This window comes from Cryobacterium sp. TMS1-13-1 (genome assembly GCF_004403125.1).
GTDB classification, from domain to species: domain Bacteria; phylum Actinomycetota; class Actinomycetes; order Actinomycetales; family Microbacteriaceae; genus Cryobacterium; species Cryobacterium levicorallinum.
Genome location: NZ_SOGX01000009.1, coordinates 171,180 through 226,364, shown reverse-complemented (window position 1 = coordinate 226,364; position 55,185 = coordinate 171,180). Strand labels below are relative to the sequence as shown.

Genomic DNA, 55,185 nt, shown 5'->3' with positions numbered 1-55,185 from the left:
CGCGCCTCGACCGGCGGGGGATTGAGGGGTCTTGATCGCTCGTTCCTCGCGCCTCGACCGGCGGGAGGGGGGGGGGAGGGAGTTAGAAGGCGCCTTCTCGGGCTAGGACGGCTTTGGCGGTGCGCCAGAGGATGACGAGGTCGCCGACGAGGGACCAGTTCTCGACGTAGTAGAGGTCGAGGCGCACGGTTTGGTCCCAGGTGAGGTTGGAGCGGCCGCTGACCTGCCAGAGTCCGGTGATGCCGGGCTTGACCAAAAAGCGGCGGTGCACGTGCAGCTCGTACTCGCTGACTTCGCTTTCGAGCGGCGGGCGGGGGCCCACGAGCGACATCGATCCGCGCAGCACGTTGAACAGCTGCGGCAGTTCGTCGAGGCTGTAGCGGCGCAGAAAGCGACCGGCGCGAGTGACGCGGGGGTCGTGCTTCATCTTGAACATGACCGAGTTGCCGGCGACGCGGGGAGTGTCCTGCAGCGCGGCCAGGCGAGTTTCGGCATCCGCTACCATCGAGCGAAATTTGAGCATTTGAAAATGGTGGCCGTTGTGGCCGACGCGTTGCTGGCGAAAGAGCACCGGGCCGGGGCCGCTGAGCAGCACCACCAGGGCGATAGCAGCGAGGGCGGGGGAGAGGGCCACGATGAGCAGGGTCGATGACACGATGTCGAAGGCACGCTTGGTGAACAGGGTGCGGCCTTCGTAGCGGGGTGTTTCGACGTGGATGAGCGGCAGCCCGGCGACCGGCCGGGTGTGAATGCGCGGTCCGCCCACGTCGATGAGGCGAGGCACCATGATGAGGTGGTGGCGGCCGGGTTCGAGGCTCCAGCTGAGCTCGCGCATGCGGGTGGGGGTGATGTCGTCGCTGCTGGTGATGATGACCGTGTCGGCGCTTTGAGCATCGAGGGCTGCGTGCAGGTCGTCTATGTCGCCGAGCACGGGCACGGTGCTGCCGGGCAGGTGGGAGTCGACCGGGCCGGCGGTGACGCAGGCGCCGACCACGAGGTAGCCGGCGCCGAGGCGGGTCTGCAGCTCGCTGGCGATGCGGGCCGAGGACTCCTGGGTGCCGATCAGAATCACCCGGGAGGTGTACCGGCCTTGTGCGCGCTGGGCGACCAGCCACTGGCGCCACATCCACCGGGAGAACACAAGCACGACGATGCCGAGGGGAAACGCGAGCAAAATGTAGCCGCGCGCGACGTCGATTTTCAGCAGATAGGCCACGATGGCCAGCAGACCGAATAGCCGAACGGATGCCCCCACGATCAGCTTGTACTCGTCGAATCCGGTACCGAGCACCCGGTCGGTGCGCGTGCCATAGATGCTGAGCACGGCCATCCAACTGACGATGAGCATGACCGAGACCGAGGTATACGAGACGGCGAGGTCGGTGGAACGCACGGCCAGGTTGGCGCTATCGAAGCCGAACCAGGCGATCTGCACGCCGAAGACCACCCAGACGAGCACGAGCAGGTCGGTGACGGTGAGGCGAGCCGAATAGACAGCGTGCCAGTCGTGGGTTGATTTGGTGGGCTTTCGCGTATGCGTCATGTTCGACAAAATGCGGTCACCTCCCCCGAGTGCGCGAGCGTGCTGTGGCAAGTAGCCAGTGTGCCTAATCCTACGCGAGTGGGTTTTCCCCATTGAGGGGGTATTCGACGGCGGGATGAATGCGGCTTCGCTACCTTGAACGGTCGAATGGGTGAGTTGGGCGATCGCGACGGTGTCTGCGGAACTCGGCCATTCCGCATCCGCTCAAAGAATCGGCGTGTATTTCGACGATGCCACCGGGGCGACGATGAATACTTTCTTCGATACGCGCATTGACTCGTGCACACACCGGTGCTTCACCTTTTCGAGTCGAGCCGGGTTGAAGTAGGGTACGGAGAGGTGTCGTGGTGGGGGCGTGGGGACCTGCCCAGAGCAACGCTCGGCCTCTTCGGCGTTGCCGCCCCATCATTCGCGTACCGGTGACGCGAACCCCTCTATGAGTCAGGAATAACATGAGCGCAGTTGCCTTTATCGGTTTAGGCACCATGGGGCAAGGCATGGCCGCCAACCTCGTTGCCGGCGGGCACGACGTTACGGTCTGGAACCGCAGCGCTGTCGCGGCCGAGGCGTTGCCGTCGGAGCGTGTTGTAGTTGCCGCCAGCATTGCTGAAGCCGTCGCCGGTGCCGAGTTCGTGATGTACGCCCTGGCCGACGACGCCGCGGTGAATGATGTGGTTCTGGGCGCGCAGGGAATTGCGGCGAGCGTGGACGTCACGTCGATCGTCATCGACCTATCGACCATCTCCCCGGCCGCCAGTGCGGCTGAAGCCGCGGCTTTTTCTGCGCGCGGCGTGCGTTTTCTCGACGCGCCCGTTTTCGGTTCCAAGGGAGAGGCGGCCAATGGCGGCCTGTGGATCGTCGTCGGCGGAGATGAAGCGACCTTCGAAAGTTCCAAAGTCGTGCTGGAGCCGATCAGCGCCACGCTGCACTACATGGGGCCGTCGGGGAATGGCGCGAAGATGAAGCTCGTGGGAAATCTCGTTGTTGCTGCCCAGCTGGAAGCGCTGGGGGAGTCGCTGTCACTCGCGAAAAAGGCTGGCTTGAATCTTCACGACGTTCTCGGAGTATTTGCCGTCACTGACTTTCGCTCGCCCATCTTCGACGGTGTCGGAGCTGCGGTTGCCGCAAATGACTACTCGCCGAGCTTTGCGCTCAAGCTCATGCTTAAAGACGGCAACCTCGTGAAGGACTTCGCCGAAAGCCTTGGAGTGGCGGTGCCGGGCACGATCGCTACCGTTGGCACCATCGAGCGAGCCGTTGACGCCGGCTATGGCGAAGAGAACGCATCCGCTCTCATCAAGGTTCTCGCCTCTGACGCCGGAGTGGACCTGGCCGAGTAGCGGGGCGAGGCCGGGGTGCTCGCACGCCTTGGTCGATCGGTCGTACCTCGAGCCTTGACCGGCGGGGTGGGACCACCGTCGGCTGGCGCGAGCCGCCTTAGGAAGTCAGTCATCTCGCATCCGCTGGCAATCTATGGACAACTCAGCTGGCAGAGACCGCATCGCGCAGTTGCGTCTTGACCGAGGCTTTGTACCTAGACTTACGACGTACACCCCGGAACCGTCCCTGTAGTCCTCTTGGGAGGGCCGATCAAACGGCCGGGGTTTTGCTTTTCCTCATACTGCCAGACAGGCCCCTGCTCGGGTCTATGTGGCTGCACACCGCAGGTTTATTGGCTCCGCTGTATGGCGGCACCTGATGGAGCACTACGACCGTCCCGAGTAGGCGAACGTGGGCTCCGGGCGGAATGTCACCATCGCCGAGGTCGCGTCGGTCGCGCGGGTGGTCGGCTTCACCTGGACGACGCTGTGCCAATTATTGGCGTTGAAGGTGCTTGGTCATGTATTCGTCGAGGGCGACCCGCACGAGTTCCGAGTCGGTTTTCACGTGCATCCGATGCTTGAGAGTAGTGATGTCTTCTCTCTGACTCGCGGTGACACGAACGCGGATCGTGGGCGATGAGCCGTGGCCGGCGGTGTTATGCCCGAGGCTCGGCCGACCGCCAATGGCTTTGGCGACTGCTGCCTCGCTCCCGAGCGCCTCGAGCAACAGATGACGGCCGATTGCAGCAGCCTCGTCGCCGTGGTGGCTCTCGCCGGTGGTGCTAGTGCCGTTGGGGTGTTCCTCGAGTTCGGCGAGGCGACGATACCGTTCCTGGTCTTTCTTCGTGAGTGTCACTGGTCTTCCTCCATTTGATGCCGGTAATACGAGCCGAGCGGCATGACGTGATAAATCACGATGGTGCCTGGCGCGATAATTTCGATGAGCACCTCGATAAGACGATCGGTCTGGTCGTGCTGAGGGCCAATGAAGACCCTCCTCGGCGCGCTGGGGCTCCCGCTGTTCACTTTTACTTTGGTGCTTGTGTAGACCGGTTTGCTCATGGCGTGCAACGCATCGTTGTGGGGGATGTCCCATTTGTCCGAGCTCTCGGTCCACTCGATTCCCATAATTCAATTGTGCCACTAAACCCAGTAGTGTGCCACTAAACCCAGATGTTGTTTTCGAGCGCCAGTCGACGGGTGGGAGAACGCGGTGACCTGAGCGAAGGCGCGCAGTTGAACAAACGCTCCGAATACGACTTCGCCTCGCCTGCGAGTTCTGCAATCTGTGGCAGGCCAGCACCGACCATGGTGACGGGCAGTGAACGTTGCACTGCCTTATGCACGGACATGACCACTGCCTCGAGCTCTCCAGCGGGTCCATGACAAAAGTATTGGCATCTTATAGAAAATTAAAAAGAAGCTAATAGTCTTGAAATTAAGCCGTTTGCGGGGCGCCGCCATCCAGTATCCGCTCGTGTCGTCCGCTCTATCAGTGCCAACTATCGGCGTTGAAGGTGCTTGGACGTGCGTGTCCGCGGTGCTGTCGCCCACGTGAGTGTTGCGCGGCACCGGCCTAAGACCCCGCGGCCGCCAGACGATAACCGACGCCGCGCACGGTTTCGATGCGCTCGGCCCCGGAGCTCGTGCGCCCGATCTTTCTGCGCACATTGGCCACGTGTACCTCGAGCGAGCGCCGGTCGGAATCCGTCACGAGACCGCTCGTGGCGTAGCTCTCCCCGCGCAACTCCGGATGCGACTCGGGTCGACTTCGGCCCAGGCCGGGACGGCCGCGATGATGTCAATGGTGACCTGCCGCGCATCGGCGGCGGCACGGCTCGCCGCCCGGGAATGGTCGATCAGCACCCGAATGTCGGTGGCCGCCCGGTGCAGCTCCAACTGCGAGGTGCCGGTGCTGCGCGCCAGCAGCAGATCGGCGAGGATCGTCTCCATCTGCTCGACGCCCCGCACAATCGCCCCGGCCCGCCGCTCCACCGTCTGTGCCTGCTCGCTCGAGCGCTGTCAACGCCCGGTCGCACCTCCCGCTCCGACACGCTGGGCAGCACGATCGATCGACATCCCCGCACACCCAAGATCAATGAACTCAGGAGGAGTATTCGGCGGAAACAACTTGCTCCATTCATCAGAGCGTTGCTACGACCATATGACTTTGCCGCTCAAATCGGCCCGAAACTCACGGGTCGACGCCTGAAACTCATAGTTCGGCGGGAGGACGCCGCAGCCGGTGCGTGAGCCGCCCGCATCCGCTCGCCAGGGCCGCCATCGACCAACGCGAGCTGCCTGTGCAGCATCGTTCAACCGGGTTACGCTGTGGCGCGCTGTCGCCTGCTCGTGGTCACCAATGCGAGGCCGAGGAGGAGAGCGGCGCCACCACCCGCGAGCAGCAACACGGGAGCGTCGTAACCGGTGGAGGCGAGCCCGCTGTAGCCGACATACACCTCATCCGGCGGGACCAGGGTGCCGGTCACGGCCAAGGGCGACCTGCCCTCGGGAACGTAGGTGACAGCGGATGCTGCGGCCGGCACGGTGAAGATGGCGAGCGCGGTTAGCGCGGTGATGGCGAAGAGCTTCTTGAGCATGAGAAATTTCCTTTCAGATCGGTCGTTTTGGCACAAATCGAGACGTCGGGTGGGACTCGAAGGCCTCACCGTACCGACCTTCACCGTAGATATCTACGGGTAAATGATGATTTATCATTTATTCCTGCTAGCTGTTATGCTCTCCTGCCGCGTTGCGCGACGTGGAACAATTGCGTATGCCCAACGAGACTTCGCCCCTGCCGCTCTTCCTCGTGCTGAATGGCCCGAATCTCAATCTTCTCGGCACTCGCGAGCCCGCGCGGTACGGATCCGAAACCCTGCTCGACCTCGAGGCGCGCGTTACCGCCGCGGCCGCCCGGCTGAACGCGCGGGTCGAGTTTTTTCAGAGCAATCACGAGGGCGCGCTCATTGACGCCATCCACGGTGCCCGCGGTGTGGCCACCGGAATCGTCCTGAACGCGGGTGCCTACACCCACACCTCGATCGCCATTCGCGATGCGATCGTCGGCGTCGCCATCCCCACCGTCGAGGTGCACGTCACCAACGTGCATGCGCGCGAGGAGTTTCGTCACACCTCTTATATCGCCGAGAAAGCGGATGCCGTCATCGCCGGCGCCGGCCTGCTCGGCTACGTCTTCGCACTGGAGCTCCTGGTCGCCAAGTACGCCTGATTCGGGCGTTGACCCGCTGCGTCAGACCGAACCGATGCCCGATCGCACTGACCCGCGGTGCTGGTTGCTACATTCTTGCTGACAAAGCGGTTCCGAACTTTGCAGCGCCCGCCTTGCTTCGCAGCTCAAGAAGTTCGTCGACCGTCATGGCGAAGCGATACCAGCCGCGCACCCGGCTGTAGGGTGGCTGTTGCGGCGCCAGCCCTCGACCGAACGGACGAACCATGCCCGATCTCGTTTTGTGCTCCGTCAGGCAACCTGGCGACACCTCAATCTCGGATGTGCACATAACCGGCGGCATCATCACGCAGATCGTGCCCGCCGGCACAGGCTCAACCCGCCCGCACCCAACCCGCCCGGCCCCCGCCGTTGCAGGCCCGACCGGCACTCCCGCCGCCGTGGATCTCGACGGCCGCACCGTCATCCCCGGCCTCTGGGACGAACACGTGCACCTCACCCAGTGGGCGCTCACCGGCGCCCGATTCGACCTCTCGGCGGCAGCATCCGCTCGCGATGCCCTCGAGCTCGTGCGCGCGCAGGCCATTGCTGCGGCGCGGTCGACCCCGCTGATCGGCGTCAGATTTCGCGATGCGATCTGGGCCGACGCACCCACGCTACGCGGTCTCGATGAGGTGACGCGGGGGCATCCGACCGCTTTGATCAGCCACGATCTGCACTGTGTCTGGCTCAACAGCGCGGCCGCCGAGCGTTTCGGCGTGCCGGTCGACGAATCCGGACTGCTGCGCGAGCAGGCCGCGTTCGCCCTCACTATTGCGCTCGGCCAGCTGCCCGATGCCGAGGTCGATGCCCTGGCTGCTCAGGCCGGAAGCCGGGCCGCAGCCCGCGGCGTTGTCGGCATCGTCGACTTCGAAATGACCTGGAACCCGGGCGTCTGGCAGCGCCGCATCGCCAACGGATTCGACTCCCTGCGCATCGAAGCCGGCGTCTACCTGGCCGACCTCGACCGCGCCATTGCCGAACGGATGCACACCGGCGACCGCATCGCAGACACCCGCGGCCTGCTCAGCGTGGGACCGCTCAAGATGCTCATCGACGGTTCGCTGGGAACCCGCACGGCGTTCTGCGTCGACGAGTATCCGGTCGGCGGGCACGGCGTGCTGACCGTGAGTGAAGACGACCTGGTCGAGATTCTCGTGAACGCCAACGCGGCCGGGCTACTGCCCGCGGTGCACGCGATCGGCGATGCCGCGAACACGATCGCGCTCAACGCCTTCGAACGTGCCGCGCTGGCTGGCCCTACCGCCGGCAGCGATCATGCCGACCGTGCTGGCCGCAACAGCGCGACCGCCCTCGCCGACCGGGCCTCCGTCGTCGGACGCATCGAGCACGCTCAGTTTCTGCAGGCCGATGACTTCGCGCGCTTCGCCCGCCTCGGCGTCATCGCGAGTGTGCAGCCGGAACATGCGCTCGACGACCGCGACACGGTGGAACTGAACTGGGCCGCCGGAGCCAACCGCGTCTTCGCCCTGCGCTCCCTGCTCGACGCCGGCGCGACACTCGCATTCGGATCCGACGCCCCCGTCGCACCCCTCGACCCGTTCACCGCCATGAGCGCCGCGTCGTCCAGGGCCCGCAGCGACGGCCGCAAACCCTGGCGACCCGACCAAGTCGTGACCCGCAGCCAGGCACTCGCTGCCTCAGCCCGTGGACGCACCCGCCTGCGCGTCGGCGACGTCGCCGACATCGCCATCCTCGACGGCGACCCGCTGACCGTCTCCGACGCAGTCTTCGAACGGATGCCCGTCGCCGCGACGCTCCTGGCCGGTCGCGTCACCCACGGCGGAGCCCTCTTCGCGGGCTAGTTGTCCACGGACGGGTCTCAGTGGACAACTTCGGTGGGTTAAGGTGGGTCGTCACCCACCAAAGTTGTCTACTGAGTCGATGCCCTGAAACTCACGGCTCGGGATGCCGACCTACCCGAACCGACCTACCCGAACCGACCTACCCGAACCGACCTACCCGAACCGACTTACCCGGAGCGACCTACCCGAACCGACCTGACACGTAGTCCTCGGTCGCCTGCACGCTGGGGTTAGAGAACATCGTGGTCGTGTCGTCGTACTCGATCAGCTTGCCGGGCTTGCCGGTGCCTGCAATGTTGAAGAACGCGGTGCGGTCAGACACCCGCGAGGCCTGCTGCATATTGTGCGTCACGATCACGATCGTGTACTCGCTCTTCATCTCCTCGATGAGGTCTTCAATGGCGAGCGTCGAGATCGGGTCGAGCGCGGAGCACGGCTCGTCCATCAGAATCACATCGGGCTCGACCGCAATGGCGCGCGCGATGCAGAGGCGCTGCTGCTGCCCGCCGGAGAGACCCGATCCGGGACGCGCGAGGCGGTCCTTGACCTCGTTCCACAGGTTGGCGCCGCGGAGGGCTTTTTCGGTGAGGTCGTCGGCATCCGTTTTGCTCATGCGACGGTTGTTGAGCTTGACGCCGGCCAGCACGTTGTCCTGAATCGACATGGTCGGAAACGGGTTCGGCCGCTGAAAGACCATGCCCACCTGGCGGCGCACGAGCACCGGGTCAACGCCCGGTCCATATAGGTTGTTGCCGTCGATGAGCACTTCACCCTCGACACGCGCGCCGGGGATGACCTCGTGCATACGGTTCAGCGTGCGAATGAACGTCGACTTTCCGCACCCGCTCGGCCCGATGAACGCGGTCACCGTGCGGGGTTCGATCACGATCGACACGCCTTCGACGGCGAGAAAGTTGCTGTAGTAGACGTTGAGGTCGTTGACTTCGATGCGCTTGGACATGAGTCCCTTTCTAAGAAGTGTTAGCGGCCCAGCTTGGGCGAGAACCAGTGGGCGATGAGGCGGGCGAGTCCGTTGAGCAGCATCACGATGAGAATCAGGGTGAGCGCCCCGGCCCAGGCCCGGTCGATATACGCCTGCGAATCCGCTCCCTGGTTGGCGTATTGCGTGTACACGAACACCGGCAGCGTCATCATCCGCTCACCGAACAGGTCATAGTTCATGCTTGAGGTGAATCCGGCGATGATCAGTAGCGGAGCGGTCTCACCGATGACCCGGGCGATCGACAGCATCACACCGGTGACGATTCCGGCAATGGATGTCGGCAGCACGACCTTGAGAATGGTCAGCCATTTTGGCACCCCGAGTGCAAAAGCGGCCTCGCGCAGTTCGTTCGGCACGAGCTTGAGCATCTCTTCGCTTGAGCGCACCACGACCGGAACCATCAGCACCGACAGCGCGATCGCCCCGCCGAATCCAAAGCGGATGCCCGGGTCGTCAAACAACAGCGCGAACAGCGCGAAGGCGAATAGCCCGGCAACGATCGAGGGGATCCCGGTCATCACGTCGACGAAGAAGGTGATGGCCTTGGCGAGCTTGCCACGGCCGTACTCGACCAGGTAGATCGAGGCCAGCAGCCCGATCGGCACCGAGATGAGCGTGGCCATTCCGGTCACTATGAGCGTGCCGATGACCGCGTGCAGCACGCCGCCGCCGGCACCGACCACGTTGCGCTGTGAGGAGGTGAAGAACGTCGGCGTCAGAAACGCGGGCAGCCCGTTGACCACGGTCGTGTAGATGATCGACACGAGCGGCAGCAGCGCGATGACGAAGGCCGCCGTCACGAGCGCTGTCATCAAGCGGTCCTTGGCCTTACGCGAACCCTCGACCAGTCGGGAGAGCACGTAGATGGCCACGCAGTACAATACCGTGCCGAACACGACCGTGCCGACGACGTTGAAACCGTCGACGCTGCCTGACAGAAACAGCATGGCGAAAAACGCGGCTGAAACGGCCCAGCTGGCCAACAGCACCCAGAGCGAGGAACGGCGTGGCAGCTTGCCCGCGGTAAGCGAGTTGGTCAGCGGCGAAGCTTCCAAAACGGATGTCATCAGTTGGCTCCCGAAAATGCCTTGCGGCTGTTGATAATGACGCGGGCCAACATGTTCACGAGCAGGGTGACTACGAAGAGCATGAGGCCGGTGGCCAGCAGAATATTCACGCCGACGCCGTGGGCCTCCGGAAAGTTCAACGCGATGTTCGAGGCAATGGTGTTCGAATTCTGAGCGGTGAACAGCTGAAAGATGACCTCGGAGGTGGGGGAGAGCACCATGGCCACGGCCATCGTCTCACCGAGGGCCCGGCCAAGGCCGAGCATCGAGGCCGAGATGATTCCGGGCAATCCGAACGGCAACACCGCCATGCGAATCATTTCCCAGCGCGTTGCGCCGAGGGCCAGGGCGGCTTCCTCGTGCAGCAGCGGCGTCTGCAGAAAGATTTCGCGGCAGATGGCCGTGATGATCGGCAGAATCATGACGGCGAGCACGATGGCGACCGTGAAGATGGTGCGACCGGTGCCCGAAGCGGGGCCCTGGAACGGGGTGAACCACCCGAACCACTCAACCAGGGTGGTGTAGAACGGCTGCACCATCGGGGCGAGCACGCCGATGCCCCAGAGCCCAAAGACCACCGAGGGAACGGCGGCGAGCAGGTCGACCAGGTAGCCGAGCCCCTGAGCGAGCTTGCGCGGGGCGAAGTGCGAGATGAACAACGCAATGCCGATAGCGACGGGCACGGCCATGAGCAGGGCCAAAATGGCCGAGTAGATGGTGCCGAAGACGAGCGGGCCCACGTACGACCAGAAGTTGGTCACATCACCGCTGAAATCATCGGGTGCGGCGACGAACGCCGGCAGGCTCTCCACGAGGAGGAAGACTGCCACGGCGGCGAGCATGGCCAGAATCAGGCTGCCGGCAATGACGGTGGCCGAGGAGAAGATGCGGTCACCCGGCCGTTGCCTGGCCTTGATGGTCGTGGCGGCAGCTGTGGTCATGCCGGGGTCTCCCTAGAAAACAAAAACTGGTGAAATCCTGATGCCGGGTATCGGTGTTGGGGTGCGAACGTCAATAAAAAGACGTGCACACCCCAGTCTGCCCGATCAGCTCCCGCACATGTGCGAAAAGCTGACCGGGCAGGTGTGTTCAGGTGTTACTTGACGGTCGCGAGAACCGCGGCGACATTGTCGATGAGCTCGGAAGTCATCGGTGCGACGCCGGCGAACTCTTCAGCAACGGCCTGCCCTTCGGCGCTGGAGATGAACTCAACGTAAGCCTTGACGAGCTCACCCTGGGCGGCGTCGGCGTACTCGTTGCAAACGATCGCGTAGCTCACCAGAACCAGCGGGTATTCCGCCGGGTTGGTGGTCTTGCGGTTCAGGTCGAGAGAAAGGTCATCGGCTGCGCGGTCGGCCACGAGGGGCGATCCGGCGACTACCTCGGCCGCAGCCTCGGGGGTGTAAGCGACGAACTCGTCGCCGACCATGAGCTTGGCGGTGCTGAGGTCCTTGGCCTGTGAAGCGTCGGCGTAGCCGATCATGTTCGTGCCGTTGGTGACAGCGTCAACGACGCCCGAGGTACCCTTGGCGCCTTCTCCGCCGAACGGGAAGGTGTCAGAGGCCTTTTCGGTCCACACGGTGGGTGCGGTCTGGCCGAGGTAGTCGGTGAAGTTCTTGGTGGTGCCCGAGTCGTCCGAGCGGTGCACGGCGTGAATGACCTCGGAGGGGAGGGTCGCGTCGGGGTTCAGCGCGACGATTGTGGCGTCATCCCAGCTGGTGATGGTGCCGGCGAAGATCTTGGCGAGCGTGTCGGCGTCAATATTGAGTTCGTCAACACCATCGACGTTGAAGATCACGGCGATCGGGGAGATATAGACCGGAAGGTCGACAGCCTTGGAATCGGGAGCGCAGGAGGCGAACGTGCCTGCCAGCTCGTCTTCACCGAGGTAGGAGTCACTGCCGGCGAAATCGGTGCCGCCGGCGATGAAGGCTTCGCGACCGCCGCCGGAGCCGGAGGGCTCGTAGTTGATGGTCACGCCGGTGTTGGCGGTCTGGAACGCGGCGATCCAGGCCTGCTGGGCGGCGTCCATGGCGGAGGAGCCGGCGCCGTTCAGGGTGCCGGTGAGCGTGCTAGCAGATGCATCGTCGCCGGTGGTGGCAACATCGCCTTCGTTTGCTGCGCAGGAGGACAGTGCGAGGCCTGCGGCAATGGCGATGACCGCGGGGCGGCCGAAACGCTTGAAGTTCACGTGAATCCCTTTCAAGAAGAACAAGACATGATTGCTGGTGCATGGGCCGGTGCTGACCCGTAGACGAGGTTAAGTAAATGAAGTAACCGCCGACCGACGCCAAGGTAAACGGAAGGTTAACGGGCGATAACGTTTCCGGCGTGGGCGGGCCGTGATGCGGGGCATCCGTTCTATGAAGCGGTCGCCAGGCAGATGGCGAGGCGGAGTCGGTAAGCATCGGAATGCACTGCGGCGGGGCCGATTATAGGACTGAATTGCCAAAAGGCAATCTCATACCATAGGATTGATCCTTGGTGTCTGGTGTCGTCTTTCGTGGCGGGTCTGGCACCAATCCCGCGTGACCAGCATTCAATACAGAGCGACAGTGAGGGTATGGCCAAAAAAGACGGTGTCATCGAAATCGAGGGCGCGGTAGTCGAAGCTCTGCCCAACGCGATGTTTCGCGTTGAGCTGTCAAACGGCCATCGAGTTCTTGCCCACATCTCGGGCAAGATGCGTCAGCACTACATCCGTATCCTCCCCGAGGACCGCGTGATCGTTGAGTTGAGCCCGTACGACCTGACCCGCGGCCGGATTGTCTACCGCTACAAGTAACGACTGCTGTAAGTAACGGCCGACGGCATCCCGTTGGTACGAAGACAGCGAAAAACAAGGAATCACCATGAAGGTCAAGCCCAGCGTCAAAAAGATCTGTGACAAGTGCAAGGTCATCCGCCGCAACGGCAACGTGATGGTCATCTGCGAGAACCCGCGTCACAAGCAGCGCCAGGGATAATCTCTCTCTTCGAGATTCACCTGCATAAGTAAATAGCAGTTCCGGGAGCCCTTCGGGGTGACACCATCGGTTGGAGGCCGGTGTACAGGAACTGTTACAGACCTCCATCACTAAACAGGAGACACAATGGCACGTCTAGCCGGCGTCGACATCCCGCGCGATAAGCGCGTGGAAGTTGCATTGACATACATTTACGGTGTTGGCCGTACGAGGGCCCTCAAGACTCTCGCCGACACTGGAATCGATGGAAACATCCGCGTCAAGGATTTGAGCGACGACCAGCTCGTCCTTCTCCGCGACTACGTCGAGGGAACCTTCAAGGTTGAGGGTGACCTCCGCCGCGAGGTTGCCGCTGACATCCGCCGCAAGGTTGAAATTGGCAGCTACGAGGGCATCCGCCACCGCAAGGGCCTGCCCGTTCGCGGTCAGCGCACCAAGACCAACGCTCGCACCCGCAAGGGCCCGAAGCGCACCGTAGCCGGCAAGAAGAAGGCGCGCTAGGCCTCGGCCTAGCCCGCTAACGCCTTTAGGATTCAGGAGAAATTCATGGCACAACCCAAGTCGGCCGTACGGAAGCCGCGTAAGAAAGAAAAGAAGAACATTGCTGTGGGCCAGGCCCACATCAAGAGCACCTTCAACAACACGATCGTGTCGATCACTGACACGACCGGTGCCGTCATCAGCTGGGCCTCTTCGGGCCAGGTTGGTTTCAAGGGTTCGCGCAAGTCGACCCCCTTCGCCGCACAGCTGGCCGCCGAATCGGCCGCCCGCCAGGCGCAGGAACACGGCATGAAGAAGGTTGACGTCTTCGTCAAGGGACCCGGCTCGGGCCGCGAAACCGCGATCCGTTCGCTGCAGGCCGCTGGCCTCGAGGTCGGATCGATCAACGACGTGACGCCCCAGGCTCACAACGGATGCCGTCCGCCCAAGCGCCGCCGCGTCTAAAGCACTCGCTGTCATCTCGACGGGCTCGGCACGTGAATGGCGCCGAGCCCCGTCGGGACTCTTTTCTTTCAACTTTTCACACTCTCGTCATTGCAAGTGTCATATAGCGGACACTTAGCCGAAAGGAATCAACAGTGCTTATTGCACAGCGTCCAACGCTCACCGAAGAGAACATCTCGGAGTTCCGTTCACGGTTCATCATCGAGCCGCTCGAACCTGGCTTCGGCTACACCCTCGGCAACTCGCTTCGCCGTACTCTGCTCTCCTCGATTCCGGGCGCTGCTGTAACCAGCATCCGTATCGATGGCGTGCTGCACGAGTTCAGCACCGTCCCCGGTGTGAAGGAAGATGTCACCGAGATCATCCTGAACATCAAGGGCCTCGTCGTCTCGAGCGAGCACGACGAGCCCATCACCGCGTACCTGCGCAAGCAGGGTGCCGGCCAGGTTACCGCCGCTGACATTTCGGCTCCGGCCGGCGTCGAGGTGCACAACCCGGAACTGGTCATCGCAACCCTCAACGACAAGGCGAAGTTCGAACTCGAACTGACCATTGAGCGTGGCCGTGGTTACGTGTCCAGCACCCAGAACCGCAACGAGTTCTCCGAAGCCGGCCAGATTCCGGTCGACTCGATCTACTCGCCCGTGCTCAAGGTGACCTATCGGGTCGAGGCAACTCGTGCCGGAGAGCGCACTGACTTCGATCGCCTCGTCGTTGACGTGGAGACCAAGTCGGCCATCTCGCCGCGCGACGCCATCGCATCCTCTGGTCGCACCCTGACCGAGCTGTTCGGCCTGGCCCGCGAGCTCAACACCGCCGCCGAGGGCATCGAGATCGGCCCAGCGCCGGTTGACGCTGTGCTCTCGACCGAGCTTTCGATTCCGATCGAAGACCTCGACCTGTCGGTGCGCTCGTACAACTGCCTCAAGCGCGAAGGCATCAACAATGTCAGCGAACTGGTCGCCCTGTCGGAGACCCAGCTGATGAACATCCGCAACTTCGGGCAGAAGTCGGTTGACGAAGTGAAGGACAAGCTCGTTGAGCTCGGCCTGTCACTGAAGGATTCGGTTCCCGGATTCGACGGCGCACACTTCTACAGCGGCTACGAAGAAGAGACCAACTAAGGCTCGCGCTTCAACGCTGCCTTTCGATTTTTTGATACTGGAGATTACCAATGCCTAAGCCCACAAAGGGCCCCCGTCTCGGTGGCGGCCCGGCGCACGAGCGCCTCATGCTTGCGAACCTGGCCGCGGCCCTGTTCACCCACAAGTCGATCAAGACGACCGAGACCCGTGCCAAGCGCCTGCGTCCGCTCGCCGAGCGCATGGTGCAGTTCGCCAAGCGCGGCGACCTGCACGCCCGTCGTCGCGTTCTCGCGACGATCACCGACAAGTCCGTCGTGCACGAGCTGTTCACGGTCATCGCCCCGCAGGTCAACGAGCGTCAGGGCGGTTACACCCGCATCACGAAGCTCGGTTTCCGCAAGGGTGACAACGCGTCCATGGTGCAGATGGAGCTCGTTCTCGAGCCCCTGACCCCCAAGGTCAAGCGCTCCAAGACCGCGACCGTTGCCGCGACCCCCGTCGGGTCCGAGAACATCGTTGTCGAAGACGTAGTTGCTGAAGACGTAGTCGTCGAAGACGCTGCCGTCGAAGACGCTGCCGTCGAAGAGACCGTCGTAGCCGAAGATGCAGCCGTCGAAGACGCTGCGCCCGAGGCCGACAAGAAGTAGCACCACCACCGAAGGGGGGCCCACGAAAGTGGCCCCCCCTTTTTTTTCATCCTCCCCCTTCTCGCGAGAGCGCAAAAAGTGCCCGATTGGACCCCTCAATCGGGCACTTTTTGCGCTCTCGACGAAAAGATAGGGTGGGGGGATGGTTGATTACGAGACATCGTTGACGGAACGCGTGGGAGCTGCCCCGGTGCCGGTGGTTCTGTCGCACCCGGACGTCGCTGTGTGGCGCGCGGCCACCGAGAGCGACATCGACGGCATCTGGCAGCTGCGCCAGGCCATGGGCGAGGTCGATCACCCCAACTACCTGACTGCCCGCGGCGCGATCGCCGCCGACTTCGGCTACTCCCACTTTCACGCCGACCGAGACTCGCTCGTCGGCGTCGACGCGTCCGGACGCATCGTTGCAGTCGGCATGGTCATGTTTCCGCCGCGGCAGGTGAGCCTGGTGCGCTCGATGCCGATCGGCGGGGTGCATCCGTCGCTCCGCGGTCGGGGTATCGGCCGCCAGCTGCTGGCCTGGCAGCTGGCGCGGGCGAAGCAGCAGCTCGCTTCGTCGCCCAAACAACTGCCGGGCTGGATCCTGACCTACGCCGACGAACGTTCCCCGCAGAACTCTGCGCTGTTCGAGTACGCGGGCCTGACGCTGGCGCGTTACTTTCTTACCCTCGAGCGTGCACTGGATGCCCCGGTGCGGGTGATCGAGCCCGCCGAAGGTATTCGCGTTGAGGTATATACGGCCGATCTGTCGGCAGCGGTCCATAAAACCCGCGACGAGGCCTTCATGGACCACTGGGCCAGTCAGCCAATGAGTGACGAGAACTGGAACGCCTTCGTCGGCGGCAAATGGTTTCGCCCCGACCTCTCGTTCGTCGCGTGGGCCGGCGACGAGGTCGTCGGCTTCGTGCTGTCGACCGCCAACGAGAACGTCTGGGCCAGCCAGGGGTTCACCGGTAGTTACATCGACCTGGTCGGTGTATTAAGCGGATGGCGTGGCCGCCACATCGCGCAATCCCTCCTGGCGGCCCAGCTGGCTGCGGGGCAGGCGCTCGGCCACGAGCGCGTGACCCTCGCGGTCGACTCCGCGAGCCCCACCGGAGCCCTCGGCCTGTACACGGGCATGGGTTTCGTGCCCACGCATCGCAAGATGGCGTACACCCTCGAGTTCTGACCTCAGCGGTACGGCGGGGCCGTGGGCGCGTCGGCGTCACGCAGCAGCCAGCTCATGTCGGCCAGCGGCGGCAGCGTGGCCAGACGGTCCAGCGCCGCCAGCACCTGGTCGGCGTAGAGCTGCCCGCCGCTCGGGCCCGGATGCACCTGGTCGCCGGCGAGCAGGTCGAGGCGCCCGGCGATCGTGTCGTGCCAGTTGGCGAGCTCGACCCGGCGATTGCCCGCTGCGAACTCGGCCAGGGTCGTATTGACCCCGTCGGTCCAGTCGCGGTCGGCGTAGGCGTTCACGAGCACGAGCTGCCGGTCCGGGCCGAGAATGCGCAGAATGGACACGAGTTCGCTCGCCGTGATCGGGCCGTTGGTGCCGAGACCGATCACGACCACCGGATGCAACTGGCCGGCGGCCTTGAGCGCCAGCAATATGTCGTCTGCGGAATACATTCCGCGCGACACCGAAGCATCGATCGTGATGCCCGTGAGGGTCTCCTGCAATTCCGGGGCAGAGGCGAGCATGACCGAGTCGCCGACGGCGGTGATCAGTCCCTCGGCTGGGGCCGGGGTCGCCGTGGCCTGGCGGGCCGCCTCGGCGGCCGCAGCCTGCGCGGCGGCGCGCGCCGCAGCATCCACTGCCCGTTGGCCGCGTTCGATGCGCAACTGCGCCGAGGTCTGGGCGGGGGCGGTCAGGACGGCGGCCGTGGTGCCGCCGACCAGCAGAAGCGAGAGGGCTGCGGCGGCCGCGACCAGGCGGCGTCGCTGCGCGGGGCCGGTCAGGAGCGTGCCGATCAAACGGATGCTGCCGCGCAGGCCGATCCGCCGGATCGGCTGCTCCAACCAGCGGTAGGACAGGCCCGCGCAGGCCAGCGTGATCGCCGTGGCGAGCAGCCCGATAGGCAGCGGGCCGCCGGTCGGCCACAGCAGCTGCACCAGAACGAGCAGTGGCCAGTGCCACAGGTAGATTCCGTAGGATCGTTCGCCGAGGTAGCGCAGCGGCGCCCGGTCGAGCAGCTGGCCGAAGCGGCCGCCACGCACACCGGCCCAGATGGCGACGGCTGTGGCCAGGCTCACCGCGACCAGGCCGCCGCGGTAGGTTGCGCTGCCGTCCTCGGGCAGCCAGATGGCGAAAGCGATGATCGCCGTGATCGCGGCCGCGCCGAGCCAGGGCCGCAGCCGGGGCAGCTCGTTGCGGTGCCCGCTCGGACGGCGCAGCAACAGCGCGAGGGCCGCCCCGGCGAACAGCCCGAAACTGTGCGTGTCCGAGCCGTAGTAGACCCGGGTCGGGTCGGCGCCGGGCTGATACAGCACGCCCATCCAGATCGCGGAGGCGACGAACAGTGCGGTGACGATGGCCAGCCGCAGACGCGGGCGACGAAGGAGCAGCACGGCCAGCAGCATGAGCGGCCAGACCAGGTAGAACTGTTCCTCGACGGCGAGCGACCAGAGGTTGCGCAGCAGCTCGGGCTCGTTCACGCTGAAGTAGCTGTTGTCCGTCGCGATCGACACCCAGTTGTAGCCGAAGGTCGTGGCCCCCAGCAGCTGAGCGCCGAGGCCGACGAGAACATCGCCGCCGATCAAAAATGCCACGGTGCAGCTGATCAGAATCACCGGAACCAGCGGCGGCACTAGGCGCCGGGCCCGCCGCTGCCAGAACCGGCGCAGCGAGATGCGCCCGGTGCGGGTGTGCTCGGAGACGAGCAGACCCGTGATTAGAAAACCGCTGATCACGAAGAAAACGTCGACGCCGATGAAGCCTCCGGGCAGCAGCACCGGAAAGAAATGGTAGAGCACGACGGCGATCACGGCGAGGGCGCGCAGGCCGTCGAGGCCGGCCAAGCGGCCACGGCGCGCGAGCGGCGCTGCGGCCGCCCGAGCCGGACTGTTTTGCGGTCCGATCACGGGTTCTTCGAACACGGCGGCGCCGGTCGACGACGGAGTCCTCCCGGCAATGGGAGACGGTGCGACAGGGCGGGTCATGGGTAAGACGAGCATTCGGATGCCACGCGCACGGGGGTCATGCGCTGGGCCGGATTCAACGATAACCCGCACGCGCCGCCTAGGCTTACCCTCGTGAATCTTTTCGTACCCCGCGCCGGCCATGCCGCGCCAGGGTCCACGCGCATCAGACTTGACCTCGCCTACGACGGCACGGATTTCACCGGCTGGGCCCGCCAGCCGGGCTTTCGCACCGTTCAGGCCGACATCGAAAACGGGCTCGCCGGCATCCTGCAGAGCTTTCCCCCGCACCCCACGCTGATCGTCGCCGGTCGAACGGATGCCGGGGTGCACGCCCGCGGGCAGGTCGCCCACTTCGACCTCACCGCCGAGCAGGCACACTCCCTCGTGCGCATCCAGCGCGGCACCGGAAACCGCCCGCCGGTCGACCTCGGCACCGCCGTGCTGCGCCGCCTCGGCGGCATCCTGGTGACCAAGCCCGACATTGTGCTGCGCCGTGCCGCGGTCGTGCCCGGCGGTTTCGACGCCCGATTCTCGGCCATGTGGCGCCGCTACGAGTACCGTCTCGCCGACCCCCTCGCGCTGCACGACCCGCAGCAGCGACTGCGCACCACGTGGCATCCGTTTAAACTCGATCTCGCCGCAATGGACGCGGCGGCGGCGACCCTGGTCGGCCTGCACGACTTCGCCGCCTATTGCAAGCCGCGTCCCGGTGCCACGACCATCCGCACGGTGCAGGACTTTCGCTGGCACCGCGACGACGACGGCCTCATCATCGCCACCATCAAAGCGGATGCCTTCTGCCACAGCATGGTGCGCGCCATGGTCGGCGCCTGCGTCGCTGTGGGGGAGGGACGACTCGACGGCAGTACCCTTGCGCACCTGCACTTCGACAAGCACCGCATCAGCGAGTTCAAGGTGATGCAGGCGCACGGTCTCACCCTGATCGACGTCGGCTACCCGGAAGACGCCGAACTGGCGCTGCGCGCCGTCGCCACCCGCAACCGGCGTTCGCTGCCCGGCCCCGTCGAAGTTGCGTCCGCAGCACTCTGAGACTAGTGTTGACCCTTGGTGTCTGTGCGTTGCAGCGCGGCGCCCGAACGTGAGCCCTCCATCGACAGTGTTCTGCTTGACAGAACACGCCCGGAGCGGGATTCACGAACACCTCCGTTCGAAAAAGAAGAAAGCAGCACACTAGTGACGCGCACTTATAGCCCCAAGGCAAGCGAACTCCAGCACGACTGGGTAGTCATCGATGCCACCGATATCGTCCTCGGACGTCTGGCCAGCCACGCGGCAATCCTGCTGCGCGGCAAGCACAAGGCCACCTTCTCCCCGCACATGGACGGTGGCGACTTCGTCATCATCATCAACGCCGAGAAGGTTGCCCTCACTGGCAAGAAGCTCGACCTGAAGATCGCTTACCGCCACTCGGGTTACCCGGGCGGCCTCACGGCGACGAACTACTCCGAGATGCTCGAGAAGCACCCGACCCGTGCGGTTGAAAAAGCGATTCGCGGCATGCTGCCGAAGAACTCGCTCGGTCGCACCCAGCTCACGCACCTGAAGGTTTACGCCGGCTCCGAGCACCCGCACTCCGCTCAGCAGCCCACGCCGTACACCCTCAGCCAGGTCGCGCAGTAGCGCCGGCAACCAGACTTCTCGACTCTTAGATAAAAAGGATTCCCATCATCGTGGCGAAGATCGCAGACCAGATTGACCAGGCTCCGGAGAGCTACTCCACCGAGACTCCGGCCGAAACCGCAACCAAGGCGCCCCGCGCCGTCCTCAACGTTCCCGGCGCAGCCGTCGGCCGTCGCAAGCAGGCCATCGCCCGCGTGCGCATCGTCCCCGGCTCCGGCACGATCGTTGTCAACGGCCGCGAGTTCGCTGACTACTTCCCGAACAAGCTGCACCAGCAGCTGATCAACGACCCGTTCAAGGTTCTTGACCTGCTCGGCTCCTACGACGTCATCGCCCGCATCACCGGTGGTGGCCCGTCCGGCCAGGCCGGCGCGCTTCGCCTCGGCATTGCCCGCTGCCTCAACCTGATCGACGAAGAGAACAACCGCGCCATCCTCAAAAAGAACGGCTTCCTCAGCCGCGACGCTCGAGTCAAGGAGCGTAAGAAGGCCGGACTCAAGAAGGCCCGCAAGGCACCTCAGTTCAGCAAGCGCTAATCCGATTGCCGACGACGATATGACTCGTCTGTTCGGCACGGACGGCGTTCGGGGCCTGGCCAACCGTGATCTCACGGCTGGCCTGGCCCTGAGCCTTGCCCAGGCCAGCGCCGCAGTGCTGACCAAGGGTCGTCGTGCTCAAGCACGCCTCGAACAGGGCCGCCGCCCCGTTGCTGTGGTCGCCCGCGACCCGCGAATTTCCGGCGAATTCTTGACGGCTGCCGTCTCGGCCGGCCTGGCCTCCAGCGGTGTCGACGTGCTCGATGCCGGAGTCATTCCGACGCCCGCCGCCGCATTCTTGATCAACGACATCGGTGCCGACTTCGGTGTGATGATTTCTGCCTCACACAACGCGGCGCCCGACAACGGCATCAAGATCTTCGCCTTTGGCGGAACCAAACTTCCCGACGACGTCGAGGACCGCATCGAGTCCTACATTGGACGCGACACCCTGATGCCGATCGCCGGCGACGTTGGACGCATCCGTCGTTTCGCCGACGCCGAAGACCGCTACGTCGTGCACCTGCTCGGCACCCTGCCGCACCGCCTCGACGGCATTCATGTCGTGCTCGATTGCGCCCACGGTGCTGCCGCTGGCGTTTCGCCGCAGGTGTTCACGGATGCCGGCGCTCGCCTCACCGTGATCGGCGCCGACCCCGACGGACTCAACATCAACGATGGCGTGGGGTCGACCCACCTCGACAACCTGGCGCGCGCCGTGCTCGAGCACGGTGCCGACATCGGAATCGCCCACGACGGCGACGCCGACCGCTGCCTCGCGGTGGACCGCGACGGCAACATTGTCGACGGCGACCAGATCATGGCCATCCTGGCCGTGTCGATGGCCGAGCGCGGTGTGCTCAAGGACCGCACGCTCGTGGCCACGGTCATGAGCAACCTCGGTTTGCGCAAGGCGATGGCGGCCAACGACATCGCGATGGTGCAGACCAAGGTCGGTGACCGGTACGTGCTCGAAGAGCTCAACGCCCACGGGTATTCGCTCGGCGGTGAGCAGAGCGGCCACGTAATCATGACCGAGTTCGCCACGACCGGCGATGGTATTCTCACCGGGCTGCACCTCGTGGCCGAAATGGCGCGCACCGGTAAAACGCTCGCCGAACTCGCATCCGTCATGACGGTCTACCCGCAGATTCTGGTCAACGTGCGTGGAGTGAACCTCAAGGGGCTGGCGGCCGATCAGGTTATTGCTGACGCTGTCGTGGCCGCGGAGACCGAACTCGGCGACACCGGTCGCGTGCTGCTGCGCCCGTCCGGCACCGAACCGATGGTGCGGGTCATGGTGGAGGCGGCCGACCAGCCGACCGCCGACCGCCTGGCGCACTCCCTCGCCGACGTAGTGCGGTCAAGTCTGGCCCTCTAGCCCTACCGACCGGGCCCGGGCCCGGAAACCAGGCCCATGTTCCATCATGGGCCCGCTTTCCGGGCCCGGGCCCCGTCGCATTGTCATGAGTCGAGACGGCCGGGGAACGGACCGGGCGCGCCTGCGTATGCTTCACCCGACCGGCCCAGGTTAGGGAACCAGGCCCATGTTCTACCATGGGCCCCGTTTCCGGGCCCGGGCCCGGTCGCAGGGGACTCGCGGAAGCGCGGGTCAGACCTTGCGCAGCAGCACCTTCGAGACGGCGTGTGTGGGGTCCTTCCGCAGCACGAGTGTCGCCCGCGACCGGGTGGGACGGATGTTCTGCAGCAGGTTGGGCTCGTTGATGCTGGTCCAGATGCTGCGCGCCTTGGCACGGGCCTCGTCCTCGGTGAGCGCCGCGTAGCGGTGAAAGAACGAGTTCGGGTTCGCGAACGCGCCGCGCTGCAGCTTGAGAAAGCGTTCCTCGTACCAGCGGGCGATGTCCTGGGTGCGGGCATCCACATAGACCGTGAAGTCGAACAGGTCGCTCACCGCCAGGCCGTGGCCCGGCCCGGGCGGCTGCAACACGTTCAGCCCCTCGACAATGAGAATGTCCGGCTGGCGCACAACGATCTGCGCGTCGGGCACGATGTCGTAGCTCAGGTGCGAGTAGAACGGCGACCGCACCTCGGGGGCGCCGCTCTTGACCGCGCTCACAAAGCGCAGCAGAGCGCGTCGATCGTAGGACTCCGGGAATCCCTTGCGCTCCATCAGCCCCCGGCGGTTCAACTCCGCATTGGGAAACAGAAAACCGTCCGTCGTGACGAGCTCGACCCTGGGAGTGTCGTCCCAACGGGCGAGCATCTCCCGCAGCAGACGCGCGGTGGTCGACTTGCCGACGGCGACCGAACCGGCGACGCCGATCACAAACGGAGTGGGGCGGGCACGCTGACCGAGGAATCCGCTGGTCGCCCGATGCAGTTTGCGAGCGTTCGCCGCGTACAGATTGAGCAGCCTGCTTAACGGCAGGTAGACATCCGACACCTCGTTGATGTCCAAAGGCTCGCCGATACCGCGCAACTGCACGATTTCGGTCTCCTTGAGCGGCAGCATCGTAGTCGGCGCGAGGGCCGCCCAGTCGGCTCGGTCGAGTTCCACGAAGGGGGTACCGTGACCGTTCATTACAGGGGCCAGCACCGGATCGGACATTCCACCAAGCTTAGTCCGGCTAAAATCGACTTCCATGTGCGGAATCGTAGGTTATGTCGGAAGCAACAAGACCGTTGACGTTCTCATGGGAGGGCTCGGTCGGCTCGAATATCGCGGGTACGACTCCGCGGGTATCGCCGTGATTGACGAGTTCGGGGTGCTCAACACGGCCAAGAAGGCCGGCAAGCTCGTGGCCCTCACCAACGAGCTCAAAGCCCACCCGATCAACGACGGCGCGACCGGCATCGGTCACACCCGCTGGGCCACCCACGGCGGCCCCAACGACGAAAACGCGCACCCGCACCTCGGCGACAATAACAAGCTCGCCCTCATTCACAACGGCATCATCGAAAACTTCGCCCCGCTGCGTGACGAACTGCTCGCCGAGGGCTTCACCTTACTGAGTGAAACCGACACCGAAGTGGCCGCTGTGCTGCTCGGACGCGAATACCAGCGCGTCGGCGACCTGGCCGAGGCTTTTCGCACCGTCGTTGCCCGCCTCGACGGCGCCTTCACGCTGCTGGCCGTGCACCAGGACCAGCCCGGCGTCGTCGTCGGCGCCCGCCGCAACTCGCCGCTCGTCATCGGGCTCGGCGACGGCGAGAACTTTCTCGGCTCCGACGTGGCCGCGTTCGTCGAATACACCCGTCGCGCCGTCGCCATCGGCCAGGACCAGATCGTCACCATCACAGCGGATGCCGTCACCGTCACCGATTTCGATGGTCACCCGGTCGAGACCGAGGAGTTCGATGTCGCCTGGGACGCCTCGGCGTCGGAGAAGGGCGGCTGGTCCAGCTTCATGGCCAAGGAGGTCTCCGAGCAGCCGGACGCCGTCGCCAACACCCTGCGCGGCCGCATCGCCGACGGCCACGTGGTCGTACCCGAACTGAGCGCATTTGGCGATGACGTGCTCGCCGGCATCCGTCGGATCGTCATCATCGCCTGCGGAACCGCCGCCTACGCTGGCCAGGTCGCCAAGTACGCCATTGAAAAGTGGGCGCAGGTGCCCGTCGACGTCGAGCTCAGCCACGAGTTCCGTTACCGCGACCCGGTCCTCAGCGACGACACCCTGGTCGTTTCGATCAGCCAGTCTGGCGAAACCATGGACACGCTCATGGCCGTCAAGTACGCAATGGAGCGGGGCGCCAAGGCGATCTCGATCTGCAACACGCAGGGCGCGACCATCCCGCGCGAGAGTGATGCCGTCATCTACACCCACGCCGGCCCCGAGGTCGCGGTCGCGTCGACCAAGGCTTTCGTCGCGCAGATCACTGCGCTCTACCTGTTCGCGCTGCACCTGGCCCGGGTGCGCGGCAGTCTCACCGAGGCCGAGCAGGCTGCGCAGGTCGCCGAACTGCAGGCCATCCCGGCGAAAATCGAGACCGTTCTGCAGGTCGAAGACGAGGTGCGTCAGCTGGCCCGCTGGATGAGCGACACCCGCGCCGTGTTGTTCCTCGGCCGCCACGTCGGGTTTCCGATCGCGCTCGAGGGAGCACTCAAGCTTAAGGAGCTCGCCTACATCCATGCCGAGGGCTTCGCTGCCGGTGAGCTCAAGCACGGTCCGATCGCGCTGATCGAACCCGGCCAGCCGGTGTTCGTCGTGGTGCCGAGCCCGCGCGGCTCGGCACACCTGCACCCCAAGGTCGTCTCCAACATTCAGGAGATCCGCGCCCGCGGTGCCCGCGTCATCGCCATCGCCGAGGTCGGCGACGCCGCCGTGCTGCCGTTTGCCGACACCGTCATACGCATTCCGCTCGCAGCTCCACTGTTCGAACCGCTGCTAGCCGTGGTGCCGCTGCAAATTTTCGCCATGGAGCTCGCCATCGCCAAGGGCCTCGACGTGGACCAGCCGCGCAACCTCGCGAAATCCGTCACGGTCGAATAGCCCGCAGTGATCAAGGGCATCGGGGTCGACGTGGTCGACCTGGCGCGGTTCACCCGCCAGGTCGCGCGCACGCCGGGCCTGGTACCACGCTTGTTCGCCCAGAGCGAACGCGGTCTGCCGGTACATTCCCTCGCTGCGCGTTTCGCCGCCAAGGAAGCTCTGATCAAGGCCCTCGGCGACAGTGCGGGGGCCACCTGGCAGGAGATGGAAATCGTGAACGACCCACACGGCAACCCGGAATTCAAGCTCAGCGGGGCGGCCCTGCAAGCGGTGAAAGATCGCGGCATCAGCCGAGTGCACGTCACCATGACGCACGACGCCGGCGTGGCCTGCGCCTTCGTCGTGGCCGAGTCGTGAGCGGGTTTCGCGAGGCCGTGATCGACCTCGCCGCGATCCGAAGCAATATGGCGCACCTGCGCGCGCTGGTCGGCACCCCGCACGCCATGGCCGTGGTCAAGGCCAACGCCTACGGTCACGGCGCCGTGCCCGTGGCCCGCGCCGCCCTCGCCGGTGGCGCCGACTGGCTCGGCGTCGCCGACATCGACGAAGCCCTGCAGTTGCGTGACGCCGGAATCGACGCGCCGATCCTGGCCTGGCTGCACGATCCAGACGCCGATTTCAGCGCCGCCATCGACGATGACGTCACCCTCGGCCTCTCGTCAGCACGCCAACTGCAACGGGCAGCGGATGCAGCGGCGGAACTCGGCCAGACGGCATCCGTTCATCTCAAACTCGAAACCGGCCTGAGCCGCAACGGTGTGCACGAGAACGACTGGGCCGAGGTGTTCGCGCTCGCCGCGGCCCTCGAGCAGGTCGGGCTGCTGCGCGTTGACGGCGTGATGAGCCACCTCGCCAACGCCTCAGCCATCGACGACCAGCAGGCGCTGGAGTGTTTCGAGCGCGGTGTCGTCGCCGCCCGTGCCGCCGGATTGGCCCCGACCCTCGTGCACCTTGCCTCTTCCGCGGCGGCACTGCGGCTGCCAGCCGCGCGCTTTTCGATGGTTCGCCTGGGCATCACCCTGTACGGGCTGTCGCCGTTTGACGATGCCAGCAGCGCCGACCTCGGCCTGGTGCCGGCCATGACCCTGCGCGGCCGGGTCGCCCTGGTGCGCCGGGTGGCCGCGGGCGCCGGCGTCTCCTACGACTATCTCTGGCGGGCGCCGGAAGACTCCACGCTCGTGCTCGTGCCGCTCGGCTACGCCGACGGAATTCCGCGGCAGGCCTCCGGCAGTGCGCTCGTGCAGATTCACGGCGCGACCTACCCGCTGGTCGGCCGGGTCGCGATGGACCAGTTCGTGGTCAATCTCGGAGCCGACAATCCAGGCGTCGCCGTGGGCGATACCGTCGTGCTGTTCGGCGACCCGGCCACGGGAGCGCCGAGCGCGACCGACTGGGCCGACGCCGCCGGCACGATCAACTACGAGATCGTCACCCGCATCGGACACCGGGTGCCCCGGCTGCACATCCATGGCTGAGTCGGGTCTGTCTGAACTGCGGCGAACCATCCCCGATGCCGCCGCGATGCACCGCTTCGGTATCGGCCTCGCGGCCACGCTGCGGGCCGGCGACCTGATCGTGCTCACCGGGCCACTCGGCGCGGGCAAGACCACCCTCACCCGCGGCCTCGGCGAGGGGCTGCAGGTGCGTGGCGCCGTCACCAGCCCGACCTTCGTGCTCGCGCGCACGCATCCGAGCCTGGTCGGTGGCCCACCGTTCGTGCACGTCGATGCCTACCGCCTGAACAGCGCCATGGAGCTCGACGACCTCGACATCGACTTCGCCCACTCCATCGTGGTCGTTGAATGGGGTCGCGGCCTGCTCGACGGCATCACCGAGTCCTGGCTCGACATTGAAATCGAGCGACCGCAGGGCCGGTCTGACGCCATCAGCGAAGCGGATGCCGCGGTATCCGTTATCGATCTGGATCACGATCTCGAGGAACCACGCACCGTTACCCTGACCGGCCACGGGCTGCGCTGGACGGATGCGACCGACTTCGGGCAACTTCGACCGCGGCGCTGAGCCCCCGGCCGCTACTTCAGCAGCGCGACGTCCGAGACGAGTTCGATGTGTGCGAGCATCTTCGCCGCGGCCTCGTCGGCATCCTGCGAGCGGATGGCCGCCGTGATCGCTCGGTGCGACGCCAGGGATTGCTCGGGTCGTCCCGGCTGGGCGAGTGACTCGAGCCGCGTTTCGAGGATCATCTCGGCGATGAATGCCATCAGCTGGGCGAGCACGGGGGAGTGCGCAGCCGCCGTGACGGCTTGGTGGAAGAGCTCGTCGCCGTGCGACCCGCGGTCGCCGACGGCGATTTCCTCGGCCATGACTCGGAGCGCATCCTCGATCGCGAGCAGGTCGGCATCCGTTCGGCGTTCCGCGGCGAGCTCGGCGAGTTTCACCTCGAGGGTGCTGCGGGCTTCCACGATCTCGGGGAGCCGGTTGCGATGTTCGCGGAGCCCACTGATCACCGTTGCGATGCTCGGCCGGTAGACGAGAACGGCGCCGGTGCCGTGTTGAACGTCGATGACACCGAGCACTTCGAGGGCCACGAGGGCCTGGGCGAGGGTGGCGCGGGAGACACCGAGCCGTTCCGCGAGCTCGCGTTCGGCGGGTAACAGGTCGCCGGGGCCGAGGTGGGCGGACTCGATGTAGGCGAGAAGCTGGGCCACGAGCTGTTCGTAAAGGCGTGGTTTCGTGACGCGCGTAAGCGGCTGGGGTATTGCGTCCCTCGTCATGTCTGCCTCCCTAAGATCCCTCGGCCCAACTTTACACGGCTCTTGACAAAGTCACCTACTGTCTAGGAGGCTAGTCCAGTGAGCCAATAGCCCACATTCATCTGAACCTATGGAGGAACAACGATGTCCGCTCCCGTTATCTCAATCATCATCCTGGCGGTGATGTTTCTGATCGCCACGCTTTTGCCCGTCAACATGGGTGCGCTGGCCTTCGTGGGTGCCTTTCTACTTGGTGCTGTCTTCCTCGGCATGGAGACCACCGATATTCTCGCCAACTTCCCGGGCGGGCTGTTCCTCACGCTCGTCGGCGTTACGTACCTGTTCGCGATTGCGCAGGGCAACGGCACGATCGACCTGCTGGTGCGCGGTGCAGTGCGGCTCGTCGGCGGTCGGGTGGCCCTCATCCCCTGGGTGATGTTCGTGATCACCGCCGTGATCACGGCCGTCGGTGCGCTGTCCCCGGCCGCGGTGGCCATCGTGGCGCCGATCGCGCTCGGCTTTGCCCGCAAGTACAAGATCAGCCCGCTGCTGATGGGCATGATGGTGATCCACGGCGCGCAGGGCGGCGGATTCTCGCCGATCGCCGTCTACGGCGTGATCGTGAACAGCCTCATCTCGACCACCGGGCTCGACGCGAGCCCGACAGCGGTGTTTCTGTCGAGCCTCATTTTCAACTTTCTGATCGCCGTCGTGCTGTTCATTGTGCTCGGTGGCCGAAACCTGATGTCGAGCCGGGTCGGACATTTCGTGGAACAAGCCGCCGAAGCGCGCATGGCCGTGAGTGTCGGTGCGCGCGCCGGCGGTGATGTGGCGTTCAAGGGCTTCGGCTCCGGCATCTACGGCCCCCGCGACCCCGCGGGCGACGGAGTGCTGGCCACGGCCACCCGCGGAGAGCGCATCCCGCAGCTTGTGACGGTGGCCGGCCTCATCGCCCTCGCCGTGATCGCGCTCGGCTTCAAGGTTGACGTGGGCTTCGTTGCGATCACCATCGCCGTCATCCTCGCCCTCGTCTCGCCTGCGGCGCAGAAGGGCGCGGTCAACAAGATCAGCTGGTCGACCGTGCTGCTCATCTGCGGCATGCTCACCTTCGTCGGTGTTCTCGAAGAGGCCGGCACCATCGAATACGTGTCGGAAGGGGTGGCCAACCTCGGCATGCCCCTGCTTGCCGCACTTTTGATCTGCTACATCGGTGCCGTCGTCTCGGCCTTCGCCTCGTCAACGGCCATTCTGGCCGCGCTGATTCCGCTCGCCGTGCCGTTCCTTGCGACCGGGGATATCAGCGCCATCGGCGTGATCTGCGCGCTCGCCGTCGCGTCGACCATCGTGGACGTGTCGCCGTTCTCGACCAATGGCGCGCTCGTGCTCGCCAACGCCCCCGACGACGTTGACAAGGACCGCTTCTACAAGCAGATCCTCGCCTACAGCGGAATCGTCGTCGTGGCCGGGCCGGCCATCGCCTGGGCGGTGCTCGTGCTGCCCGGGTGGCTGTAACCCGTCACCGACCCCACGCACCTCGAGAAAGGACCGATCATGAGTACCGAAACCGACACCCGTTCTGAAACCGACCGGCAGGGTCCCCTCGCGGGCTACCTCGTTGTGGACCTCAGCCGCGCGCTCGCCGGTCCGCACGCGAGCATGATGCTCGCCGACCTCGGCGCACGCGTGATCAAGGTGGAGAATCCAGGCACGGGAGACGATACCCGCGGCTGGGGCCCGCCCTTTGTGGGCCCCGCGAACGATCCGCAATCCACGTACTTTCTCTCGTGCAACCGCAATAAAGAATCCATCGCCCTCGATCTGAAGAGTGACGACGGCCGGGAGGTGCTCAGCGAGCTGCTGCTGCGCGCGGACGTTGTGGTGGAGAATTTTCGTCCAGGGGTGCTCGACCGGCTCGGATTCTCGCCCGAGGCGATGCACGCTCTCAACCCGGCGCTGGTGATTCTCTCGATCACCGGTTTCGGCCACGACGGCCCGGAATCCAGTCGAAGCGGCTACGACCAGATTCTGCAGGGCGAGGCCGGCCTGATGTCCCTCACCGGCTCCGCCCCCGACGACCCGCAGCGTGTGGGCGTGCCGATCGCCGATCTGCTCTCGGGCATGTATGGCGCGTTCGGACTGCTCGCCGCGCTGCTTCAGCGCGAGCGCACCGGTCAGGGACAGATTGTGCGCACCTCGCTGCTCGCCGCACTGGTGGGAGTGCATGCCTTCCAGGGCACCCGCGCCACGGTGGCCGGCGAGGTGCCGGAGGCCCAGGGCAACCACCATCCGTCGATCGCTCCCTACGGGCTCTTTCCCTGCCGCGGCGGGAGCGTGCAGATCAGCATCGGCAGTGAGAAACTCTGGGCCACCTTCGCAGCCGAGTTCGGCCTCGATGCTGCGCAATCCGAGTGGGCCACCAACGCGCACCGCGTGCGCAATCGGGAGGGCCTCAAGGCTGCCATAGCGGATGCCTTCGCCAACTTCGATGCCGTGACCCTGCTGAAGAAACTGACCGACGCCGGAATCCCGGCCGGCAAGGTGCGTTCCCTGGATGAGGTCTATCAATGGGATCAGGTGCTCTCGCAGGGGCTGCTGATCGACGTTGAACACGAGGTGCTCGGCCGGATCAGCCTCCCCGGGCCTCCGCTTCGGTTCTTCGGACCCGCCGATACGGTCGAGACAACGAACACGATGCACTCCGCTCCGCCCGTGCTCGATCAGCACGGCAACGACATTCGCACCTGGCTCAACCGTTCACTGGAAGGTATCTCACTTTGATTTCTCAACCCGCGCTCGCAACTCGCCACCTCAACGCCACGGAGCTCATCGACGTGGTGCTCGATAACGGGTCCTTTACGAGCTGGGATCAGCCCGTGGTTGACCCCGACCCGAACGAGGCGTACCGGGCCGACCTCGTGAAGGCACGAGCGAAGAGCGGCACCGACGAGGCGGTGCTCACCGGCGAGGGGCTGATCCACGGTCGCCGGGTGGCGATCGTCGTGAGCGAGTTCGCGTTTCTTGCCGGATCGATCGGGCTTTCCGCTGCTGACCGGATTGTGAACGCGATCGAACGGGCCACACGCGAGGGGTTGCCGGTCCTGGCTGGACCGGCATCCGGCGGTACCCGCATGCAGGAGGGCACGTTGGCCTTTTTGTCGATGGTGAAGATCACCGCGGCCGTGCGCGCGCACCGCGAGGCGGGGCATCCGTATCTGGTGTACCTGCGGCACCCCACCACGGGCGGGGTGATGGCCTCCTGGGGCTCACTCGGGCACGTGACGGTGGCCGAGCCGGGCGCGCTGCTCGGGTTTCTCGGCCCGCGGGTCTATGAGGCGCTGTACGGCAAGAAATTTCCGGAAAACGTGCAGGTCTCCGAAAACCTGTTCAACCAAGGGCTGATCGACGCCGTTGTGCCGCCGGAGCAGCTGCCGGAGATCGTGCACCGCGCCCTCACAATTCTCACCGACCGGGCCTCCACGCCGGTGGCGGCACCGGAGACCCTGAACGTGCGGCCGGCAGCGAGCGGCGCGTGGGCATCCATTCAGATTTCGCGCAACCCGCGGCGACCAGACCTGCGCCAGCTGCTCGCCTACGGCGCGCACGACGTGCTGCCGCTCAACGGCACGGGCGAGGGTGAGAAGGACCCGGGGCTCATGCTCGCCATGGCACGGTTCGGGCAGCAGAGCTGCATCGTGCTCGGGCACATCCGGCCGCGGCCTTCGCAAGACACCAGGATGGGCCCCGGATCGCTGCGGGAGGCCCGTCGCGGCATGCGCCTTGCGGAAGAACTCGGGCTTCCGCTGCTCACCGTGATCGACATCGCCGGGGCCGCGCTGTCGAAGGAGGCCGAGGAGGGCGGCATGGCCGGGGAAATCGCCCGCTCTTTGCACGAGCTGATCGGCCTGCGGTCGGCAACCGTGTCCGTGCTGCTCGGACAGGGTGCCGGCGGCGGGGCGCTCGCGCTGCTGCCCGCCGACCGTACGATCGCCGCCCAACACTCCTGGCTGTCGCCGCTTCCTCCCGAAGGGGCAAGTGCCATCGTGCACCACAACACCGAGTTCGCACCGGCCATGTCGGAGGCTCAGGGCGTGAACGTGGCCTCGCTGTACGCCAATCGGATCGTCGACCACATCGTGGACGAGCGCCCCGACGCCGCCGACGAAGGACGGGCGTTCTGCCAGCGGCTGGCTGAAGCCATCGAATACGAGCTGTCCACGCTGTCCACGGTGCCCGTTGACGAGCTACTTCCGCGTCGCTTGGCCCGCTACCGTTCCCTCGGTCGCTGACTCTCGTCCTTTCGACGGATGATCTGACCCTCCAGCCGCAGCGGCCGACGCGCGCAGCGCCTGCCGCATCAAAGCTAGGCTGAGCGGGTGCTACTTGCCATCGATACCTCTGCCGGCACGAGTGTCGCCGTGGTCGACCTTGACCGCGGAATTATCGCCGAACGCGGCGAGGCTGACACCATGCGCCATGCCGAAATCGTCGGCCCGTTCATTCTCGACTGCCTCCTTGACGCGAAGATCACCCCGGCGGATCTCTCCGGCGTGGTCGGCGGCATGGGCCCGGGCCCGTTCACCGGCCTGCGCGTCGGCATCGCCGCGGCGCGCGTGTTCGCCCTCGGCGCCGGCAAGCCGCTCGTGCCGGTGATCAGCCACGACGCCATCGCCTACGGCCACTACCGTCGCGGCCACACCGGCCCGCTCGTCGTCGTCACCGACGCTCGCCGCCGCGAAATCTACTGGAGTGCTTACAGCGAAGCGGATGCCGTCGGCCTGCCCGTGCGCGTCGGCCCACCCGGACTCGCCAAACCGGCCGAACTCGACGAGCCCGCCTGGCAGCACGCGCTCTGGCCGCGCCTCGACGCCGCCACGGTGTCGGCCGGGGAACTCGGCCTGGTCGCCGAACTCAACTATGCCCATCGGCGCCCGTTTGCCGCGAACGAGCCGCTGTATCTGCGCTCACCCGACGTCACGCTCTCGAATGGACCCAAGCGGGTCAGCCGATGACGTGGCAGCTGCGCCGTGCGCACGAGGCAGACCTCGCGGCGATCATGCACCTCGAAACCAGTATCTTTGAAAACGATGCCTGGTCACCGCCGATGATGGCCCGGGATCTCGGCGACCCCGCCTGCTATTACCTTGTTGCTTTTCCCCCGGACGACCCGGATAACATCGCGGCCTACGCCGGGCTGCTCACCCCGCAGGGAGCCACCGAGGGCGACATTCAGACCATCGCCGTCGCCGACTCGGCCCGCGGCCACGGCCTCGGACGCACCCTGATGCAGGCCCTCATCTCCGAGGCCCGCAAACGCGGCGCCCGGCTGGTGTTTCTCGAAGTGCGCGCCGACAACCCCAGCGCCCAACGCCTCTACGATCGGCTCGGATTCGTGGAGGTCGGCGTGCGCCGCGGCTACTACCAGCCCGACAACGTCGACGCCATCGTCATGCGCCTGAATATTCCAGAATTGGAATCTATGCTCACCGCCCCAGAATCAGCCGTGCCCACCTCCGCGGAGAATCCGTGACGACCATGAACCGCACCGCCCTGAATCGATCAGAACCGCTCGTACTCGGCATCGAAACCTCCTGCGACGAGACCGGCATCGGCATCGTGCGCGGAACCACCCTGCTCTCCAATACCATCGCGAGCTCGATGGACGAACACGCCCGCTACGGCGGCGTCGTGCCCGAAATTGCCGCGCGAGCCCACCTCGATGAGCTCGTGCCGGCCATTGACGCGGCCGTCGCCGAGGCCGGCATCCGCTTGAGTGATCTCGATGCCATCGCCGTCACCTGCGGTCCGGGGCTCTCCGGAGCTCTCATGGTCGGGGTCGGCGCCGCCAAGGCGCTCGCCGTCGCCCTCGACAAACCGATTTACGCGGTCAACCACCTCGTCGGCCACGTCGGCGCCGACCTGCTGCGCGGCGCTACCAACACCAACGACACCGAGCCACTCGAGTACCCGACGATCGCGCTGCTCGTGTCGGGCGGGCACACCTCGCTGCTGCTCGTGCGCGACCTGGTCAGCGACGTCGAGCTGCTCGGTGAGACCATCGACGACGCCGCCGGGGAAGCCTTCGACAAGGTCGCCCGGCTGCTCTCGCTGCCCTACCCCGGCGGGCCGCAGATCGACCGGGTCGCAGCCCTCGGTAACCCGAAGGCCATCCGCTTTCCGCGCGGACTCAGCCAGCCCAAGGACATGGCCGCGCACCGCTACGACTTCTCCTTCTCTGGCCTCAAGACCTCGGTCGCCCGCTTCGTTGAACAGCGCCAGGATGCCGGCGAGCCCGTGCCGACAGCCGACGTCGCGGCGAGCTTTCGCGAGGCGGTGGTCGACATTCTGCTCACCAAGGCTCTCGCTGCGTGCGCCGACCACGACGTGCCGCGGCTGCTGCTCGGCGGCGGCGTCATCGCCAACGCTCGACTGCGCCAGGTCGCCACCGAGAGAACGGATGCTGCCGGCGTTGTCCTGCGCATCCCGCCGCTCTCGCTCTGCACCGACAACGGCGCCATGATCGCCGCCCTCGGCGCGCAACTCATCATGGCCGGGCATGAGCCCTCGACCCTCGAATTCGGCGCCGATTCCACCCTGCCGGTCGGTCAGATCCAGGTTTGAGCAACGCCCAGTCGCCGGGTACCCGCTAACGGGATAATCTGGCAGGGCGACCACCGAACGAAACTATGAAGGAGACCGCAGATGTCTGATCCCACCCAGCCCCCCGTCGAACCGACGAACAGCGGCCCGACGAACTCGAATCCGGCCGGTGCCAGCGTTCCCCCCGCCGCGCCGGCCTATCCAAGTTATCCGGCGCCGGGTACGCAGCCCTCCGCCTACGGCCAGGCTCCCGCGTATGGTCAGAATCCCGCGACCGGTCAGAACCCGTATGGCCAGCAGAACCCGCAGGACAAGTACAACGTTCTGTCGATCATCTCCCTCGTCACGTCGATCCTCGCGATCTCGATCGTGGGCATCATCACCGGCCACATCGCCCTGAGCCAGATCAAGAAGACCGGCGAAAAGGGCTACGGCCTCGCCCTCGGTGGTCTGATTGTCGGCTACCTCGGCTTCGTCGTTGGAATTTTGGTGCTCATTGGTTCCATCGGGCTGCTCGTCGGAATCGCCAACAGTGGTGTGAGCGAGCCCTACTAAACCCACCCGGTTCGCAGCACGAGGACAGCAATGAGTACACCGCACCAGGATTCCGACACGCATCGGGATTACACCCGTGCGCCCGCGCCCCCGGGCAGCCAGCTCAGCTGGGAATCGACCGTCACCGCCCCGACCGAGTTCGTGCCGTACAGCTACACCGAAGCGGAGGTGCGGCGCATCACCGGCCGGCGCCGACTCTCGGTCGCCTCCGTCGTCTGCGGGTTCGTCGGGCTCGCGCTCGGCGTGCTCGGAGTGTTCGGCCTGCCGATCGCGCTCGTTGCGATCGTCCTCGCCCTGATCGCGCGCACCACCGAGCATCGGGCGCGTGCCCTCTGGAGCAGCGGCCTGGCGAGCGGCATCGTCGGGATTCTGCTCGCGGCCGGCTGGTTCGTCTACATCAGCCAGACCGTGCTGCCCCTGCTGTAGGCCAACCGTTAGCGCACGCGCTCCACGAGCAGCGCGACCCGATGTCCGGCCACCCGGGTCAAAATCAGCGTCGCGACTTCCGGCCCCTTGAGCTTCAACCGGGTGCGCAGCGTCGCGGGATCAACGTCGACGCCGCGCTTCTTGATCTCGAGCGTTCCGATGCGGCGCTCGAGCAGCGCGAGCCGCAGCTTCTTCTCGTCGAACGACAGCGTTTCAAGCACCCGAAAGGCGGTTGCGAACGGCGTGGGCACCAGAATGTCGTTGGTCAGGTAGGCGATTCCCTCGCTCAGCATGCTGGCCTTCATCGAGCGGGCCAGATCGCCGATCAGTCGCGCCCGAATGACCGCGCCGTCGGGTTCGTAGACGTAGTGGCCGAGTTCGCCGACCGGCTCGTCCTCGCTGTCGGCATCGTTGCTCAGCTCCTGCACGCCATCCCGGGTCAGCAGCAACGCCGATCGACGGATGCCCGGGCGAGCGAGAGCGCCGAACCACAGTCCCATCTCCACCACCTGGCCATCCACCGACACCCACTGGGCCTCCGCGTCGACCGGAATCTGGTCGCGATCGTGGCCGGGCCCGAGCTTCATGCCGAGCGGTAGCGTCGCCGCCAGCAGGTAGGCGAAGTCGAGGGAGGGGGAGTAATCCTCGGAGCGGGTGAGCCGCTTGGTGTTGCTGTGCCCGCTCGTGCGCCGGGCCGGATCGAGCCAGACCGCGTCGAAATCGGTCAGATCAACCGTCTCGGCGTCGGCCTGCAACGCGGAGGCATTGGGGAACGGGGCCAGGTTGTAGCTCGCAACCGTGGCCGTGACCTCGTCGGCGTCGACGGCCACGACCGGCAGATCCATCGCGGCGAGGGCCATCGCGTCGCCGCCGATGCCGCAGCCGAGGTCCGCGACCCGCGGCGCGCGGCCGAGGGTGGCTTCAAGCCCGGCGAATCGCCCGGCGTGCAGTGCGGCAACCCGCAACCGGGTCGCCTGTTCCAGACCGGCCTCGGTGAACAGCATCCGCTCGGCAAATTCTCCAAACTTGGCCACGGCTTTCGCCCGCAGTCGCGACTGGCTCAACACGGCCGACACGAGTCCGGGGGCGTGCCCGGCCTTGCGCAGCTCGCTCACGAGCTTCAGCACATCACCGTTTGCCTCGTAGGGCGGCAGGGAATCCAGCAGCCGTAAACTCGCGGGGGAGAGCAGCTCAACGAGCTCGGTTCGATCCATTCTGCAACGGTACCAAACGGCCCGATCTGGCACTCACGTTGCGCGAGTGCCAGCATCCCCCCTAAACTTCACTTGGCACTCTCGCTGTGAGTCTGCTAACCCAAGTCTTAGAAAGAGGTCAACCGTGTCGGTCTCCATCAAGCCGCTCGAGGATCGCATCGTCATCAAGCAGGTCGACGCAGAGCAGACCACCGCATCAGGTCTGGTCATTCCTGACACCGCGAAGGAAAAGCCCCAGGAGGGCGAAGTTGTTGCAGTCGGCCCCGGCCGCATTGACGACAACGGCAACCGCGTTCCCCTCGACATCGCCGTCGGCGACAAGGTCATCTACTCCAAGTACGGCGGAACCGAGGTCAAGTTCGGTGGCGATGACCTGCTGGTCCTCTCCGCTCGCGACGTGCTCGCTGTGGTCGTGCGCTAAGTAGGTTTCATCACTACCTAGCCTTCAGACTGAAATTGGTCTTTAGACTGAAACTCCCGGATGGCCTGGCCATTCGGGAGTTTTTGTTTGCGCAGTTAGTGTCTCGGCAGGGAGAATATTTATGACGGATGCCGCCGCACCGGCCGATTCGGCCGCTCGCGCCACCCACCGCACCGGCCTCGTCTTCGGCGGCCTGGCCTACGGCCTCTGGGGCGTGCTGCCGCTCTACTTTCTGCTGCTCATCCCCTCCGGCGCCTTCGAAATCGTGGCCTGGCGGGTGCTGTTCTCCCTCGTTTTCTGCGCCCTGATCATTACTGTGACCCGCACCTGGACCGTGCTCGGGCGAGCGTTCAAGCAGCCGCGTCTGGTTTGGACCATGGGCCTGGCCGGTGCGTTCATCTTCGTCAACTGGCAGACCTACGTGATCGCCGCGACCACCGGGCACGTCGTCGAAGCGGCCCTCGGCTACTTCATCAACCCGATCGTCACGGTGCTTCTGGGCGTCTTCGTGCTGCGCGAACGGTTGCGCCGCCTGCAGTGGGTGGCCATCGGCATCAGTTTTCTCGCCGTGATCGTGCTGGCGGTCGGCTACGGCTCGCTGCCGTGGATCTCGCTCATCCTCGCGTTCTCCTTCGGCTTCTACGGGCTGATCAAGAAGCGCGTCGGCCCGAACGTCGACGCCGTCACCGGCCTCACCCTCGAAACGGCCTGGCTGGCCCCGGTCGCCATCATTCAGCTTCTGGTCGTTTCCGGCATGTCCGGCCTCACCTTCGGCACCGTCTCCGGCTGGCACACGGCTGGCCTGCTCGCGGCCGGGGTCATTACCGCTGTTCCCTTGCTGCTCTTCGCCGCCGCCGCCCGGCGCCTGCCGCTGACGGTACTCGGACTCATTCAGTTCGTCGCGCCGGTCATTCAATTTCTCGTCGGCGTAGTCGTTCTGAACGAGGCGATGCCGCTCGAACGCTGGGCCGGATTCGCCCTGGTCTGGGTGGCCTTGATCATACTGATGGTCGATATGGTCGCCTCCGGCCGCGGACCCCGTCGCAGCGCGCTTGAGCCTGCCTAATACCGTCCGATCTAGCTCCGAACCCCCGTCCGGCCCAGCCGATACGCTGAACCGACACGTCACCTCAGCTCGTACCAAAGGATTTTAGATGCCCCGTCGCACGCTCACCGTCGTCGTTCTGCTCGGCGCCCTGGCCCTCACCGGCTGCACCAGCACGACCCCGGCCGTGACGAGCACGACCCCGGCCGCGGTCGTCACGGCCGCTCCGAGCGGTGACGGAACCTTGAGCATCGGCACCCTCTTTCCCACCACCGGGGACAATGCTGCGAGCGGCGCAGCGCAGGTGGCAGGCACCGAGCTCGCCCTGCGCGACATTCTGGCCGAGCAGGCGACGCCGACGCAGCCGATCCAACTCGTGCATCGCAACTCGGCCGGTGACCTCGCCGCCGCCTACGCCGACCTCGCCGCTCGCGGCGTTGACCTGGTCTTGTGGGACGCGACGACCGCGCTGCCAGCGGATGCGCACAGCTCCGTTGGCAGCGCCGCTCTGGTATCACTGGGTGACTTCGCCAACGGTGGCACACCGCTCGCCGCAGACGAGGCATTCACCGTGCGTCTGAAGACCGCCGACCCGGGACTGAACGCCACCTCTGGCAGCGCGGAGGCCTACGACGGTCTGATCACGGCCGCCCTGGCCGCCGTGATCACCGGGGACGACGGGGGCGCATCGCTCGATGCCGGCTGGCCGCAGGTGATTTCGGGAATGGCCGTCTGCCTCTCCTGGGGCGAATGCGTGTATGCGCTGGGGCAGGAGCAAACCATTGATTATCAGGGTGTGACCGGTCGCCGTTCGTAACGATTTGATCGCTTTACCCGGTTGTAACACGCACAGGTAGGTTTCTGTGTCTTTGATTGCCTAATCTGTCACCACGGCAGTCAATCGGCTGACCAGACTTACCTCTCGTTATCTATCAAGGAGCAACATGAGCGTATTCGCGAAGGCCTCCGCCTCCCGCTCCGTTCGTACCCTCGTTACCGGTGTCGCGCTCGTCGGCGTGAGCGCACTTCTGCTCACCGGCTGCAGCAACGACGCTGGTACGGCACCCAGTGATTCTGCGGCGCCGTCGGCGGATGCCGCAGACTTCAATACGGTTGAGGCCGGTGACCGCGACCTGACACTGAAGATCGGCACCATCCTTCCGCAGAGTGGTGGACTGGCGTTCCTCGGCCCGCCCGAAGAAGCCGGTGTACAGCTCGCCGTGAACGACATCAATGAAGCGGACCTCGGCATCAACGTTGAAGCCATCTTCCGCGACTCGGGCGACACCACGACCGACACCGCCACCGTATCGGTGACCGACCTCCTCTCGCAGGACGTCACGGCCATCGTCGGTGCGGCTTCCTCTGGCGTCTCTAAAACCGTGATCGACCAGATCACGGGCGCCGGCGTCGTCCAGTTCTCACCGGCCAACACGTCGCCGGACTTCTCCACCTACGCCGACAACGATCTGTACTGGCGCACAGCGCCCTCAGACCTGCTGCAGGGTGACGTGCTCGGCACCCAGATCGCCGATGACGGCAACGCCACCCTCGGACTCATCGTGCTTAACGATGCCTACGGGACCGGCCTGGCCAAGGCCGTTCGCGAGTCGTTTGAAGCCGCTGGTGGAGAAATCGTAGCCGAGTCGCTCTTCAACGAGGGTGAGTCCAACTTCGCGTCGCAGATTGCGGAGGTCACCGCTGAGGCGCCCGACGCCATCGCTCTGATCACCTTCGACCAGTCCAAGGTGATCGTGCCTGACATTGTCGCCGGTGGTTTCGCCGGAGACAAGCTGTACTTCGTTGACGGCAACCTGAAGGACTACAGCGCTGATTTCCCAGCCGACATCATCACGGGGTCAAAGGGCACGCTGCCCGGCCTCGATGTCGGAACGCTCGGCGACTTCACTGAGCGCCTACTCGAGGTGGACCCGACTCTGACCGATTACAGCTACGCGGCCGAATCGTACGACGCCGTTATGCTGATCGCGCTCGCTGCCTATGCCGGCAACGACGTCTCTGGTGAGTCGATTGCCAGCTACCTGCGTCAGATCTCCGGCGGAACCGGTGACGGCACCACCGTCACCGACTTCGCAGCGGCGGCCGAAGCGTTGAGCGCGGGAGAGCAAATCGACTTCGACGGCTTCTCCGGTCCGGTCACGTTCGATGAGAACGGTGACCCGACCGAGGCGACGATCGGACTCTACGAATACAACTCCGACAACACGTACTCCCGCATCAACTAATCACCTCAGTTCGCTCTGAAGGGCTCCGGCTTCGGCCGGGGCCCTTTTGCGTATTCTGAGCCTGGCGAGCGACGGGCGAGCGGATGCGCCGGCTCGGCCAGCGGCATCCGCTCGGCAGGCCTGAGTGCGCACAGAAGCGGCGCCCGAGAGTGTCTCGGACGCCGCTGCTGGCCGGTGGGGGGAGTTTTGCTGCTAGTCCTGCCCGAGGGTGCCGAGGTACAAACCGATCACCTTGGGGTCGTTCAAAAGCTCACGTCCGGTGCCAGTGTAGGCATCGCGGCCCTGGTCGAGCACATAGCCGCGGTCGCAGATCTGCAGGCATCGACGGGCGTTCTGCTCGACCATAATCGTCGTCACACCGGCCTTGTTGATCTCCTTCACGCGCAGAAAGGCTTCGTCCTGGCGTACCGGGGACAGCCCGGCGCTCGGCTCGTCGAGTAGGAGCACGTGCGGGCCCATCATGAGCGCGCGGCTCATGGCGACCATCTGGCGTTCACCGCCGGAGAGCGACCCAGCGCGCTGAGACATCCGCTTGCCGAGCTCCGGAAAGATCTCGGTCACGAACTCGAGTCGTTCGACGAGGCCCTTGGGCTTCAGAAAGATGCCCATCTCGAGATTCTCTCGAATGGTCAGCGTCGGAAAGACGTTGTTGTTCTGCGGTACGAAACCCACACCCTGCGCGACCAGCTTGTTGGCCTTGAGGTTGGTGATGTTGTTGCCGCGGAGCAGAATTTCGCCCTCGCGCACCCTGACCTGGCCGAAGATCGACTTGAGCAGCGTCGACTTGCCGGCACCGTTCGGGCCGATGATGCCGATCAGTTCGCCGTCGTAGGCGGTGAGCGAGCAGGAGTTGAGAATGTTCACGCCGGTGACATAGCCGGCGGTGACGTTGTTGACCTCGACGACTTTTTCCCGGGTCTCGGTCGGGGACGGGGCGGCCAGCGGTTCAGCGTTCGTCATCGAGCAACTCCTTTATGGCTGACACGTTCTCGGTCTCGGTGCTGAGGTCTTCGCCGATGTCTTCGTCGTGGTGCTGGCCGAGGTAGGCGTCGATCACGGCCGGATTTCTCATGACCTCGTGCGGGTCGCCCTCGGCGACCACCTGGCCCTCGGCCATCACGATCACCCAATCGGCGATGTGCCGCACCATGTGCATGTCGTGCTCCACGAACAGAACGGTCATGCCCTGGGACTTGAGGTTCAAAATATGGTCGAGCAGCGACTGGGTCAGCGCCGGGTTTACGCCGGCCATCGGCTCGTCGAGCATTACCAGGGTCGGGTCGCTCATCAGCGCTCTGGCCATTTCGAGCAGCTTGCGCTGCCCGCCGGACAGGCTCGCCGCGTAGTCGTCCTTCTTGGTATCGAGCTTGAACCGGGTGAGCAGATCGAGTGCTTTAGCCCGGTTCTCCTCCTCCTGGTTGCGCCAGAGAAACGGCATCAGCGCGCGGAACATGTTCTCGCCGGTCTGGCCCTTGGCGCCGAGCAGCATATTGTCCATGACGGTCAGCAGCCCCAGGGCCTTGGTGAGCTGGAACGTGCGAATCTGGCCCATGCGGGCGACCCGGTAGGCGGGAACGCCGGCCAGGGAGCGGCCGTCGAAGGTCCATTTGCCAGCGTCGGGCTTGTCGAAACCGGTCAGCAGGTTGAACAGGGTGGTCTTGCCGGCACCGTTGGGGCCGATCAGCGCGGTGATGGCGCCGCGCGGAACTTCGACGTGGTCGACATCCACCGCGGTCAGGCCGCCGAAGGTGCGGCGCACGCCGTCGACGACGAGAATCGGGTCGACCTTGCGGCACCCCGGTTCGGCATCGCCGACGTGCAGACCGGTCGTTTTGATCGGCTTCTGGGTGGGAACCGGCGGCTCGAGCGGAGCGGCCGAAACAGCGTTATCGGACAAAAGCCAACTCCTTTTTATTGCCGAAGATGCCTTGCGGTCTAAAGATCACGATCAACATAATCGCCACTCCCACCAGGATGAAGCGCAGCTGGCCGCCCTGGATCGCTGTCATAAACGGCAACCAGCCCGCCTCCACGGCTCGAGCGACGAAGCCGGAAAAGAACGACAGCAGCACCCAGAAGATCATCGAACCGATGATCGGGCCGAGCACCGTTGCAGCACCGCCGAGCAGCAGGATGGCGTAGATGAAGAAGGTCAGCGTGGTCTGATAGTTCGACGGCACGACCGCTCGAGGCAGGGCGAAGATCATGCCGGCGATGGTACCGAGCACGCCACCGAAAATGAGCGACTGCATTTTGTAGGCGTACACGTTCTTGCCGAGCGCTCGCACGGCGTCTTCGTCTTCGCGGATGCCCTTGATCACTCGGCCCCACGGGCTGCGCATGATCTGCCACACGATTAGGGCCGCGAGAATCACGATCGACCAGGCCACGATGCGCAGCCAGGTGTCGTAGGCGTTGTTCTCAAACGGCCCGAATCCGTAGCTGCCCTCGGCGAGCGGGTTGAGCGCCGCGAATTCGTTCTTGTAGCCACTCAGGCCGTTGGCCGAACCGGTCACGGAGGCGAAGGTGTTCGTCGTGAACAGCAGCCGCACAATTTCGGCGGCGGCGATCGTGACGATAGCAAGGTAGTCAGCGCGCAGTCGCAGCGTGGGAATACCCAAAATCAAGGCGAAAATAACGGATGCTCCCACCCCCACCAAAAAGGCGCCCCAGACGGGAAATCCGAAGGTCAGGATCGAGATCGCGTAGCCGTAGGCTCCGAGGGCCATGAACCCGGCCTGGCCGAAGTTCAGCAGGCCGGTGTAGCCGAAGTGCACGGCGAGCCCGAGGGCGGCGAGTGCGTAGGCGGCAGTGGTCGGGCTGATCAGCTCGACGGCTGCGTTGCTAAAGATTGCTCCCCAGTCCATGTGAACCCCTAACCAATTCTCTCTTTACGACCCAGGATGCCTTGCGGACGAAACAGCAAGACCAGGATCAGAACGACAAGTGCGCCGACATACTTCATGTCGGACGGAATCCAGAGTGTCGACAGCTCGACGAAGAGGCCGACAACGATCGACCCGATGAGGGCTCCGAATGCGGTTCCGAGGCCACCCAGAGTGACGGCGGCAAAGACCAGCAGCAGCATCTGGAATCCCATATCCCAGCTGACACCGGGGCGGAAATACGCCCAGAGCACCCCACTGAGTCCGGCGAGGGCCGCTCCGACCACCCAGACGATGCGGATCACTCCGTCGACGTCAATGCCGCTCGCCGAGGCGAGGCTGGGATTGTCCGAAACGGCGCGGGTGGCCTTGCCGATACGAGTGCGCAGCAGAAAGTAGGCCACGCCAAGCAGCACGACGACACTGATGCCCATACTGGCCATATCGATCGGTGACAGCGAAATCGGACCGAACTTGAGGTCGGTCATTCCCGCCCCGGGAAGCTGGCTCGTGCTGCCGCCGAAGAAATACTGGTAGAGGTAGCGCAGTGCGAGGGATAGCCCGATGCTCACGATCATGAGTGGGATCACTGCGACGCCCTTGCGGCGCAGTGGTTTCCAAATGACCGCATCGAGGCCGTAGCCGAGGAATCCGCTCAACACGATCGCAATGAGAATGGCCAGCCAGATCGGAAGGCCGAAGTTGACCGAGAAGACCAGGGTCATCAGCGCGCCGAACGTGATCATCTCCGCGTGCGCGAAGTTGCTCAAGCCCGTGGTGCCAAAGATCAGCGACACGCCAATTGCCGCGAGGGCGAGCAGAAGGCCAAAGTTCAGGCCGTTGAAGAATCGGTTCACGAACTGGTCGAAAAAGCTCACCGTGTTGCGGACGCCCTCACCGAGGAAGAAGTTGACCGAGCGACGGTCGGTCAGCCCGAACTCGGTTTCGATCACGTTGCCGCCCTCGGTGACGATGACGCCCTCCGGAAGGGTGTCTTCGTCGAGGGTGACCTCGTAGGTGCCCTTTTCGGGAACCCCGATGGCCCATCGGCCATCGGCATCCGTTACCGTGTCGGCCTCGTAGCCGTTGCCGGACACGGAGATCGCTACGTCGCCGAGGGCTTCCCCGTTGAACTGCACGTTGCCGGAGATCGTGAAATCGAACTCCGTGCCCACCTCATCGGCGTGCGCGGTGCCCGCCGAAAAGGTGGCCATGGTGAGGGCCGCGAGAAGTGTCACAAACAGAATCACGAGCATCCTGGGAACGTATCTCTGAGCCGTATGTATGGGCTGCACGGGACCTCCATGTTGGTGCCGACCGATGGGTAACCGGGCGGGCGCCGGGTGACTAATGCCAACTTCTCTGTTGAGAGTATTTGCCGATTATGTCCTATATGTTTCGAAACTCCGCACCGGCTGGCTAATGGTGTGCGGAATGTGATGAGCCCAAACACGCTTAACATTGAAGGACCGGTCAATTTCCTTCACGTCCCGTGGGGTGGTAACGCGATTTTCCGGACAATTTTCTGTTTTTTGCTACAGGTAAGGGGTTTCATGGATCAGCCAGATCCGTTCGGATTCACCGGACTCACCTACGACGACGTGCTGCTCCTGCCGGGGCACACCGACGTCATTCCGAGCGAGGCGGTCACCAAATCCCGGTTGACCCGGCGCATTGATGTGTCGCTGCCGCTGCTCTCCAGCGCCATGGACACCGTGACCGAGACCCGCATGGCGATCGCCATGGCCCGTGAGGGTGGCCTCGGAATTCTGCACCGCAACCTGTCGATCGGGGATCAGGCCGAACAGGTCGACCTGGTCAAGCGCAGCGAATCCGGCATGATCACCAACCCGGTCACCACTTCGCCCGACGCCACCGTCGCCGAGGTTGACGCCCTGTGCGGCCAGTTCCGCGTGAGCGGGCTGCCCGTCATCGACGGCGACGGAATTCTGGTGGGCATCATCACCAACCGGGATATGCGCTTCGTGCCGCACGCCAGGAAGGCGCTCACCAGGGTCAGCGAGGTCATGACCAGGTCCCCGCTGATCACCGGCAAGGTCGGAATGGCTCCCGAAGACGCCCTGGCGATTTTCGCGAAGCACAAGATCGAAAAGCTGCCACTGATCGACGCCAACGGCAAGCTCACCGGCCTGATCACCGTGAAAGACTTCGACAAGAGCGAGGAATACCCCCTCGCCACCAAGGACGACGGCGGACGCCTGCGCGTCGGCGCCGCCATCGGCTTCTTCGGTGATGCCTGGCAGCGCGCGACCGCTCTGCTCGAATCCGGGGTGGACGTGCTCGTGGTCGACACCGCCAACGGCGACAGTGCCGGCGTGCTCGACATCATTCGTCGTCTGAAGTCGGACAAGGCGTTCGCTGACGTCGATGTGATCGGCGGAAACGTCGCCACCCGCTCGGGCGCCCAGGCGCTCATCGACGCGGGTGCCGACGCCATCAAGGTCGGCGTGGGCCCCGGCTCGATCTGCACCACCCGCATCGTGGCCGGTGTCGGCGTGCCCCAGATCACCGCCGTGTATCAGGCCTCGCTGGCCGCGCGCGAAACCGGTATTCCGGTCATCGCCGACGGCGGTCTGCAGTATTCCGGTGACATCGCCAAGGCCCTCGTGGCCGGCGCCGACACCGTCATGCTCGGTTCCCTGCTCGCCGGTTGCACGGAAAGTCCCGGTGAACTCGTGTTCGTCAACGGCAAGCAGTTCAAGACGTATCGCGGCATGGGCTCGCTCGGCGCGTTGCAGACTCGCGGGTCGAAGACGTCGTACTCGAAGGACCGTTACTTTCAGAGCGACGTTCCGAGCGACGAGAAGCTGATCCCCGAAGGTATTGAGGGGCAGGTGCCGTTCCGTGGCCCGCTCGCCGCGGTGGCCTACCAGCTCATCGGCGGCCTGCGCCAGTCCATGTTCTATGTGGGAGCGCGCACCATCACCGAGCTCAAGCAGAAGGGCAAGTTCGTGCGTATCACCCCGGCCGGGCTCAAGGAATCGCACCCGCACGACGTGCAGATCGTGGTCGAGGCTCCGAACTACCGTCGGTAGTTCCGGCGCGGGCCGCCGCTCACGTTGTCTAGGCGGCCCGCGCTGGCGGCCTGCGGATGCCGGGTGACGGCATCCGCAGGAAATGGGGATGTCGGTGGCTCCCTCTAAACTGGAACCATGGAAATCGAGATCGGCCGCTCCAAGCGCGCTCGCCGCGTGTACGCCTTCGACGACATCGCGGTGGTGCCCAGTCGGCGCACCCGTGATCCGGAGGACGTGTCGGTCGGCTGGACCATCGACGCCTACCAGTTCGCCATTCCGGTGCTGGCTGCGCCGATGGACTCCGTCGTCTCGCCCACCACGGCAATCATGATGGGCCAGCTCGGCGGCGTGGGCGTGCTCGACCTCGAGGGGCTGTGGACCCGGCACGAGAACCCCGAGCCGTTGCTCGCCGAAATTCGCAGTCTGCCCGCCGATAAGGCGACCGCGCGCATGCAGGAGATGTACTCCGCCCCGATCCAGCCGGAGCTTGTCACCGCGCGCCTGGCCGAGATTCGCGCCGGCGGAGTCACCGTGGCTGGGGCTCTCTCGCCCCAGCGCACCCAGGAACTCTACGAAACCGTCGTTGCCGCCGGCGTTGACCTGTTCGTCATCCGCGGCACCACGGTCTCGGCCGAGCACGTCTCGCAGAACCAGGAACCGCTCAACCTCAAGAAGTTCATCTACGAGCTCGACGTTCCCGTCATCGTCGGCGGCGCTGCCACCTACACGGCGGCCCTGCACCTCATGCGCACCGGGGCGGCGGGCGTTCTGGTCGGTTTCGGCGGGGGAGCCGCGTCGACCACCCGCGCGACCCTCGGCATCCACGCGCCGATGGCCACCGCCGTAGCGGATGTCGCCGGCGCGCGCCGCGACTACATGGACGAGTCCGGCGGGCGTTACGTGCACGTCATCGCAGACGGAGGGCTGGGCACCTCGGGCGACATCGTCAAGGCGATCGCCTGCGGCGCCGACGCCGTCATGCTCGGCACCGCGCTCGCCCGGGCAACGGATGCTCCCGGCGGCGGATTCCATTGGGGCGCCGAGGCGCACCACCCGCAGTTGCCGCGCGGCAAGCGCGTCGAGGTCGGCACCGTCGCGCCGCTCGAAGAGATCCTCTACGGCCCGGCCCCGGTCGCCGACGGCACCGCCAACCTGATCGGCGCGCTGCGTCGATCGATGGCGACCACCGGTTACTCCGATCTCAAAGAATTTCAACGGGTTGAAGTGGTTGTCGCGCCGTACCGAGTGAACTAACGTCGGCTTAAATCAATATCGGTGAGAACTGGCGTCGGTTTAGATCAACAACGAAGTCAGCCCGTTCCGTCGGTACACAGCTTCACCCGCCACAATGCAGTAACGCAACAGTGTTGTTGCAACACGCCGCTTGAACTTGAACACGGAGTCTGAACAGGAGTAGTCATGGCCTCCCACAATTCGGTACCGCACATTTCAGCAGGGACTAATTCAGCCGTCACTAATTCAGTCGTCACTAATTCAGTGACGCGATCCTCGAGATTAGGGCCGGAGGAGCGCGAGGCGGCCCTGGCCAAGCTCAAAGACAGAGAGCTCGACATTCTCGTGGTCGGCGGCGGAATCGTCGGTGCCGGGGCCGCTCTCGATGCCGTCACGCGCGGGTTGAGCGTCGGCATTCTGGAGGCGCGGGACTGGGCCTCTGGCACATCGAGCCGGTCGTCCAAGCTCGTGCACGGCGGCATCCGCTATCTGGAGCAGCTGGACTTTCGTCTGGTGCGGGAGGCGCTCACCGAGCGGGGCCTGCTGTTGCAGCGCATCGCGCCGCACCTCGTGAAGCCGGTGCGGTTCCTGTATCCCCTCAAGAAACGCTTCACCGAACGGTTCTACATCGGTGCAGGCATGCTGCTCTACGACATCTTCTCGTACACCGGCGGGCGTCCGCCCGGCGTGCCGCACCACCGTCACCTGTCCAAGAACCAGGTGCAAAAGCTTATCCCGAGCCTGACCAACAACGCCCTGGTCGGCGGAATCACCTACTACGACGCCCAGGTCGATGACGCTCGCTACGTGTCCTCGCTTGTACGCACCGCCTCGTTCTACGGCGCGCACGCCGCCAGCCGGGTGCGGGTCGAGGGATTCATCAAGGTAGGGGAGCGCGTCGTCGGCGTGCACGCCCACGACCTGCAGACCGATGAACGTTTCGACGTGCGGGCCAAGCAGATCGTGAATGCGACCGGTGTCTGGACTGACGATACCCAGCGCATGGTCGGCGAACGCGGCACCTTCAAGGTGCGGGCGTCGAAGGGCGTGCACCTCGTGGTGCCGCGCGACCGGTTCCAGAGCGCGATGGGACTGCTGCTGCGCACCGAGAAAAGCGTACTGTTTGTGATTCCGTGGGGCCGACACTGGCTCATCGGCACGACCGACACCGACTGGTACCTCGACAAGGCGCACCCGGCCGCGACGGCCGCCGATATCGACTACATCCTCGAGCACATCAACTCCGTGCTGAGCGTGCCGCTCACCCGTGAAGATGTCGAGGGCGTCTACGCCGGGCTGCGTCCGCTGCTGGCCGGCGAGAGTGACCAGACCTCCAAGCTCTCCCGCGAACACCTTGTCGGGCATTCCGTTCCCGGCCTCGTCGTCATCGCCGGCGGCAAGTGGACCACGTACCGCATCATGGCCAAAGATGCAGTGGATGCCGCAGCGTCCGCTCTCGACGGGCGCATTCCCGCGTCGGTGACCCACGACATCCCCTTGCTGGGGGCCGAGGGATACCAGGCCGCCTGGAACAAGCGCGGCAAGATCGCCAGGGCGTTCGGCCTGCACACCGTGCGCGTCGAACACCTGCTCAACCGGTACGGCACCCTCACCGACGAGCTGCTCGACCTGATTCGCGCCACCCCGGCGCTCGCCGAACCGTTGCCCGGCGCCGACGACTACATCGGAGCCGAAGTGGTCTACGCGGCCTCGCACGAGGGCGCGCTGCACCTCGAAGACGTGCTGGCTCGGCGTACCCGCATCTCGATCGAGGCGTGGGATCGCGGGGTGTCGGCAGCACCGGTCGCCGCAGCGCTCATGGCCGGCGTGCTCGGCTGGGACCAGGAGCGAATCGACCGTGAGGTCGGCTTCTACCTCACCCGGGTCGCCGCTGAGCGGGCTTCGCAGGAGCAGCCGGACGACGAGTCCGCCGACCGGGTGCGCCTCGAGGCCCCCGATATCGTCGTGACCACCTAGCGGCCCTCCGGTCAGGACCGCGCCCGCTTTGGATGGCCGCCACGGCCTCGAGCGGATGCCCGCGCCCGGTTTGGGTAGCCGCTACGGTAATCGGCGTAGCGGCTACCGAAATAGGGCGCGGTCATCCACTGGTCATGCCAGTGATGGGGCACGCGCATGGATTGCACGGGGGATTCCATGGCTGCTCAGGAATTCGCCGAAGACGATCAGGTCTCGGGCGATCGCCCAGTCCCACCGGGCAAATGTCGGCCCGAGCGCCCGAACCCGGTCTTCGCGGCTCTTCTCAGCCATCACGGCTTGGGCTGTGGTGAGGCCGCGAAGGTACTCCTCCTTGATGTACTTGCCGAGGCCGTCGAACTCGCCGACCTTGTTGATGCTGCGCCAGAAGAAGTCGACGTAGGCGATGAAGCCATCTGCGTCGTCAAAGCGCACCTGCAATTCGGGAGCCTCGAATCCGAGCAAATGGATGTTGGCCCGGCTGACCGATTCGCCGCCCGAGCCTGATTGCGTAGACGCGAACTGGGCCACTCGGAGCGCTGTCGCCCGTCCCTTCGCTCGCGCCGGACCGGCGAGGGCCTCGAGAGACCGATCCAAATCCTCTCGAGTCGCCAGGCTGATGCCCCGCCGGGGAATGTGGATGGCACGATCCATCATCGCGACGGCATCTGCAAACGGCAGAACGCGGGCCATCTCGACCGCGGTGTCAGTGACCGTCGTCACCCGGAGCCCGTCGCGTTCGACGACACGCCGCGGCGGTCCCGCAGTGTGCCGAACGACCCCGTGTCTCGATCGGCCGCCGGATGCCTCGGGGACGGTGATATGGACATCCGTCGGCCAGGCTGCGGGTCGCGGCAACGCCCAGATCGCCGCCGCGGAATGGTGCGAGAACACGGGCGGTTCGGGACAAACTGCTGCGTAGGCGCGAATGCGGGACAGGTAGCGAGCGTTCGGGCCGAGCTTCGACCACAAACTGGTGCCCACATAGACCCCATAACGGATGCGCATGAGCTGCCCCCGCGAGAATTCACGGCGCAATTCCTGCTCGAGGCCGAGCGCTGCAGCGTCGCAGCGTAAGACGAGGCCATCCGCTCGTGTGATGGCCACGAGGGTGCTGAGCGGATCCACGGATGCGACTGACATGACATGAGAGTGGCACGCGAAGTGTCTGGAGCGGTCGCCCGGGCGCAATCTGTGCATAACTCGGCGGCGCGGCGGCTTGGGCGCGCCCGGTTTGGGTAGCCGCTACGGTAATCGGCGTAGCGGCTACCGAAATGGGGCGCGGGCACCCTTGGGGCGCGGGCATCCGCTGGTCGAGCGCACGAGTGAAGCGGAGGCGCGGCGAGGGGCGCGCGGCGGCAAAAGCGGCTCCGGTAGAATAGGGCTACTGCCCTCTACCTCAGGAGTCATGACAATGGTTGATGTTCGGCGGGTCAAACTTCCCGGCGTGGGGGTACTGCACACCTTCATCACGGATGACGGTGGCAAGGTCGGCGTCATCGCCCACCGATCTGGCCACAGCGACCTCATTACCTTCGCCGATGATGAAGGTGGCCCGGACGCGAGCAAGGTTTCGCTGCGGCTTAGCGAAGACGAGGCGCACACCCTCGCCGAGCTGCTCGGAGGTACCCAGATCACCGAGTCGCTCAGCGCCCTCGACCAGATCCCGGGCCTCAGCATCGACTGGTTCACCGTCGACTACGAAGACCACATCGCCGGCCAGGCCCTGGGCAATCCGGCCGACCGTGGCATCGCGGGCCTCACCGTCGTCGCCGTGGTGCGCGGCGAATCCGCCAACCCGGCCCCCGCCGCCGACTTCAAGGTCTTCCCCGGTGACACCCTCGTCGTCGCCGGCTCGCCGGAAAAGGTCGTCAAGGCCTTCGCGTTCTTTCGTACCGGTGAAGTGAAGGCGAAGACCGTCGACGCTCCACCCGGGGGGTAAGCGATGCACGTGGGCGAAGACCTCCTCGTTCTCGGCATCCTGCTCGTCGTCGCCTACGTTCTTGGCCGCCTGGGCAAGGTGATCGGGCTCCCCACCATCCCGATCTACATGATCGTGGGCGTGCTCGCCAGCCCCAACACCGACTTCTTTCCCCTCGACTTCGAATCCGGCGATATCGAACTCATCGCCGTGTTCGGCCTGATCCTGCTGCTCTTCAGCCTCGGCCTCGAATTCGACCAGGAAGAATTCTTCGGCAACGCCAAGACGCTGATCATCTCCGGCGGTTCCTGGGTGCTCATCAACATGGGCGCGGGTTTCATCTTCGGCATGCTCGTGGGCTGGGGCCCTCGCGAAGCCCTCGTCATCGCCGGTATGACCGGCACGTCGTCGAGCGCGATCATCACCAAACTGCTCATCGAACTGCGCCGCCTGGCCAACAAAGAGACACCGATGATCCTCGGCGTGACCGTCGTGGGTGACATCTTCATCGCGATCTACCTCTCCATCGTCTCCGTCGTGCTCAGCGGCAAAACCGAGATCTGGCCGATCGTGTTGCAGCTGTCCATCGCGTTCCTCTTTCTCGTCGCGATGTTCTCTCTCGCCCGCTGGGGCGGCCGGGTGGTGTCGCGTCTCATGCGCACCAAGGACGACGAACTGTTTACCATTTTGTTCTTCGGCCTGGTCGTGCTGTTCGCCGGCATCGGCGAGATCATCGGCGTGACGGATGCCATCGGCGCGTTTCTGATCGGCGTCGTGCTCGGCGCGAGCAGCTACCGCGCCAAGATCGAACGTGTCGCCGTGCCCCTCCGCGATATCTTCGCGGCGTTCTTCTTTCTCAACTTCGGCCTCGCCCTCGATATCGCCCAGTTCGGTTCGGTGATCGGTGTGGTGTTCATCGCCATCGGGATGACCTTTGTGCTCAGCCTGCTCTCGGGCGCGCTGCTGGCGTGGCTGCACAAAATGGGGCCACGCGAAGCCCTCAATACGGCCGCGATCTTCGTCAACCGCGGCGAGTTCACCTTGATTCTGGCGACCCTGTCGGTGTCGGCCGGGCTCGACCCGCGCCTGCAACCGTTCGCCGGCCTGTACGTGCTCTCCATGGCCATCCTCGGCCCGCTGTTCGCGGCGAATTCGGAGAAGATCGGGTCGGCACTGCGCCACCGGGTGCCGGCATCCGTTACTACGGGGGCAGCGCGCAATCCGATGCGGGACGAGGAGATCGCCCTCGTCGAGGCGGCGACGGCGGCCCAGGCCGCGGACGCTGACGAGCACACCCGGAGCGCGGCCAAACGTGACTCGGTCAATTCCCATGCGGCGGACGATACGGTTACCCAAGCGAAACACTTAGATTCAATGGCCGATTTCGCGCTCGGCCAGCACTCCCCAGATCCCGATGATGACGCCGACAGACCGGCACGCAAACCCGGGCGAGAAACCCATACAGGTGATTATTCGTGATCAGAATGATGCTGCGCCCCCGCTGGGTGCTCGCGCTGCTGCTGGCCCTCGGCGTCGCAGCGGCGTTCGCCCTGCTCGGACACTGGCAGCTTGAGCGCGCCATCGAATCCGGCGTGGTCGTGGAACGCAGCACCGAGCAGGTCAAACCGCTCGCCGAGGTCGTGCAGCCCGACGGTACGGTGACGCAGATCGCGACCGGCCAAATGGTCACGACGACGGGCTCCTGGGTGCCCGGCGACGAGCAGCTCATCACCACGCGCCTCAACGGCGGCATCGATGGTTTCTGGGTGGTCAGCCATTTTCAAACGGATGCTGCCGCCAGCGTCGCCGTCGCGCGCGGCTGGGGTCCCGACCAGGCCACCGCCCAGTCGGTCATGGAGGTATTGGCGACGGAACCGGCGAACGCTCCCGTCACGCTGACCGGACGCTTTCTCACCGGTGAGGCCCCGGAGTTGCCCGACCCGGAGGGCGACTCGATGGAAATGACCAAGGTCGCGCCATCCGCTCTGATCAATCTGTGGGCCGATTTCAGCGACGAGTCGGTCTATTCCGGCTACATCGTCGATGCCGAAGCAGCGCCCGGCCTTGATGTGATCGATTCCCCGGTGCCGGAAGTCGACCAGTCGCTGAACTGGCTGAACATCTTCTATGCCATCGAGTGGGTCGTCTTCGCCGGCTTCGCCGTGTTCCTCTGGTACCGCCTGGTGCGCGACGCCCTTGAGCGCGAAATTGAAGACGCCGAAGCCCTCACTGCGCTCACGTAGAATTAGGCACATGCCTCGTCTACCCAAGCCCGCCGATATCTCCAGAATTCCCGGTGCGCTGCGGCTGTACCAGGTGTCATCGACCATCACCGGCGTCTTCCTGCTGCTGCTCTGCATCGAAATGGTCATCAAGTACGGCTTCGGCCACGAGATCGAGATGGGCGGTTCGCAGGGGTTTCTCGCGCTCGTTCCGACCGACACGGTCGCCGCGATCAACCTCAGCACCGGCATTCTGATCGCGCACGGCTGGTTCTACGTGCTCTACCTGTTCGCCGACTTCCGCCTCTGGAGCCTCATGCGCTGGCCGTTCTGGCGCTTCGTGCTCATCGCCCTCGGCGGCGTCGTTCCCACCCTATCCTTCATCGTCGAGGTTCCCGTTGCTCGCACGGTGAAGCGTTTCCTCGCCGAGAATATCGAAAAGACCGCGGCACTTGCCGAGAAGGCGAAGGCCCAAGCATGACCATTCCAGCGGATGCCCCCATCACCGACTCCGGGCTGGATCGCCCCGTTCTCGTGGTCGACTTCGGTGCGCAGTATGCGCAGCTGATCGCAAGGCGCGTGCGGGAGGCATCCGTTTATTCGGAGATTGTGCCGCACACCATCACCGCCGCCGAAGTGCTCGCCAAGAACCCACGCGGAATCGTTTTGAGCGGTGGACCGTCCAGCGTCTATGCCGAGGGCGCACCAGCTTTCGACGCCTCGATCTTCGAGCTCGGCGTGCCCGTGCTCGGCATTTGCTACGGCTTCCAGGTGATGGCGACCGCCCTCGGCGGGACCGTCGCCCACACCGGGGCCCGCGAATACGGCTCGACCCCGGTCACCGTGAGCAACGCAGGCAACGTGCTGCTGGCGAACCAGCCCGACAGCCAGACGGTCTGGATGAGCCACGGCGACTCGGTCGCCACCGCGCCCGACGGCTTCACCGTGCTCGCCTCCTCGGTGTCGACCCCGGTCGCCGCGTTCGCCAATGACGAGAAGCGGCTCTACGGCGTGCAGTGGCACCCGGAGGTCAAGCACTCCGAAAACGGCCAGCACGTGCTTGAAAACTTTCTGCACCGCGCCGCCGGTATCAACGCCGACTGGAACAGCGGCAACGTCATCGCCGAGCAGGTCGCGAAGATTCGCGCCCAGGTCGGAACCGGCAAGGTTATCTGTGGCCTGTCCGGCGGAGTCGACTCCGCCGTGGCCGCGGCCCTCGTGCACAAGGCCATCGGCGACCAGCTGGTCTGCGTCTTTGTCGACCACGGTCTGCTGCGCCAGGACGAACGCCGCCAGGTTGAAGAGGA

At 65.1% G+C, this 55,185-nt stretch carries 57 protein-coding genes (1 of these 57 cut by a window edge); 38 read left to right on the top strand and 19 right to left on the bottom strand.

Translation table 11 applies throughout. The features are described from left to right. Positions 1–82: 82 nt before the first annotated feature. On the bottom strand, positions 83–1,543 hold the full coding sequence (locus tag E3T31_RS09285) for a sugar transferase (protein WP_241977798.1): 1,461 nt from the start codon (positions 1,541–1,543) through the stop codon (positions 83–85). A gap of 452 nt (positions 1,544–1,995) precedes the next feature. On the opposite strand from E3T31_RS09285, the gene E3T31_RS09280 reads away from it, so the two are divergent. Beyond that, positions 1,996–2,883 (top strand): NAD(P)-dependent oxidoreductase, encoded by an 888-nt coding sequence (locus E3T31_RS09280; protein ID WP_134468476.1) that lies wholly within the window; start codon positions 1,996–1,998, stop codon positions 2,881–2,883. Between the two features lie 475 nt (positions 2,884–3,358). Here E3T31_RS09280 and E3T31_RS09275 read toward each other — a convergent pair whose 3' ends face one another. From E3T31_RS09275 to E3T31_RS09250, 5 genes are all read right to left on the bottom strand, one after another. Further along, the gene (locus tag E3T31_RS09275) at positions 3,359–3,721 is read right to left on the bottom strand and encodes a hypothetical protein (RefSeq protein WP_134468475.1); all 363 of its coding nucleotides are present in this window, start codon (positions 3,719–3,721) and stop codon (positions 3,359–3,361) included. Continuing rightward, positions 3,718–3,993 carry a hypothetical protein gene (locus E3T31_RS09270; RefSeq protein ID WP_134468474.1) on the bottom strand — a complete coding sequence of 92 codons (276 nt, stop codon included), beginning with the start codon at positions 3,991–3,993 and terminating at the stop codon, positions 3,718–3,720. The genes E3T31_RS09275 and E3T31_RS09270 overlap by 4 nt, the downstream gene beginning before the upstream one ends. 448 nt (positions 3,994–4,441) lie before the next feature. Further along, positions 4,442–4,579: a helix-turn-helix domain-containing protein gene (locus tag E3T31_RS09260; protein ID WP_241977795.1), complete on the bottom strand. Its 138-nt coding sequence runs from the start codon at positions 4,577–4,579 to the stop codon at positions 4,442–4,444. Beyond that, positions 4,576–4,818 carry a hypothetical protein gene (locus tag E3T31_RS09255; RefSeq protein WP_134468472.1) on the bottom strand — a complete coding sequence of 81 codons (243 nt, stop codon included), beginning with the start codon at positions 4,816–4,818 and terminating at the stop codon, positions 4,576–4,578. The genes E3T31_RS09260 and E3T31_RS09255 overlap by 4 nt, the downstream gene beginning before the upstream one ends. A 371-nt stretch (positions 4,819–5,189) precedes the next feature. Further along, positions 5,190–5,465, bottom strand: coding sequence for an LPXTG cell wall anchor domain-containing protein (locus E3T31_RS09250; RefSeq protein WP_134468471.1), 276 nt, complete (start codon positions 5,463–5,465; stop codon positions 5,190–5,192). Between the two features lie 176 nt (positions 5,466–5,641). Here E3T31_RS09250 and aroQ point away from each other — a divergent pair, with 176 nt between their 5' ends. Both aroQ and E3T31_RS09240 read left to right on the top strand, forming a co-directional pair. Then, positions 5,642–6,097: a type II 3-dehydroquinate dehydratase gene (gene aroQ / locus E3T31_RS09245; protein WP_134468470.1), complete on the top strand. Its 456-nt coding sequence runs from the start codon at positions 5,642–5,644 to the stop codon at positions 6,095–6,097. Between the two features lie 224 nt (positions 6,098–6,321). After that, the gene (locus E3T31_RS09240; RefSeq protein WP_134468469.1) at positions 6,322–7,920 is read left to right on the top strand and encodes an amidohydrolase; all 1,599 of its coding nucleotides are present in this window, start codon (positions 6,322–6,324) and stop codon (positions 7,918–7,920) included. A gap of 181 nt (positions 7,921–8,101) precedes the next feature. Here the strand turns inward: E3T31_RS09240 and pstB are convergent, their stop codons facing one another. From pstB to pstS, 4 genes are all read right to left on the bottom strand, one after another. After that, the gene (pstB, locus tag E3T31_RS09235) at positions 8,102–8,881 is read right to left on the bottom strand and encodes a phosphate ABC transporter ATP-binding protein PstB (RefSeq protein WP_092449481.1); all 780 of its coding nucleotides are present in this window, start codon (positions 8,879–8,881) and stop codon (positions 8,102–8,104) included. A 20-nt stretch (positions 8,882–8,901) separates the two neighbouring features. Next, entirely contained in the window at positions 8,902–9,990 is a 1,089-nt protein-coding gene (gene pstA, locus E3T31_RS09230; protein ID WP_134468468.1) for a phosphate ABC transporter permease PstA, read from the bottom strand. Beyond that, positions 9,990–10,931 carry a phosphate ABC transporter permease subunit PstC gene (gene pstC, locus E3T31_RS09225; protein WP_134468467.1) on the bottom strand — a complete coding sequence of 314 codons (942 nt, stop codon included), beginning with the start codon at positions 10,929–10,931 and terminating at the stop codon, positions 9,990–9,992. The genes pstA and pstC overlap by 1 nt, the downstream gene beginning before the upstream one ends. A 155-nt stretch (positions 10,932–11,086) precedes the next feature. Continuing rightward, positions 11,087–12,181, bottom strand: a complete 1,095-nt coding sequence (pstS, locus tag E3T31_RS09220; RefSeq protein WP_134468466.1) for a phosphate ABC transporter substrate-binding protein PstS — start codon at positions 12,179–12,181, stop codon at positions 11,087–11,089. Positions 12,182–12,553: 372 nt separating this feature from the next. Between pstS and infA the strand changes: the two genes are divergently transcribed. From infA to E3T31_RS09185, 7 genes are all read left to right on the top strand, one after another. After that, positions 12,554–12,775 (top strand): translation initiation factor IF-1, encoded by a 222-nt coding sequence (gene infA, locus E3T31_RS09215; protein WP_035834638.1) that lies wholly within the window; start codon positions 12,554–12,556, stop codon positions 12,773–12,775. A 67-nt stretch (positions 12,776–12,842) separates the two neighbouring features. Then, the gene (gene rpmJ, locus E3T31_RS09210) at positions 12,843–12,956 is read left to right on the top strand and encodes a 50S ribosomal protein L36 (RefSeq protein ID WP_035834639.1); all 114 of its coding nucleotides are present in this window, start codon (positions 12,843–12,845) and stop codon (positions 12,954–12,956) included. A gap of 126 nt (positions 12,957–13,082) precedes the next feature. Next, positions 13,083–13,457, top strand: coding sequence for a 30S ribosomal protein S13 (rpsM, locus tag E3T31_RS09205; protein WP_092449488.1), 375 nt, complete (start codon positions 13,083–13,085; stop codon positions 13,455–13,457). A gap of 45 nt (positions 13,458–13,502) precedes the next feature. Next, positions 13,503–13,901 carry a 30S ribosomal protein S11 gene (rpsK, locus tag E3T31_RS09200; protein ID WP_035834641.1) on the top strand — a complete coding sequence of 133 codons (399 nt, stop codon included), beginning with the start codon at positions 13,503–13,505 and terminating at the stop codon, positions 13,899–13,901. Between the two features lie 134 nt (positions 13,902–14,035). Continuing rightward, complete coding sequence (locus E3T31_RS09195) at positions 14,036–15,025, top strand: DNA-directed RNA polymerase subunit alpha (protein ID WP_092339419.1); 990 nt, start codon at positions 14,036–14,038, stop codon at positions 15,023–15,025. Between the two features lie 50 nt (positions 15,026–15,075). Then, positions 15,076–15,633, top strand: coding sequence for a 50S ribosomal protein L17 (rplQ, locus tag E3T31_RS09190; RefSeq protein WP_134468465.1), 558 nt, complete (start codon positions 15,076–15,078; stop codon positions 15,631–15,633). 142 nt (positions 15,634–15,775) lie between these two features. Next, positions 15,776–16,804 (top strand): GNAT family N-acetyltransferase, encoded by a 1,029-nt coding sequence (locus E3T31_RS09185; protein WP_134468464.1) that lies wholly within the window; start codon positions 15,776–15,778, stop codon positions 16,802–16,804. Between the two features lie 2 nt (positions 16,805–16,806). Here the strand turns inward: E3T31_RS09185 and E3T31_RS09180 are convergent, their stop codons facing one another. Beyond that, positions 16,807–18,774 carry an acyltransferase family protein gene (locus E3T31_RS09180; protein ID WP_134468463.1) on the bottom strand — a complete coding sequence of 656 codons (1,968 nt, stop codon included), beginning with the start codon at positions 18,772–18,774 and terminating at the stop codon, positions 16,807–16,809. A 93-nt stretch (positions 18,775–18,867) separates the two neighbouring features. Here E3T31_RS09180 and truA point away from each other — a divergent pair, with 93 nt between their 5' ends. The 4 genes from truA (at position 18,868) to glmM (ending at position 22,314) form a co-directional block, all read left to right on the top strand. Next, a complete protein-coding gene (gene truA, locus E3T31_RS09175) occupies positions 18,868–19,806 on the top strand; it encodes a tRNA pseudouridine(38-40) synthase TruA (RefSeq protein ID WP_241977793.1) in 939 nt (312 codons plus the stop codon). Between the two features lie 144 nt (positions 19,807–19,950). Continuing rightward, entirely contained in the window at positions 19,951–20,397 is a 447-nt protein-coding gene (rplM, locus tag E3T31_RS09170; protein WP_092449498.1) for a 50S ribosomal protein L13, read from the top strand. 50 nt (positions 20,398–20,447) lie between these two features. Beyond that, on the top strand, positions 20,448–20,933 hold the full coding sequence (gene rpsI, locus E3T31_RS09165) for a 30S ribosomal protein S9 (RefSeq protein WP_134468461.1): 486 nt from the start codon (positions 20,448–20,450) through the stop codon (positions 20,931–20,933). A gap of 19 nt (positions 20,934–20,952) precedes the next feature. After that, positions 20,953–22,314, top strand: coding sequence for a phosphoglucosamine mutase (gene glmM, locus E3T31_RS09160; RefSeq protein ID WP_134468460.1), 1,362 nt, complete (start codon positions 20,953–20,955; stop codon positions 22,312–22,314). A 231-nt stretch (positions 22,315–22,545) separates the two neighbouring features. Here the strand turns inward: glmM and coaA are convergent, their stop codons facing one another. After that, positions 22,546–23,502, bottom strand: a complete 957-nt coding sequence (gene coaA / locus E3T31_RS09155; protein WP_134468459.1) for a type I pantothenate kinase — start codon at positions 23,500–23,502, stop codon at positions 22,546–22,548. Between the two features lie 34 nt (positions 23,503–23,536). Here coaA and glmS point away from each other — a divergent pair, with 34 nt between their 5' ends. The 4 genes from glmS to tsaE are packed head-to-tail and all read left to right on the top strand — an operon-like array spanning position 23,537 to position 27,409. Further along, positions 23,537–25,387, top strand: coding sequence for a glutamine--fructose-6-phosphate transaminase (isomerizing) (gene glmS, locus E3T31_RS09150; RefSeq protein ID WP_134468458.1), 1,851 nt, complete (start codon positions 23,537–23,539; stop codon positions 25,385–25,387). Between the two features lie 6 nt (positions 25,388–25,393). Then, positions 25,394–25,744, top strand: a complete 351-nt coding sequence (locus tag E3T31_RS09145) for a holo-ACP synthase (RefSeq protein ID WP_092449506.1) — start codon at positions 25,394–25,396, stop codon at positions 25,742–25,744. A gap of 47 nt (positions 25,745–25,791) precedes the next feature. Further along, on the top strand, positions 25,792–26,862 hold the full coding sequence (alr, locus tag E3T31_RS09140; RefSeq protein ID WP_134468498.1) for an alanine racemase: 1,071 nt from the start codon (positions 25,792–25,794) through the stop codon (positions 26,860–26,862). Further along, the gene (gene tsaE, locus E3T31_RS09135) at positions 26,855–27,409 is read left to right on the top strand and encodes a tRNA (adenosine(37)-N6)-threonylcarbamoyltransferase complex ATPase subunit type 1 TsaE (RefSeq protein ID WP_134468457.1); all 555 of its coding nucleotides are present in this window, start codon (positions 26,855–26,857) and stop codon (positions 27,407–27,409) included. Before alr ends, tsaE begins: the two co-directional genes overlap by 8 nt. 11 nt (positions 27,410–27,420) lie before the next feature. Here the strand turns inward: tsaE and E3T31_RS09130 are convergent, their stop codons facing one another. Then, positions 27,421–28,122 (bottom strand): FadR/GntR family transcriptional regulator, encoded by a 702-nt coding sequence (locus E3T31_RS09130; RefSeq protein WP_134468456.1) that lies wholly within the window; start codon positions 28,120–28,122, stop codon positions 27,421–27,423. Between the two features lie 123 nt (positions 28,123–28,245). Between E3T31_RS09130 and E3T31_RS09125 the strand changes: the two genes are divergently transcribed. The 8 genes from E3T31_RS09125 (at position 28,246) to E3T31_RS09090 (ending at position 35,679) form a co-directional block, all read left to right on the top strand. Next, positions 28,246–29,613, top strand: coding sequence for an SLC13 family permease (locus E3T31_RS09125; protein WP_134468455.1), 1,368 nt, complete (start codon positions 28,246–28,248; stop codon positions 29,611–29,613). Positions 29,614–29,652: 39 nt separating this feature from the next. Further along, entirely contained in the window at positions 29,653–30,879 is a 1,227-nt protein-coding gene (locus tag E3T31_RS09120) for a CaiB/BaiF CoA-transferase family protein (protein WP_134468454.1), read from the top strand. Then, positions 30,876–32,387 (top strand): carboxyl transferase domain-containing protein, encoded by a 1,512-nt coding sequence (locus tag E3T31_RS09115; protein WP_134468453.1) that lies wholly within the window; start codon positions 30,876–30,878, stop codon positions 32,385–32,387. The genes E3T31_RS09120 and E3T31_RS09115 overlap by 4 nt, the downstream gene beginning before the upstream one ends. Before the next feature lie 87 nt (positions 32,388–32,474). Then, positions 32,475–33,110: a tRNA (adenosine(37)-N6)-threonylcarbamoyltransferase complex dimerization subunit type 1 TsaB gene (gene tsaB, locus E3T31_RS09110; protein WP_134468452.1), complete on the top strand. Its 636-nt coding sequence runs from the start codon at positions 32,475–32,477 to the stop codon at positions 33,108–33,110. Beyond that, positions 33,107–33,628: a ribosomal protein S18-alanine N-acetyltransferase gene (rimI, locus tag E3T31_RS09105; RefSeq protein WP_134468451.1), complete on the top strand. Its 522-nt coding sequence runs from the start codon at positions 33,107–33,109 to the stop codon at positions 33,626–33,628. Before tsaB ends, rimI begins: the two co-directional genes overlap by 4 nt. A gap of 5 nt (positions 33,629–33,633) precedes the next feature. Beyond that, the gene (tsaD, locus tag E3T31_RS09100) at positions 33,634–34,719 is read left to right on the top strand and encodes a tRNA (adenosine(37)-N6)-threonylcarbamoyltransferase complex transferase subunit TsaD (protein ID WP_134468497.1); all 1,086 of its coding nucleotides are present in this window, start codon (positions 33,634–33,636) and stop codon (positions 34,717–34,719) included. Between the two features lie 81 nt (positions 34,720–34,800). Beyond that, positions 34,801–35,253 carry a DUF4190 domain-containing protein gene (locus E3T31_RS09095; RefSeq protein WP_134468450.1) on the top strand — a complete coding sequence of 151 codons (453 nt, stop codon included), beginning with the start codon at positions 34,801–34,803 and terminating at the stop codon, positions 35,251–35,253. A 30-nt stretch (positions 35,254–35,283) separates the two neighbouring features. Further along, on the top strand, positions 35,284–35,679 hold the full coding sequence (locus E3T31_RS09090) for a hypothetical protein (protein WP_134468449.1): 396 nt from the start codon (positions 35,284–35,286) through the stop codon (positions 35,677–35,679). Positions 35,680–35,687: 8 nt separating this feature from the next. Here E3T31_RS09090 and E3T31_RS09085 read toward each other — a convergent pair whose 3' ends face one another. Then, on the bottom strand, positions 35,688–36,893 hold the full coding sequence (locus E3T31_RS09085) for a class I SAM-dependent methyltransferase (RefSeq protein WP_134468448.1): 1,206 nt from the start codon (positions 36,891–36,893) through the stop codon (positions 35,688–35,690). Between the two features lie 124 nt (positions 36,894–37,017). Between E3T31_RS09085 and groES the strand changes: the two genes are divergently transcribed. The 4 genes from groES (at position 37,018) to E3T31_RS09065 (ending at position 40,605) form a co-directional block, all read left to right on the top strand. Further along, complete coding sequence (groES, locus tag E3T31_RS09080) at positions 37,018–37,314, top strand: co-chaperone GroES (RefSeq protein ID WP_092107311.1); 297 nt, start codon at positions 37,018–37,020, stop codon at positions 37,312–37,314. 121 nt (positions 37,315–37,435) lie between these two features. After that, the gene (gene rarD / locus E3T31_RS09075; RefSeq protein WP_134468447.1) at positions 37,436–38,380 is read left to right on the top strand and encodes an EamA family transporter RarD; all 945 of its coding nucleotides are present in this window, start codon (positions 37,436–37,438) and stop codon (positions 38,378–38,380) included. A gap of 88 nt (positions 38,381–38,468) precedes the next feature. Next, positions 38,469–39,176, top strand: a complete 708-nt coding sequence (locus E3T31_RS09070; protein WP_134468446.1) for a hypothetical protein — start codon at positions 38,469–38,471, stop codon at positions 39,174–39,176. Between the two features lie 127 nt (positions 39,177–39,303). Next, a complete protein-coding gene (locus E3T31_RS09065; RefSeq protein WP_134468445.1) occupies positions 39,304–40,605 on the top strand; it encodes an ABC transporter substrate-binding protein in 1,302 nt (433 codons plus the stop codon). A 192-nt stretch (positions 40,606–40,797) separates the two neighbouring features. On the opposite strand, the gene E3T31_RS09060 is transcribed toward E3T31_RS09065, so the two are convergent. Genes E3T31_RS09060 through E3T31_RS09045 form a run of 4 tightly spaced genes read right to left on the bottom strand, consistent with a single transcriptional unit; the run spans position 40,798 to position 44,746 of the window. Continuing rightward, positions 40,798–41,565 carry an ABC transporter ATP-binding protein gene (locus E3T31_RS09060; RefSeq protein WP_134468444.1) on the bottom strand — a complete coding sequence of 256 codons (768 nt, stop codon included), beginning with the start codon at positions 41,563–41,565 and terminating at the stop codon, positions 40,798–40,800. Then, on the bottom strand, positions 41,552–42,442 hold the full coding sequence (locus E3T31_RS09055) for an ABC transporter ATP-binding protein (protein WP_241977803.1): 891 nt from the start codon (positions 42,440–42,442) through the stop codon (positions 41,552–41,554). The genes E3T31_RS09060 and E3T31_RS09055 overlap by 14 nt, the downstream gene beginning before the upstream one ends. A gap of 49 nt (positions 42,443–42,491) precedes the next feature. Beyond that, positions 42,492–43,472 carry a branched-chain amino acid ABC transporter permease gene (locus E3T31_RS09050; RefSeq protein ID WP_134468442.1) on the bottom strand — a complete coding sequence of 327 codons (981 nt, stop codon included), beginning with the start codon at positions 43,470–43,472 and terminating at the stop codon, positions 42,492–42,494. Between the two features lie 8 nt (positions 43,473–43,480). Beyond that, entirely contained in the window at positions 43,481–44,746 is a 1,266-nt protein-coding gene (locus E3T31_RS09045; RefSeq protein ID WP_134468441.1) for a branched-chain amino acid ABC transporter permease, read from the bottom strand. Between the two features lie 297 nt (positions 44,747–45,043). Between E3T31_RS09045 and guaB the strand changes: the two genes are divergently transcribed. The 3 genes from guaB (at position 45,044) to E3T31_RS09030 (ending at position 49,738) form a co-directional block, all read left to right on the top strand. Beyond that, positions 45,044–46,546 carry an IMP dehydrogenase gene (guaB, locus tag E3T31_RS09040; protein WP_134468440.1) on the top strand — a complete coding sequence of 501 codons (1,503 nt, stop codon included), beginning with the start codon at positions 45,044–45,046 and terminating at the stop codon, positions 46,544–46,546. A gap of 117 nt (positions 46,547–46,663) precedes the next feature. Next, positions 46,664–47,782 (top strand): GuaB3 family IMP dehydrogenase-related protein, encoded by a 1,119-nt coding sequence (locus E3T31_RS09035; protein ID WP_104132231.1) that lies wholly within the window; start codon positions 46,664–46,666, stop codon positions 47,780–47,782. Positions 47,783–48,025: 243 nt separating this feature from the next. After that, a complete protein-coding gene (locus E3T31_RS09030) occupies positions 48,026–49,738 on the top strand; it encodes a glycerol-3-phosphate dehydrogenase/oxidase (protein WP_134468439.1) in 1,713 nt (570 codons plus the stop codon). A gap of 132 nt (positions 49,739–49,870) precedes the next feature. Here the strand turns inward: E3T31_RS09030 and E3T31_RS09025 are convergent, their stop codons facing one another. Continuing rightward, entirely contained in the window at positions 49,871–50,878 is a 1,008-nt protein-coding gene (locus E3T31_RS09025; protein ID WP_134468438.1) for a hypothetical protein, read from the bottom strand. 271 nt (positions 50,879–51,149) lie between these two features. Between E3T31_RS09025 and E3T31_RS09020 the strand changes: the two genes are divergently transcribed. The 5 genes in view from E3T31_RS09020 to guaA are tightly spaced (at most 10 nt apart) and all read left to right on the top strand, a layout consistent with a single transcriptional unit that may run on beyond the window. Beyond that, positions 51,150–51,677: a cation:proton antiporter regulatory subunit gene (locus tag E3T31_RS09020; RefSeq protein ID WP_134468437.1), complete on the top strand. Its 528-nt coding sequence runs from the start codon at positions 51,150–51,152 to the stop codon at positions 51,675–51,677. A gap of 3 nt (positions 51,678–51,680) precedes the next feature. Then, positions 51,681–53,135 (top strand): cation:proton antiporter, encoded by a 1,455-nt coding sequence (locus tag E3T31_RS09015; protein ID WP_134468436.1) that lies wholly within the window; start codon positions 51,681–51,683, stop codon positions 53,133–53,135. A gap of 5 nt (positions 53,136–53,140) precedes the next feature. Next, positions 53,141–53,899, top strand: coding sequence for an SURF1 family protein (locus tag E3T31_RS09010; RefSeq protein ID WP_241977801.1), 759 nt, complete (start codon positions 53,141–53,143; stop codon positions 53,897–53,899). A gap of 10 nt (positions 53,900–53,909) precedes the next feature. After that, positions 53,910–54,359: a DUF3817 domain-containing protein gene (locus E3T31_RS09005; RefSeq protein WP_134468434.1), complete on the top strand. Its 450-nt coding sequence runs from the start codon at positions 53,910–53,912 to the stop codon at positions 54,357–54,359. Beyond that, positions 54,356–55,185, top strand: partial view of a glutamine-hydrolyzing GMP synthase gene (gene guaA / locus E3T31_RS09000; protein WP_134468433.1) — the 5' portion only. It continues 775 nt past the right edge of the window; 830 of the gene's 1,605 nt are visible here — the first part of the coding sequence; the start codon lies at positions 54,356–54,358; its stop codon lies beyond the right edge, outside the window. Before E3T31_RS09005 ends, guaA begins: the two co-directional genes overlap by 4 nt.

Coding starts and splice junctions, on each gene's coding strand:
- E3T31_RS09285 (WP_241977798.1), bottom strand. CDS start 1,543: ATGACGCATACGCGAAAGCCCACCAAATCAACCCACGACTGGCACGCT.
- E3T31_RS09280 (WP_134468476.1), top strand. CDS start 1,996: ATGAGCGCAGTTGCCTTTATCGGTTTAGGCACCATGGGGCAAGGCATG.
- E3T31_RS09270 (WP_134468474.1), bottom strand. CDS start 3,993: ATGGGAATCGAGTGGACCGAGAGCTCGGACAAATGGGACATCCCCCAC.
- E3T31_RS09255 (WP_134468472.1), bottom strand. CDS start 4,818: ATGGAGACGATCCTCGCCGATCTGCTGCTGGCGCGCAGCACCGGCACC.
- E3T31_RS09250 (WP_134468471.1), bottom strand. CDS start 5,465: ATGCTCAAGAAGCTCTTCGCCATCACCGCGCTAACCGCGCTCGCCATC.
- aroQ (WP_134468470.1), top strand. CDS start 5,642: ATGCCCAACGAGACTTCGCCCCTGCCGCTCTTCCTCGTGCTGAATGGC.
- E3T31_RS09240 (WP_134468469.1), top strand. CDS start 6,322: ATGCCCGATCTCGTTTTGTGCTCCGTCAGGCAACCTGGCGACACCTCA.
- pstB (WP_092449481.1), bottom strand. CDS start 8,881: ATGTCCAAGCGCATCGAAGTCAACGACCTCAACGTCTACTACAGCAAC.
- pstA (WP_134468468.1), bottom strand. CDS start 9,990: ATGACATCCGTTTTGGAAGCTTCGCCGCTGACCAACTCGCTTACCGCG.
- pstC (WP_134468467.1), bottom strand. CDS start 10,931: ATGACCACAGCTGCCGCCACGACCATCAAGGCCAGGCAACGGCCGGGT.
- infA (WP_035834638.1), top strand. CDS start 12,554: ATGGCCAAAAAAGACGGTGTCATCGAAATCGAGGGCGCGGTAGTCGAA.
- rpmJ (WP_035834639.1), top strand. CDS start 12,843: ATGAAGGTCAAGCCCAGCGTCAAAAAGATCTGTGACAAGTGCAAGGTC.
- rpsM (WP_092449488.1), top strand. CDS start 13,083: ATGGCACGTCTAGCCGGCGTCGACATCCCGCGCGATAAGCGCGTGGAA.
- rpsK (WP_035834641.1), top strand. CDS start 13,503: ATGGCACAACCCAAGTCGGCCGTACGGAAGCCGCGTAAGAAAGAAAAG.
- rplQ (WP_134468465.1), top strand. CDS start 15,076: ATGCCTAAGCCCACAAAGGGCCCCCGTCTCGGTGGCGGCCCGGCGCAC.
- E3T31_RS09185 (WP_134468464.1), top strand. CDS start 15,776: ATGGTTGATTACGAGACATCGTTGACGGAACGCGTGGGAGCTGCCCCG.
- E3T31_RS09180 (WP_134468463.1), bottom strand. CDS start 18,774: ATGACCCGCCCTGTCGCACCGTCTCCCATTGCCGGGAGGACTCCGTCG.
- glmM (WP_134468460.1), top strand. CDS start 20,953: ATGACTCGTCTGTTCGGCACGGACGGCGTTCGGGGCCTGGCCAACCGT.
- coaA (WP_134468459.1), bottom strand. CDS start 23,502: ATGTCCGATCCGGTGCTGGCCCCTGTAATGAACGGTCACGGTACCCCC.
- glmS (WP_134468458.1), top strand. CDS start 23,537: ATGTGCGGAATCGTAGGTTATGTCGGAAGCAACAAGACCGTTGACGTT.
- alr (WP_134468498.1), top strand. CDS start 25,792: ATGGCGCACCTGCGCGCGCTGGTCGGCACCCCGCACGCCATGGCCGTG.
- tsaE (WP_134468457.1), top strand. CDS start 26,855: ATGGCTGAGTCGGGTCTGTCTGAACTGCGGCGAACCATCCCCGATGCC.
- E3T31_RS09130 (WP_134468456.1), bottom strand. CDS start 28,122: ATGACGAGGGACGCAATACCCCAGCCGCTTACGCGCGTCACGAAACCA.
- E3T31_RS09125 (WP_134468455.1), top strand. CDS start 28,246: ATGTCCGCTCCCGTTATCTCAATCATCATCCTGGCGGTGATGTTTCTG.
- E3T31_RS09120 (WP_134468454.1), top strand. CDS start 29,653: ATGAGTACCGAAACCGACACCCGTTCTGAAACCGACCGGCAGGGTCCC.
- rimI (WP_134468451.1), top strand. CDS start 33,107: ATGACGTGGCAGCTGCGCCGTGCGCACGAGGCAGACCTCGCGGCGATC.
- tsaD (WP_134468497.1), top strand. CDS start 33,634: ATGAACCGCACCGCCCTGAATCGATCAGAACCGCTCGTACTCGGCATC.
- E3T31_RS09095 (WP_134468450.1), top strand. CDS start 34,801: ATGTCTGATCCCACCCAGCCCCCCGTCGAACCGACGAACAGCGGCCCG.
- E3T31_RS09090 (WP_134468449.1), top strand. CDS start 35,284: ATGAGTACACCGCACCAGGATTCCGACACGCATCGGGATTACACCCGT.
- E3T31_RS09085 (WP_134468448.1), bottom strand. CDS start 36,893: ATGGATCGAACCGAGCTCGTTGAGCTGCTCTCCCCCGCGAGTTTACGG.
- rarD (WP_134468447.1), top strand. CDS start 37,436: ATGACGGATGCCGCCGCACCGGCCGATTCGGCCGCTCGCGCCACCCAC.
- E3T31_RS09070 (WP_134468446.1), top strand. CDS start 38,469: ATGCCCCGTCGCACGCTCACCGTCGTCGTTCTGCTCGGCGCCCTGGCC.
- E3T31_RS09065 (WP_134468445.1), top strand. CDS start 39,304: ATGAGCGTATTCGCGAAGGCCTCCGCCTCCCGCTCCGTTCGTACCCTC.
- E3T31_RS09060 (WP_134468444.1), bottom strand. CDS start 41,565: ATGACGAACGCTGAACCGCTGGCCGCCCCGTCCCCGACCGAGACCCGG.
- E3T31_RS09050 (WP_134468442.1), bottom strand. CDS start 43,472: ATGGACTGGGGAGCAATCTTTAGCAACGCAGCCGTCGAGCTGATCAGC.
- E3T31_RS09045 (WP_134468441.1), bottom strand. CDS start 44,746: ATGCTCGTGATTCTGTTTGTGACACTTCTCGCGGCCCTCACCATGGCC.
- guaB (WP_134468440.1), top strand. CDS start 45,044: ATGGATCAGCCAGATCCGTTCGGATTCACCGGACTCACCTACGACGAC.
- E3T31_RS09035 (WP_104132231.1), top strand. CDS start 46,664: ATGGAAATCGAGATCGGCCGCTCCAAGCGCGCTCGCCGCGTGTACGCC.
- E3T31_RS09025 (WP_134468438.1), bottom strand. CDS start 50,878: ATGTCAGTCGCATCCGTGGATCCGCTCAGCACCCTCGTGGCCATCACA.
- E3T31_RS09020 (WP_134468437.1), top strand. CDS start 51,150: ATGGTTGATGTTCGGCGGGTCAAACTTCCCGGCGTGGGGGTACTGCAC.
- E3T31_RS09015 (WP_134468436.1), top strand. CDS start 51,681: ATGCACGTGGGCGAAGACCTCCTCGTTCTCGGCATCCTGCTCGTCGTC.
- E3T31_RS09010 (WP_241977801.1), top strand. CDS start 53,141: ATGATGCTGCGCCCCCGCTGGGTGCTCGCGCTGCTGCTGGCCCTCGGC.
- E3T31_RS09005 (WP_134468434.1), top strand. CDS start 53,910: ATGCCTCGTCTACCCAAGCCCGCCGATATCTCCAGAATTCCCGGTGCG.